The sequence below is a fragment of the Kribbella sp. NPDC026596 genome, from assembly GCF_040638415.1.
Classification (GTDB): Bacteria; Actinomycetota; Actinomycetes; order Propionibacteriales; family Kribbellaceae; genus Kribbella.
Genome location: NZ_JBEZYF010000068.1, coordinates 1 through 48,298, shown reverse-complemented (window position 1 = coordinate 48,298; position 48,298 = coordinate 1). Strand labels below are relative to the sequence as shown.

46 protein-coding genes, 1 pseudogene and 1 riboswitch are annotated in these 48,298 nt (G+C 68.7%); of the genes and pseudogenes, 21 read left to right on the top strand and 26 right to left on the bottom strand.

Annotated elements, in window-relative coordinates; genetic code table 11:
* Positions 1-78: 78 nt before the first annotated feature.
* Positions 79-168: riboswitch (ZMP/ZTP riboswitch) on the bottom strand.
* Between the two features lie 212 nt (positions 169-380).
* Both AB0E63_RS37485 and AB0E63_RS37480 read right to left on the bottom strand, forming a co-directional pair.
* Positions 381-998, bottom strand: a complete 618-nt coding sequence (locus AB0E63_RS37485) for a winged helix-turn-helix domain-containing protein (protein ID WP_360376857.1) — start codon at positions 996-998, stop codon at positions 381-383.
* Between the two features lie 247 nt (positions 999-1,245).
* Positions 1,246-1,380, bottom strand: a complete 135-nt coding sequence (locus tag AB0E63_RS37480; RefSeq protein ID WP_360376854.1) for a hypothetical protein — start codon at positions 1,378-1,380, stop codon at positions 1,246-1,248.
* Positions 1,381-1,595: 215 nt separating this feature from the next.
* Here AB0E63_RS37480 and AB0E63_RS37475 point away from each other — a divergent pair, with 215 nt between their 5' ends.
* From AB0E63_RS37475 to AB0E63_RS37440, 8 genes and pseudogenes are all read left to right on the top strand, one after another.
* The gene (locus AB0E63_RS37475; RefSeq protein WP_360376852.1) at positions 1,596-2,684 is read left to right on the top strand and encodes an OmpA family protein; all 1,089 of its coding nucleotides are present in this window, start codon (positions 1,596-1,598) and stop codon (positions 2,682-2,684) included.
* A gap of 524 nt (positions 2,685-3,208) precedes the next feature.
* Positions 3,209-3,412, top strand: a pseudogene (locus AB0E63_RS37470) (hypothetical protein); the annotation flags it as partial.
* The gene (locus tag AB0E63_RS37465; protein ID WP_360376850.1) at positions 3,409-3,618 is read left to right on the top strand and encodes a hypothetical protein; all 210 of its coding nucleotides are present in this window, start codon (positions 3,409-3,411) and stop codon (positions 3,616-3,618) included. The pseudogene AB0E63_RS37470 and the gene AB0E63_RS37465, both read left to right, overlap by 4 nt.
* Complete coding sequence (locus AB0E63_RS37460) at positions 3,618-4,022, top strand: type II toxin-antitoxin system HicA family toxin (RefSeq protein ID WP_360376848.1); 405 nt, start codon at positions 3,618-3,620, stop codon at positions 4,020-4,022. Before AB0E63_RS37465 ends, AB0E63_RS37460 begins: the two co-directional genes overlap by 1 nt.
* 234 nt (positions 4,023-4,256) lie before the next feature.
* A complete protein-coding gene (gene treS / locus AB0E63_RS37455) occupies positions 4,257-5,957 on the top strand; it encodes a maltose alpha-D-glucosyltransferase (RefSeq protein ID WP_360376862.1) in 1,701 nt (566 codons plus the stop codon).
* The gene (locus tag AB0E63_RS37450) at positions 5,957-7,372 is read left to right on the top strand and encodes an aminoglycoside phosphotransferase (RefSeq protein WP_360376845.1); all 1,416 of its coding nucleotides are present in this window, start codon (positions 5,957-5,959) and stop codon (positions 7,370-7,372) included. Before treS ends, AB0E63_RS37450 begins: the two co-directional genes overlap by 1 nt.
* Before the next feature lie 201 nt (positions 7,373-7,573).
* Positions 7,574-9,826, top strand: coding sequence for a 1,4-alpha-glucan branching protein GlgB (glgB, locus tag AB0E63_RS37445; RefSeq protein ID WP_360376842.1), 2,253 nt, complete (start codon positions 7,574-7,576; stop codon positions 9,824-9,826).
* A 10-nt stretch (positions 9,827-9,836) separates the two neighbouring features.
* On the top strand, positions 9,837-10,715 hold the full coding sequence (locus AB0E63_RS37440; protein ID WP_360376839.1) for an NUDIX domain-containing protein: 879 nt from the start codon (positions 9,837-9,839) through the stop codon (positions 10,713-10,715).
* A gap of 21 nt (positions 10,716-10,736) precedes the next feature.
* On the opposite strand, the gene AB0E63_RS37435 is transcribed toward AB0E63_RS37440, so the two are convergent.
* Positions 10,737-11,135 (bottom strand): DUF4870 domain-containing protein, encoded by a 399-nt coding sequence (locus AB0E63_RS37435; protein ID WP_360376837.1) that lies wholly within the window; start codon positions 11,133-11,135, stop codon positions 10,737-10,739.
* Between the two features lie 65 nt (positions 11,136-11,200).
* Between AB0E63_RS37435 and AB0E63_RS37430 the strand changes: the two genes are divergently transcribed.
* The gene (locus tag AB0E63_RS37430) at positions 11,201-12,202 is read left to right on the top strand and encodes a sigma-70 family RNA polymerase sigma factor (protein ID WP_360376834.1); all 1,002 of its coding nucleotides are present in this window, start codon (positions 11,201-11,203) and stop codon (positions 12,200-12,202) included.
* Here the strand turns inward: AB0E63_RS37430 and AB0E63_RS37425 are convergent.
* Positions 12,162-13,634: an MFS transporter gene (locus AB0E63_RS37425; RefSeq protein ID WP_360376831.1), complete on the bottom strand. Its 1,473-nt coding sequence runs from the start codon at positions 13,632-13,634 to the stop codon at positions 12,162-12,164. The genes AB0E63_RS37430 and AB0E63_RS37425 overlap by 41 nt on opposite strands.
* Positions 13,635-13,658: 24 nt before the next feature.
* Here AB0E63_RS37425 and AB0E63_RS37420 point away from each other — a divergent pair, with 24 nt between their 5' ends.
* Positions 13,659-14,108, top strand: a complete 450-nt coding sequence (locus AB0E63_RS37420) for a MerR family transcriptional regulator (protein WP_360376828.1) — start codon at positions 13,659-13,661, stop codon at positions 14,106-14,108.
* On the opposite strand, the gene AB0E63_RS37415 is transcribed toward AB0E63_RS37420, so the two are convergent.
* Complete coding sequence (locus tag AB0E63_RS37415; protein WP_360376825.1) at positions 14,076-15,275, bottom strand: sigma-70 family RNA polymerase sigma factor; 1,200 nt, start codon at positions 15,273-15,275, stop codon at positions 14,076-14,078. The two genes, AB0E63_RS37420 and AB0E63_RS37415, sit on opposite strands and share 33 nt — an antisense overlap.
* Positions 15,276-15,328: 53 nt before the next feature.
* Positions 15,329-15,700, bottom strand: coding sequence for a YciI family protein (locus AB0E63_RS37410; RefSeq protein ID WP_360376822.1), 372 nt, complete (start codon positions 15,698-15,700; stop codon positions 15,329-15,331).
* Positions 15,701-15,795: 95 nt separating this feature from the next.
* On the opposite strand from AB0E63_RS37410, the gene AB0E63_RS37405 reads away from it, so the two are divergent.
* Complete coding sequence (locus AB0E63_RS37405; RefSeq protein ID WP_360376819.1) at positions 15,796-17,304, top strand: NAD(P)/FAD-dependent oxidoreductase; 1,509 nt, start codon at positions 15,796-15,798, stop codon at positions 17,302-17,304.
* Here AB0E63_RS37405 and AB0E63_RS37400 read toward each other — a convergent pair.
* Positions 17,252-18,391, bottom strand: coding sequence for a citrate/2-methylcitrate synthase (locus AB0E63_RS37400; RefSeq protein WP_360376816.1), 1,140 nt, complete (start codon positions 18,389-18,391; stop codon positions 17,252-17,254). The two genes, AB0E63_RS37405 and AB0E63_RS37400, sit on opposite strands and share 53 nt — an antisense overlap.
* Positions 18,392-18,464: 73 nt before the next feature.
* Here AB0E63_RS37400 and AB0E63_RS37395 point away from each other — a divergent pair, with 73 nt between their 5' ends.
* On the top strand, positions 18,465-19,625 hold the full coding sequence (locus tag AB0E63_RS37395; RefSeq protein WP_360376813.1) for a citrate/2-methylcitrate synthase: 1,161 nt from the start codon (positions 18,465-18,467) through the stop codon (positions 19,623-19,625).
* Between the two features lie 12 nt (positions 19,626-19,637).
* On the opposite strand, the gene AB0E63_RS37390 is transcribed toward AB0E63_RS37395, so the two are convergent.
* The 14 genes from AB0E63_RS37390 to AB0E63_RS37325 form a co-directional block, all read right to left on the bottom strand.
* Positions 19,638-21,053 carry a hypothetical protein gene (locus AB0E63_RS37390; RefSeq protein ID WP_360376810.1) on the bottom strand — a complete coding sequence of 472 codons (1,416 nt, stop codon included), beginning with the start codon at positions 21,051-21,053 and terminating at the stop codon, positions 19,638-19,640.
* Between the two features lie 56 nt (positions 21,054-21,109).
* The gene (locus tag AB0E63_RS37385; protein ID WP_360376807.1) at positions 21,110-21,994 is read right to left on the bottom strand and encodes a MurR/RpiR family transcriptional regulator; all 885 of its coding nucleotides are present in this window, start codon (positions 21,992-21,994) and stop codon (positions 21,110-21,112) included.
* A gap of 92 nt (positions 21,995-22,086) precedes the next feature.
* Positions 22,087-23,028 carry a tetratricopeptide repeat protein gene (locus AB0E63_RS37380; protein ID WP_360376804.1) on the bottom strand — a complete coding sequence of 314 codons (942 nt, stop codon included), beginning with the start codon at positions 23,026-23,028 and terminating at the stop codon, positions 22,087-22,089.
* A 40-nt stretch (positions 23,029-23,068) separates the two neighbouring features.
* Positions 23,069-24,868 (bottom strand): NAD-binding protein, encoded by a 1,800-nt coding sequence (locus tag AB0E63_RS37375; RefSeq protein ID WP_360376802.1) that lies wholly within the window; start codon positions 24,866-24,868, stop codon positions 23,069-23,071.
* Positions 24,789-26,462: a methylmalonyl-CoA mutase family protein gene (locus AB0E63_RS37370; RefSeq protein WP_360376799.1), complete on the bottom strand. Its 1,674-nt coding sequence runs from the start codon at positions 26,460-26,462 to the stop codon at positions 24,789-24,791. The genes AB0E63_RS37375 and AB0E63_RS37370 overlap by 80 nt, the downstream gene beginning before the upstream one ends.
* A gap of 57 nt (positions 26,463-26,519) precedes the next feature.
* Positions 26,520-26,669 (bottom strand): hypothetical protein, encoded by a 150-nt coding sequence (locus tag AB0E63_RS37365; protein WP_360376796.1) that lies wholly within the window; start codon positions 26,667-26,669, stop codon positions 26,520-26,522.
* Entirely contained in the window at positions 26,669-27,307 is a 639-nt protein-coding gene (locus tag AB0E63_RS37360; RefSeq protein WP_360376793.1) for an ABC transporter ATP-binding protein, read from the bottom strand. The genes AB0E63_RS37365 and AB0E63_RS37360 overlap by 1 nt, the downstream gene beginning before the upstream one ends.
* Positions 27,304-27,819 carry a MarR family transcriptional regulator gene (locus tag AB0E63_RS37355; RefSeq protein ID WP_360376791.1) on the bottom strand — a complete coding sequence of 172 codons (516 nt, stop codon included), beginning with the start codon at positions 27,817-27,819 and terminating at the stop codon, positions 27,304-27,306. Before AB0E63_RS37355 ends, AB0E63_RS37360 begins: the two co-directional genes overlap by 4 nt.
* Entirely contained in the window at positions 27,819-29,288 is a 1,470-nt protein-coding gene (locus AB0E63_RS37350; RefSeq protein WP_360376789.1) for a serine hydrolase domain-containing protein, read from the bottom strand. The genes AB0E63_RS37355 and AB0E63_RS37350 overlap by 1 nt, the downstream gene beginning before the upstream one ends.
* Positions 29,289-30,170, bottom strand: coding sequence for an ABC transporter permease (locus tag AB0E63_RS37345; protein WP_360376787.1), 882 nt, complete (start codon positions 30,168-30,170; stop codon positions 29,289-29,291).
* Entirely contained in the window at positions 30,163-31,089 is a 927-nt protein-coding gene (locus tag AB0E63_RS37340; protein ID WP_360376785.1) for an ABC transporter permease, read from the bottom strand. The genes AB0E63_RS37345 and AB0E63_RS37340 overlap by 8 nt, the downstream gene beginning before the upstream one ends.
* A complete protein-coding gene (locus tag AB0E63_RS37335) occupies positions 31,089-32,465 on the bottom strand; it encodes a M14 family zinc carboxypeptidase (RefSeq protein ID WP_360376784.1) in 1,377 nt (458 codons plus the stop codon). The genes AB0E63_RS37340 and AB0E63_RS37335 overlap by 1 nt, the downstream gene beginning before the upstream one ends.
* Positions 32,465-34,051 (bottom strand): ABC transporter substrate-binding protein, encoded by a 1,587-nt coding sequence (locus AB0E63_RS37330; RefSeq protein WP_360376782.1) that lies wholly within the window; start codon positions 34,049-34,051, stop codon positions 32,465-32,467. Before AB0E63_RS37330 ends, AB0E63_RS37335 begins: the two co-directional genes overlap by 1 nt.
* A 160-nt stretch (positions 34,052-34,211) precedes the next feature.
* On the bottom strand, positions 34,212-34,715 hold the full coding sequence (locus tag AB0E63_RS37325; protein WP_360376779.1) for a MarR family transcriptional regulator: 504 nt from the start codon (positions 34,713-34,715) through the stop codon (positions 34,212-34,214).
* 32 nt (positions 34,716-34,747) lie between these two features.
* Here AB0E63_RS37325 and AB0E63_RS37320 point away from each other — a divergent pair, with 32 nt between their 5' ends.
* The 4 genes from AB0E63_RS37320 to AB0E63_RS37305 all read left to right on the top strand — a co-directional run bounded on the left by AB0E63_RS37320 (position 34,748) and on the right by AB0E63_RS37305 (position 37,634).
* Positions 34,748-35,194 (top strand): DUF4231 domain-containing protein, encoded by a 447-nt coding sequence (locus AB0E63_RS37320; RefSeq protein ID WP_360376776.1) that lies wholly within the window; start codon positions 34,748-34,750, stop codon positions 35,192-35,194.
* A 31-nt stretch (positions 35,195-35,225) separates the two neighbouring features.
* Positions 35,226-35,963, top strand: coding sequence for a maleylpyruvate isomerase family mycothiol-dependent enzyme (locus AB0E63_RS37315; protein WP_360376774.1), 738 nt, complete (start codon positions 35,226-35,228; stop codon positions 35,961-35,963).
* A 72-nt stretch (positions 35,964-36,035) separates the two neighbouring features.
* Positions 36,036-36,383 carry a YciI family protein gene (locus AB0E63_RS37310; protein ID WP_360376772.1) on the top strand — a complete coding sequence of 116 codons (348 nt, stop codon included), beginning with the start codon at positions 36,036-36,038 and terminating at the stop codon, positions 36,381-36,383.
* A gap of 12 nt (positions 36,384-36,395) precedes the next feature.
* Positions 36,396-37,634 carry a DUF6596 domain-containing protein gene (locus tag AB0E63_RS37305; protein ID WP_360376770.1) on the top strand — a complete coding sequence of 413 codons (1,239 nt, stop codon included), beginning with the start codon at positions 36,396-36,398 and terminating at the stop codon, positions 37,632-37,634.
* 4 nt (positions 37,635-37,638) lie between these two features.
* Here the strand turns inward: AB0E63_RS37305 and AB0E63_RS37300 are convergent, their stop codons facing one another.
* The 4 genes from AB0E63_RS37300 to AB0E63_RS37285 form a co-directional block, all read right to left on the bottom strand.
* Positions 37,639-38,349, bottom strand: coding sequence for a PH domain-containing protein (locus tag AB0E63_RS37300; protein WP_360376768.1), 711 nt, complete (start codon positions 38,347-38,349; stop codon positions 37,639-37,641).
* 108 nt (positions 38,350-38,457) lie between these two features.
* Entirely contained in the window at positions 38,458-38,616 is a 159-nt protein-coding gene (locus tag AB0E63_RS37295; protein ID WP_360376765.1) for a hypothetical protein, read from the bottom strand.
* Positions 38,617-38,912: 296 nt separating this feature from the next.
* Positions 38,913-39,869: a methylmalonyl Co-A mutase-associated GTPase MeaB gene (gene meaB / locus AB0E63_RS37290; protein WP_360376763.1), complete on the bottom strand. Its 957-nt coding sequence runs from the start codon at positions 39,867-39,869 to the stop codon at positions 38,913-38,915.
* Positions 39,869-41,083, bottom strand: coding sequence for an acetyl-CoA C-acetyltransferase (locus tag AB0E63_RS37285; protein WP_360376760.1), 1,215 nt, complete (start codon positions 41,081-41,083; stop codon positions 39,869-39,871). Before AB0E63_RS37285 ends, meaB begins: the two co-directional genes overlap by 1 nt.
* 92 nt (positions 41,084-41,175) lie before the next feature.
* On the opposite strand from AB0E63_RS37285, the gene mce reads away from it, so the two are divergent.
* From mce to AB0E63_RS37260, 5 genes are all read left to right on the top strand, one after another.
* A complete protein-coding gene (gene mce / locus AB0E63_RS37280; protein WP_360376757.1) occupies positions 41,176-41,619 on the top strand; it encodes a methylmalonyl-CoA epimerase in 444 nt (147 codons plus the stop codon).
* Between the two features lie 51 nt (positions 41,620-41,670).
* Positions 41,671-42,576, top strand: coding sequence for a sensor histidine kinase (locus AB0E63_RS37275; protein ID WP_360376754.1), 906 nt, complete (start codon positions 41,671-41,673; stop codon positions 42,574-42,576).
* Between the two features lie 133 nt (positions 42,577-42,709).
* Positions 42,710-44,041 carry a crotonyl-CoA carboxylase/reductase gene (gene ccrA, locus AB0E63_RS37270; protein ID WP_360376751.1) on the top strand — a complete coding sequence of 444 codons (1,332 nt, stop codon included), beginning with the start codon at positions 42,710-42,712 and terminating at the stop codon, positions 44,039-44,041.
* Positions 44,042-44,134: 93 nt separating this feature from the next.
* The gene (locus AB0E63_RS37265) at positions 44,135-45,940 is read left to right on the top strand and encodes a transposase (RefSeq protein ID WP_360376748.1); all 1,806 of its coding nucleotides are present in this window, start codon (positions 44,135-44,137) and stop codon (positions 45,938-45,940) included.
* Complete coding sequence (locus AB0E63_RS37260; protein ID WP_360376746.1) at positions 45,937-47,337, top strand: AI-2E family transporter; 1,401 nt, start codon at positions 45,937-45,939, stop codon at positions 47,335-47,337. Before AB0E63_RS37265 ends, AB0E63_RS37260 begins: the two co-directional genes overlap by 4 nt.
* Here AB0E63_RS37260 and AB0E63_RS37255 read toward each other — a convergent pair.
* Positions 47,334-48,230 (bottom strand): HoxN/HupN/NixA family nickel/cobalt transporter, encoded by an 897-nt coding sequence (locus tag AB0E63_RS37255; protein ID WP_360376860.1) that lies wholly within the window; start codon positions 48,228-48,230, stop codon positions 47,334-47,336. The genes AB0E63_RS37260 and AB0E63_RS37255 overlap by 4 nt on opposite strands.
* Positions 48,231-48,298: the final 68 nt, after the last annotated feature.

Below are 48,298 nucleotides of genomic sequence, written 5' to 3'. Positions count from 1 at the left end.
CCGCCCTCCAAGGGCGGGGGCCGGTCCGCGTACTGGGGTCGAGCCCACACGGGCCGAATCATGCGGGCCTCCCGGTCGATCAGAAGCCCAGGCGCACGGCACGCGTCGTCGAGACGAGGCCGCTCCCCGATGGTTAGCCCATCTCACGCGCCAGTCACGACCCAGCCGCACGTTATCAACCCCCGACGCGGGACCCTACGCAGTACCGGCCAGAGCACGGGATTCGTGGAGGGTTTTGCCCCGGACTCGGCAAGAAACCCTCCCTTGATAATGCAAGAACCCACCACTATCGACAGACTCCCATCCACGCCCTCCGCTGACGGCAGGACCCTCGACTGTGACCGAGCCTGCCGTGCTCATCTGAGCGGGACGGCGGGCGGTCAGGTGGTGGGGAGGAGGTGGAAGCCGACGCCGCGGACGGCGTGGATGGTGACCGTGGCGCCTAGGTTGGTGAGTTTTTGGCGGAGGCGCTTGACGACGGAGTGGATGTGGGAGCCGTGGCCGAGGTGTTCGTTTCCCCAGACGGCGTGGTGGAGGCGCTGGTAGGTCCAGACGCGGCCGGGTTCCTCGACCAGGCAGTGCAGGAAGTCGTGCTCGAGCCGGGTCAGTGAGACCTCGCGGTCCTTCCACCGGACGACGCGACGGTCCACGTCCAGGTACAGCTCGGCCTCCGACGAGGGCGGTACGGCGGCCCGGACAGCCGGCGCCGCCACTGCGACCGGAACCGCGGCGACCGTGGCCGGAACGGCGACCACCCTGGCGGGCACTGCCTCGATCTGGGCAGCCTCCCCAGAGGCGACCGGCAGCCCGGTCGGCGCGAGTACGACGGGACCGGCTGGCGACATGACCGCCGTCAGCTCGAGGAACGCGCGAGCCTGGTCCGCGCTCGACACCAGCAGCAGCGCGTCGGCCGCACCGAGCAACCGCGCGAGCTGTACCCGTTCGGACGTGGACGTGGCCACGCCGATGATCAACGACGAATCCGCGAGCCTCTCCATGGCGAGCCCCTCCCCAGTCGAACGCCGGCCAGCCACCAGTACGGTTTACGGCGCGAAGTAAGTCAAGTGATTCATCGCGCCCCGGGCTGGCACAAATGCGACCTGTCCGAGACAGGCCAAACCCAAGCAGGGCAAGGCAGTGCAGGACGGAGAGGGCCGACCGGCCCGGGGCGGCGGGCACGGCCGGCGGTCCGGCGGGGATCAGCCGACGGTCTTCACCGCGGTGATCAGGCTGCCGTCGGTGGTGTCACCGGACATAGACACCCCACTCGGTGAAGTAACCGCCCACTCTCTTGCCTGCGGCAACAGTGTGGTCGGCAGTGGGCTGGGCCGCGGTGGCGGCCTGTGCGAGACCGGCGCCGAGGAGAGCTATCGCAGCCAAGAGCACAGGAAAACGGAGCCGCATGAGTACCGCCTGGGGGCGGAGAGGAACTATCCGCACCCTACCGACCACATCCAGTTAAGAAAAGAACTAATCCAAATAAAGATGTTCTCGTGATCATCGCGACGCTCCCCCGCGAAGGTGTGCGGAGGGAGCGTGCGGCGGAGTAATCTCCTCGCGCACGGTCACTCTTGACCGCACCCGACGGAGGAACAGTGCCCGGTCTCGTTCGACGGCCGATCGTCGTCTGGCTGCTCGCGGCCCTCGCGGTCCCTGTGCTGCTCACGGCTGTGCTGATTCCGGCCAAAGCGGGGACCACCGAAGACGATCTGCGCGACCGCACGCTGGCCGCACTCCAGGCCCGCGGCATCGAGGCCGGCTCCGTCGACTTCGACGGCCGCGACGCGACGGTCGCCGTACCGGCCGGTGTCGATGCCGAGCTCGTGCGCGAGGTCGTCGTGAAGGTGGACGGCGTTCGCTCGGTGCGGATCGAGGGTTCGTCGACTCCGACTGCTACTCCGACGACTGAGGCGCCTGCCGAGTCCGACTTGGCGCCGTTCGAGGTGGGCCGGACCAACCAGTCGATCCGGGTGCAGGCGGCGGTCAAGGATCAAGCGGTCAAGGAAGCCATCGCCGCCGAGGTCGGCAAGGTGCTCGGCGAAGACCGTGAGTACGACGACCGTACGACGATCGACGCCGCGACCGGGTTGGCCGACGCGACCGCGATAGCCGCGCTGCTGCAGGCGCTCGCGATCGGGACCGGCGACGCCTCGGTGCGGTACGACGGAAGCACGGTGACGCTGTCGGGTGAGGTGCCGGACCAGGCGAGCAAGGCGACCGTCGCCCGGGCCGCGGCGAAGGCCGTCCCCGGCGCGGTGATCGCGAACCAGCTGGAGATCCCGGCGCCGCCGAAGTCCGAGGTCAGTGAATCGTGCCGGACGTTGCCGAGCCGGCTGTCGGAGTTCACCCGGCAGCACAAGATCAACTTCCTGTCCGGCACGTCGATCGTGAACGACGCGACGAAGCCATCGGTGGTGCGTGTCGCCGCCCTGCTGAGGTCGTGCCCGAGCGCGTTCTTCGAGGTGGCGGGTCACACCGACAACCTCGGGTCCGAGGCGACCAGCCTGCCGCTGTCCGAGCGCCGGGCGGCCGCGGTCAAGGCCGCGCTGGTCAAGCTCGGCGTGGCCGCCAACCACATCCATGCGAACGGTTACGGTCAGGCCTTCCCGATCGCACCCAACTCCACCGCCGCCGGCCGGATCGCCAACCGCCGGGCCGAGATCCGAGTACTGCAGGGGAACTGAATGAGCTGGCTCGTCGCACAGATGTGGATCCTGCTACTGGTCGCGTTCGTCCTCGGAAGCGCGGCCGCCTGGCTGCTGCACCGACTGGTGCGCAACCCGGCGAGGGGGGCACGCTGATGAGCTGGCTGCTGCGACACAACTGGCTGTGGTCGTTACTCGCCTTCCTGATCGGCGCTCTCATCACCTGGCTCCTCCTCGAACGCCGTACCCCAGCCACTCCCCCGGACGCAGCTGCCGAGGAGCCGGTCGAGCAGAAGCAAGAGGTCCTGGTCGGAGCCCGGGTCGCCGAGACAGCACCCGCCGTACGAGCCGAACCCGCCGCGCATCCCGAGCCGGCGCCTAACGGACGAGCTAAACCGCAGCCGGCGTTCTCGGAGTTGATGGAGGCGGAGCCGACGCTGTTCGACGACGCCGAACTCGCGGCGATGAACGGCGACACCAATGCGACCGCGCCGCAGATGCGGGCCGCGGCCCCCGCCGGACGCTACGGTGAGGGCTCGGCCGACGCGGTACCTCATCAGGCTCCGCCGGACGGGTTCACCATCAAGGGCAACGCCCAGTCGATGCTGTTCCACACCCCCGACTCGCCGTACTACGGCCGGACCAAACCCGAGGTCTGGTTCCGTAGCGAGTCCGACGCCGAACGCGCCGGCTTCACCAAGTACGCCCGCCGCCCCCGCAAGTCCCCCAACCCCCGCGACCAAGCCCTCGCCCAGGAGGCAGAGTGAAGCACGACGTCACCGTCCCCTACACGATCGAACAGGACGAGGACGGGGTGTGGTGCGCACATGCACTCCTGCGACACGGCGTCGGCGCCAACGGCGAAGGTGACACACCTGAGGCGGCCGTAGCGGACCTCCGTGAAGCCCTCACCGGCCTGATCGAGTCCTTCGGCGTTCCGGACCTGATCACGGTCACCGTCGAAACCCCCTGATGGCCAAGGTCCCGTCACTGAGCGGCGAGAAAGTCGTCGCTCAACTCAAGAAGCACGGCTTCCGGGTCGACCGGGTCAACGGCAGTCATCACATCATGAAGAACGACGCCGACGGCCGCGGTACGACGGTGCCGGTCCATGGCGGCCGGGACGTCGCCAAGGGGACGCTGCGCAGCATCTTGAGCGACGTCGATCTCACGCCTGAGGAACTGCTGAATCCGAAGCTGGTCAAGGCCCGTGAAGCCGAGGCCGAGCAGGAGGACCAGCAGGTGGTCGACCCGCGGGAGGGGGTGGCCGACGCGCGTGGGGCGACCAAACGACACGCCTCGCCCGGACGGTCCGGTGGGCGGCGGGCGGCGGGCTCCGCGAGTCGGGAGAGGGACGAGCGGTCGCCTCGTCGATGAGCTTGGGATAAGGGGATTCGGCCCCTATTTGCCTGTACCGGCAAAGGGCCGTCACACTGAGCGGAACGCCTTGCCGGAACCGTCCGTCCCGGGGCGTCCACCACATCGCCGGCTCTGTCCGGACACATCGCACCGACTTCTTTTACGACGCCGACAACGGGGTACGGGAAGCAGTGCGGCACACCGTAGTACCGCTAGGTTTGGAGACACCCGATGGAGGTGAGCGTGACCGACATGCTGCCGGAGCAGCACCACGGACTGACGAAGAGTGACCCGCTGTGGTTCAAGCGGGCCGTTTTCTACGAGGTCCTCGTGCGGTCCTTCAAGGACTCGAACGCCGACGGCATCGGCGATCTGCAAGGCCTGACCGAGAAACTCGACTACCTCGAGTGGCTCGGTGTCGATTGCCTCTGGTTACCCCCGTTCTACCCGTCGCCGTTGCGCGACGGCGGTTACGACATCTCCGACTACACCGGAGTGATGCCCGAGGTCGGCACGATCACCGACTTCGCGGGGTTCATGGAGGCCGCTCACACCCGCGGTATGCGGGTGATCGTCGACTTCGTGATGAACCACACCTCCGACCAGCACCCCTGGTTCCAGGCGTCGCGGGAGGACCCGGACGGCCCGTACGGCGACTTCTACGTGTGGTCCGACACCGACGACAAGTACTCCGACGCCCGGATCATCTTCGTCGACACCGAGCAGTCGAACTGGACCTGGGACCCGGTCCGCGGCCAGTACTTCTGGCACCGGTTCTACTCCAACCAGCCGGACCTGAACTTCGAGAACCCGGCCGTCGGCGACGCGATGATCGAGGCGCTGAAGTTCTGGCTCGACCTCGGCGTGGACGGCTTCCGGCTGGACGCGGTGCCGTACCTGTTCGAGACCGAGGGTTCCAACTGCGAGAACCTCCCGCGCACCCACGAGTTCCTCAAGCGGGTCCGCAAGGAGGTGGACGCGAACTACTCCGACCGCGTCCTGCTCTGCGAGGCGAACCAGTGGCCGGCCGACGTCGTCGAGTACTTCGGCGACCGCTCGTCGGGCGGCGACGAGTGCCAGATGGCGTTCCACTTCCCCGTCATGCCGCGCATCTTCATGGGTGTGCGGCGGGAGTCCCGGTTCCCGATCTCGGAGATCCTGGCGCAGACCCCGGAGATCCCGGAGACCTGCCAGTGGGGGATCTTCCTGCGCAACCACGACGAGCTCACCCTCGAGATGGTCAGCGACGAGGACCGCGACTACATGTGGGGCGAGTACGCGCAGGACCCGCGGATGAAGGCGAACATCGGCATCCGCCGCCGGCTCGCACCGCTGCTGGACAACGACGTGAACAAGATGGAGTTGTTCACCGCGATGCTGCTCAGCCTGCCCGGCTCCCCGATCCTGTACTACGGGGACGAGATCGGCATGGGCGACAACATCTGGCTCGGTGACCGCGACGGCGTCCGTACGCCGATGCAGTGGTCCCCGGACCGCAACGCCTCGTTCTCCACCGCGACTCCGGGCAAGCTCAGCCTGCCGGTGATCATGGACCCGGTCTACGGGTACCAGGCGGTGAACGTCGAAGCGGAGATGGAGAACGCGTCCTCGCTGCTGCACTGGACCCGGCGGATGATCCAGGCCCGTAAGCAGCACCCGTGTTTCGGCATGGGTACCTTTACGGATCTAGGCGGTTCCAACCCGAGCGTGCTGTCGTACGTGCGTGAGTTCGGCGACGACGTGGTGCTGTGCGTGAACAACCTGTCCCGGTTCCCGCAGCCGATCGAGCTGGACCTGCGGCAGTGGCAAGGCGTGGAACCGATCGAGTTGCTCGGTGGCGTGCACTTCCCCACGATCGGGGAACTGCCCTACCTTTTGACGCTCGGCGCCCACGGTTTCTACTGGTTCCGGCTGCCGGTGGCCAAGCCGGCTGACCACGAGGAGAGCATGTAGTGAGTTCCCATCTGGACCAGGTCCAGTCCTTCTGCGCGAGCCAGAGGTGGTTCGGTGAGAAGGGACACGACGTTCACGTCGACGCGATGGCCACCTCGGTGTGGCTGTCGGACGGGGACGCCTGGCCCGCGGTCCGGATCGGGTTCGTCTACTGTTCCGGTCCGCCCGGGTCGGAGTTCCCGATCCGGGTGTACCAACTGCCGCTCAGCTACCACCGCGCGCCGGTCGAGAACCTCGGCCACGCGCTGATCGGTGAGTGGGTCGAGCAGGACCTCGACGACACCGAGGTCTGGGTGTACGACGCTCTGCACGACAAGGAAGCGACTCCGTACTGGCTGGACGGGCTGACGCACGGACGTCGGCTGGACGGGCTGGAGTTCCATCCCGTGCACGCCCCGGACCGGACCACCGTCGTACCGGAGGACGCGCAGTCGCTCGTCCTCACCGTCGAGCAGAGCAACACGTCGCTGGTGTTCGGCGACGTGGCCTTGCTGAAGGTGTTCCGCCGGCTCGAGCCCGGGAGCAACCCTGGGGTCGAGATCGAGTCGGCGCTCACCGAGGCGGGGTCCGAGCTGGTCCCCGAGGTGCTCGGGTCCGCGCGGGGCACCTGGCCGCGCGCGGGCGGCGGGAACGATTCGGGTGAGCTGGCGATGATGACGGCGTTCCAGAAGAACGCCACCGACGGCTGGTCGTTCGCCTGCTCGTCGGTGCGGGACCTGTACGCCGAGGGCGACCTGCACGCCGAGGAGGTCGGCGGTGACTTCGCGGCCGAGTCGCACCGGCTCGGCGCGAGCACGGCGCAGGTCCACTCGGAGCTGGCGAAGGCGCTCGGCACCGACATTTGGGAGCCGGCCAAGCTCGTCGAGCACGCAGCGGCGATGCAGCGCCGGCTCGATCAGGCGGCCGCGGCCATCCCCGAGCTCGCGCCGTACAAGGCCGGCCTGAGCCGCTGGTTCGAGGCGCTGGCGGCGTACGACCAGCCGGTGCCGGTGCAGCGGATCCACGGTGACTTCCACCTGGGTCAGGTGCTGCGGACGATCGACGGCTGGAAGCTGATCGACTTCGAGGGTGAGCCGGCGAAGTCCCTGATCGAGCGGCGGGCCTTGGATACTGCGGTCAAGGACATCGCCGGGATGCTGCGGTCGTTCGACTACGCGGCCCGCTCGCTGCTCGCCGACCACCTGGGCGACCAGCAGATCGCTTACCGTGCGACCGAGTGGGCGAACCGGAACCAGCAGGCCTTCTGCGACGGATACGCCGAGGTCGCGGGCACCGATCCGCGGCACGAACCCGTGCTGCTGAGCGCCTTCCTGGCCGACAAGGTCGTCTACGAAACGCTCTACGAAGCCCGCAACCGCCCCAGCTGGCTCCCGATCCCGCTGTCCGCGGCGGCCCAGTTGGCCGAACACTTGTAATACTTGCGGGTATGCCGCCCGAGCCACCACCCTGGTCACCGAAACCACCACTTCCCACACCCAAACCGGCTTCGCCTGGCCCCGGTACACCACCCGCCTCACCGCCGTCCGGGACGCCCTGAGCGACTGAAGTTGTGTACGTCGGGACTCGACGGGTACGGGGTGCGGTGAATGCAGTGTTGATCGGGCAGGATGGGGTTCATGGGATCGAGCGAGCAGAACGCCGGGCCGGCGACTGAGGCTTTCGAGACGCCGGTGGTGCCGGCTGACAAGCCTGTGGTGACAGCGGTTCCGGTGGATCGGACCGTGCTGGAGCAGCTGGTCGGCGGGACCTTTCACGATCCTCATCAGGTGCTCGGACCACACCTCGGCGAGCATGGTGTCACCGTCCGGGCGCTGCGCCCGTTCGCCCAGTCGGTCACCGTTCTGTACGACGACAAGCGGCTCGAGCTCCGGCACGAGTTCGAGGGTGTGTGGGTCGGCGTCCTCGACGTCGACAAGGTGCCCGAGTATCGCCTCCAGGTCAGCTACACCGACGGGCCCGCGGTCGAGGTCGACGACCCGTACCGCTACCTCCCGTCGCTCGGTGAGGTCGACCTGCACCTGATCGGCGAGGGCCGGCACGAGCAGCTCTGGACCGTGCTGGGTGCCCACGTGCGCCGGTACGACGGCCCGACCGGGACGGTCACGGGGACGTCGTTCGCCGTCTGGGCTCCGAACGCGCAGGGGATCCGCCTCACCGCGGACTTCAACTTCTGGGACGGCCGCGCGCATCCGCTGCGGTCACTGGGTGCGTCCGGCGTGTGGGAGCTGTTCGTCCCGGGCGTCGGCGCCGGGACGCGGTACAAGTTCGACATCTGCGGCCGGGACGGGGTCTGGCGGCAGAAGGCCGACCCGATGGCCAACCTGGCCGAGACTCCCCCGGCGAACGCGTCGGTCGTGCACGAGTCGTCGTACGAGTGGGACGACGCGGCCTGGCTGGAGCGGCGGACCGCGGCGCAGGCCTACGCCGAGCCGATGAGCGTGTACGAAGTGCACCTCGGGTCGTGGCGCAAGGGCCGGTCCTACCGCGAGCTGGCCGACGAGCTCGTTGCCTATGTCAACGACATGGGCTTCACCCACGTCGAGTTCATGCCGGTGATGGAGCATCCGTTCGGTGGCTCCTGGGGTTACCAGGTGACGTCGTACTTCGCGCCGACGGCGCGCTTCGGTGACCCCGACGACTTCCGGTTGCTGGTCGACCGGCTGCACCAGGCCGGCATCGGCGTCCTGGTCGACTGGGTGCCGGCGCACTTCCCGAAGGACGCCTGGGCGCTGGCCCGCTTCGACGGGACGCCGCTGTACGAGCACCCGGATCCGCGCCGCGGCGAGCAGCCGGACTGGGGCACGCTGGTCTTCGACTTCGGCCGTCCGCAGGTGCGGAACTTCCTGGTCGCGAACGCGCTCTACTGGGCCGAGGAGTACCACATCGACGGCCTGCGCGTGGACGCGGTCGCCTCGATGCTCTACCTGGACTACTCCCGCCAGGACGGCCAGTGGGTCCCGAACCAGTACGGCGGCCGGGAGAACCTGGAGGCCGTGTCGTTCCTGCAGGAGATGAACGCGACCCTCTACAAGCGCGTCCCCGGCGTCATCACCGTGGCCGAGGAGTCGACGTCGTGGCCGGGCGTCACCCGGGACACGCATCTGGGCGGCCTCGGGTTCGGCTTCAAGTGGAACATGGGCTGGATGAACGACTCGCTGCGCTACCTGGAGCACGAGCCGATCCACCGGCAGTACCACCACCACGAGCTGACGTTCTCGATGATGTACGCCTACTCGGAGAACTTCGTCCTCCCGCTGTCCCACGACGAGGTTGTGCACGGCAAGGGTTCGCTGCTGCGCAAGATGCCGGGCGACCGCTGGCAGCAGCTGGCGAACCTGCGCGCGTACCTGGCGATGATGTGGGCGCACCCGGGCAAGCAGCTGCTGTTCATGGGCTGTGAGTTCGGCCAGGAGTCGGAGTGGTCCGAGAAGGGCGAGCTCGACTGGTGGTTGCTGGACCACACCGACCACCGCGGCCTGCAGCAGCTGGTCCGCGACCTGAACGGTGTCTACAAGGACAACCCGGCGCTCTGGCGGACCGACCACTCGGCGGAGAAGTTCAGCTGGATCGACGCCAACGACGCGAGCAACAACATCTTCTCCTTCGTCCGGTACGGCGACGACGGCGAGCCGACGGTCGCCTGCATCGCGAACTTCTCCGCGATCCCGCACCACGGCTACCGCCTCGGCCTCCCGTACGGCGGCCGCTGGGAAGAGGTCGTCAACACCGACGCCGACGTGTACGGCGGCTCCGGGGTCGGCAACTACGGCGCCGTCGAGGCGGACGGGCCGGAGTGGCACGGCATGACGACGAGCACCGAGCTGTCCGTCCCACCCCTGGCGACGGTGTACCTGCGCTACACCGGGTAGCGTTCACGGGGTGACCGCCGTACATCCGCTGACCGATGGTGAAGTGACGCTGCGACTGTCGCGGCAGGATCAGCAGGTGGTGAGCTTCGACGTCGAGCAGGGCAAGCCGCTCGGCATCGTCGAGGTACGCCGGACCACGCCTGGCGTCGGCCTGGTCGTCTGGGAGCTGGATGGCGGCCCCGAGATCGCCCAGCGGGCCGTCCGCCTGGTGACGGAGTACGCCTTCGGCGAGCTCGAGCTGGAGCGGCTGCAGGTCGAGGTCGACCCGGCGATCCACGTATCCGCCCGGGTCGCGATCCGGTCCGGCTTCCGGCGCGAGGGCGTGCTGCGGGGTGCGGCGCTGGTGGCGGACGAGCGCCGTGATGTGGCCGTGTACGGGATGCGCAAGGACGACCCGCGCCCGGACACGTTGACGGGCTGGACCGCGTTGATGGACTCGACGCTGCCGAAGAAGCGGGTGATCGCGCACGTGGTCGTGCGCGACACGGCTGGCCGGGTGCTGCTGTGTCAGGTCAGCTACAAGAACGATCTGGAGCTGCCGGGCGGCGTGGTCGAGCCGGATGAGGATCCCGCCACCGGCGCGTCCCGTGAGATGCAGGAGGAGCTCGGGGTCGCGCTGCCGCTGCTCGGCGTCCTCGCGATCGACTGGCTCCCGCGCTGGGAGGGCTGGGGCGACGCCGTGGAGATCCTGTACGACGGGGGCGTGCACGACCCGTCGTTGCTGGACACACTGCAGCCGGACGGCTTCGAGATCCGCGGCATCTCCTGGCACGCACCGGATGCTCTGGAGGGGCTGGTGTCACCGTTGAACGCGCGCCGGCTGCCTGAGATCCTTCGGGACCCGTCTGTGCTGCACAACTTGAGCAACGGCTCCCCCATCACCTCGTGAGCTGGCTCCACCGGCCGCACTTCAGTGGACCAGGCGGATCGTCAACGGGTAGCGGTACTCGCGGCCGCTGGAGGCGGCCATGGTCGCGAGGATGATGACGACCAGCGCCGCGATCGCGCCGATGATGATCAGCGGGACGATGATCAGGATCCCGAGACCGAAAGTGACCAGGATCAGGATCACCGCGATCGCGGAGTAGATCAGCAGCGACAGCTGGAAGTTCAGGGACTCCAGCGCGTGCCGGCGAATGAAGTCGGACCGGTTCCGGTACACCAGCCAGATGACCAGTGGACACAGGAACCCCATCGCGAACCACGCCGCGACGAAGACCCCCACGTGGGCGATCATCCCCCACGTCCGCTCATCCGAGGCCGACAGCGGTGGCCCGGCGTTCGGCGTACTCATATTCCAGTGAAGCACACCGATTCCTTTTCGTGGGGTCGTCGGTCTGTATCGATGAAGACCTCATCGAGAAGGGCGCCACAATGGCCGAACTGACGTACGCCGTCGAGACCCAGGGAGCTGTGATGACGGGCGAGGCCGAGTTTGCCCGCCGCACCGAGCCGTTCCGGAAGGAACTGCTGGCGCACTGCTATCGCATGCTCGCCTCGGTGCACGAGGCCGAGGACGTCGTGCAGGAGACGTACCTGCGGGCGTGGCGTTCGTACTCGGCGTTCGAAGGCCGGTCGTCGATCCGGGTCTGGCTCTACCGCATCGCCACCAACGCCTGCCTGACCGCGCTCGAGCAGCGCGGCCGGCGGGCTCTTCCTTCTGGCCTCGGCGCGCCGGCCACTGATCTGGCCCCGGGACCTGCGGCGGCCGATGTGGCGTTCGTGGAGCCGATGGCGGACTCGTTGGTCCTGTCGGAGTCCAGCGACCCGGCAAGTATCGTGACCACGCGGGAGAGTCTGCGGCTGGCGTTGATCGCGGCTCTGCAATACCTTCCGGCCAAGCAGCGCGCCGTACTGATCCTCCGTGAGGTGCTCGCGTTCCCGGCGGCCGAGGTCGCGAGGATGCTCGACACGTCGGTCGCGGCGGTGAAGAGCACGCTGCAACGAGCGCGCGCCCGGCTCGACGAGACCGCGTTCGGTGAGATCACCGAGCCGACCGATCCGCACGCTCAAGCCTTGCTGGCCGAGTACATCACCGGCTTCGAGAACGCCGACACCGCCGCCCTGGAGCGCGCCCTCCGCGCGGACGCGGCGATCGAAATGGTCGGCACCACCACCTGGTTCAACGGCCGGGTGATGTGCCTGCGCGTGCTCGCCGAGGCCGTCGGCTCACCTGGCGATTGGCGGATGCTCCCGATTGTCGCCAACGGCCAGCCCGCGGTCGGCGCGTACGTACGCAGCCCGGCCGGCGACTACGAGCCGTACGGCGTCGCCGTGCTCACTCCGACTCCCACCGGCCTGACCCGCATTTCCGTGTTCAGCACCCCCAGCCTTGTCACGCGCTTCGGCCTACCGGCGACACTTCCGGCTGACTGAACAGCTCAGCGGTTCGATGGGCCGTCGTGTGTGCCCATCGCGTCGTACTCATCAGCGCCAGCGCAACGACGCCGATCCCCAGGGCCGCCACCGGCCACCAGAGCAGATGTTCCGCGTCGGTGAACGCCTGTGGATCGCCGCCCGCTGTCGAGCCGACGATCGTGCCGGCGATCGCTACTCCCAGGGTGGTGCCGGTCTGACGGGCGGCGGAGGCTACCGAGCCCGCGAGACCGGCCATGGACAAGGGCATGCCGGAGACAGCCGTGTTGGTGATCGGTGGGTTGACCGTGCCCAGGAAGATCCCGAAGAACAGGTAGACCGCGAGCACCACCGGGAGCGGTGTTGCCGGCCCGAGCCACAACGAGGTCAGCGCGCCGAGCGCCAGCGCTGAGCCGGCAACCACGAGCGGAAGCCGCGGACCGCGCGTACCGACCATCCGGCCTGCCATGGGCGCCACGATGGTGATCACCACACCGACCGGGAGAAGACACAGCCCGGCCTCGAGCGCCGACAACCCGCGAACGTTCTGCAGATACAGCGTCGTGACGAACAAGAACGCGCCGAACCCGCAGAGCGCGAACAGTGCCATCAGGATCGCCGAGCTGAACGGCACGCTCCGGAAGAGCCTCAGCTCGAGCATCGGATCGGTCCGGCGGGGCTCGTAGGCCAGCAGGGCCGGCGCCGCGAGTACGGCGACGCCCAGCGGCCCGAGGATCACCGGCGAGGTCCAGGCGCGGGTCTCGGACCCGATGATCGCGTACACGACGCACCCGAGCATCAGGATCACGAGAGCCTGACCGACCGGGTCGAAGCGCCGCGCCCGGTCCGCGCGCGACTCGGGCACGAAGAGCGCCGTACAGACGATCGCCACGACGACGACCGGAACATTGACCCAGAAGATCGCCCGCCACCCGATGCCGTCGACGAGCGTCCCGCCGAGGATCGGCCCCAACGCGAGCGCCAGCCCGGACATCGACCCGAACACGCCGATGGCCCGCGCCCGCTCGGCCCGGTCCGGGAACGTGGTCGCGACGATCGCCATTGCCACCGGGTTGAGCATCGTGCCGCCGACCGCCTGCACCGCCCGCGCCGCGATCAACCACCCGGCCGTCGGCGCCAGGCTGCACAACAGCGACCCCAGCCCGAACGCGGCCAGCCCGATCATGAATACCCGCCGCCGCCCAACTCGGTCGGCCGTGGACCCGGCGAGCAGCAGCAGGCTCGCCAGCACCAAGGTGTAGGCGTCGACGGTCCACTGCAACTGCGCGACCGACGCGCCCAGGTCCGCTCGCATCGCGGGCAACGCGACCGTGACGATGGAAATGTCCATCACGACCACGACGATGCTCGCGCAACAGATCGCCAGCACCCCCAGCCGACGCCGCCGGCTCAGCTCACCCGGACCACTGCGCTGCACCGCTGGAGCACTCATATCTGCGACGCTAGAATTTAGAGCGTGCTCGAAGTCAAACGGATCCCCGAGACCGGGATCACCATCGCCGAGGCCGCCCAGCGGACCGGGGTCAGCGTGCACACCCTGCGGTACTACGAGCGCGCCGGCCTGGTCGTCACCACCGTCGACCGCACCGCGAGCGGTCGCCGCCGGTACCACCAGCTCGACCTGGACTGGATCAAGGTCTGCACCCGCCTGCGCGCCACCGGCATGCCGATCAGAACCATCCGCCGGTACGCCGAACTCGTCACGGCCGGCCGCGGCAACGAGAAGGACCGTCTGGAGCTGCTCGAGTCCCACCGGGCCGAGGTGCTCACCAAACTGGCCGAACTCCAGGAGAACCTCGAACTCATCGACCACAAGATCGACGTCTACCGCGGCCGCCTCCAAGCCGGCGACGCCGACCGCCTCTGGGCCCCCTCAGCCGATGAGGGCAGCGCGGCGAAGAGTTAGGAACCGGCGTTCCGCTTCGTTGGCGGTCAGGGCGATGGCGGACTCGTAGGCGGCGGCTGCTTCGTGCGGGCGGTTCAGGCGGGCCAGGACGTCGGCCCGGGCCGCGGGGAGGTAGGCGTACGACGCCAGCGCCGGCTCCTTGCCGAGGGCATCCAGTTCGGTGAGGACCGCCTCGAGGTCGGCACCGGGGACGAGACTGTGCGCGGCGGCCCGGTTGAGCGCCACGATGGGAGTCGGCCAGCTGATCATCATCGCGTCGTACATCCGGACCACCTGGGTCCAGTTCGTCCGCTCCCACGACGGCGCGGTCACATGCAGCCCGGCCACGGCCGCCTGCAACACGAACCTCCCCTGCCCCTGCCCGAGCGCGGCCGTCGCCCGCGACACACCCTCCGCCAGCATCCGCGCATCCCAGCGCGACCGATCCTGATCGGCCAGCAGCACCAGCTCCCCGTCCTCGCTGACCCGCGCATCCCCGCGCGCTTCCGTCATCAGCAACAACCCCAGCAACGCCTGCGGCTCCGGCTCGTCCGGCATCAACCGCACCAGCAACCGCGCCAACTCCACCGCCCGCCCGGTCAGATCCGTCCGGGTCAGCTCCGGCCCCGCCGCCACGTGCCCGGCCGTGTACACCAGGTGCACCACCGTCAGTACGACGTCCAGCCGCGCCGGCAACTCGTGATCGGCAGGGATCCGGTACGGGATCCCTGCCGCCGCGATCTTCTTCTTCGCCCGGGTGATCCGAGCGGCCGCCGTCGACTCACTGATCAGCAGAACGGCCGCCACCTCGCGCGTGGTCAGTCCGCAGATCAGCCGCAGCGTCAACGCCACCTGCGAGTCCCGCGCCAGCGCCGGGTGGCAGCACGTGAACACGAGTCGCAGCGGATCCGTCGGGTGCTCCACGTCCCCCGGCGCCACCGGATCCTCGACCAGCAACGGCAGTTTCCGCCACAGAGTCGTCTCCCGGCGCAGCCGATCGAGCGCGAGCCGCCGCGCCACCGTCGTCAGCCAGCCACCCGGATTCGCCGGGATCCCGTCCGGCCAGGTCCGCAACGCCTGGACGAACGCGTCCTGCGTGCAGTCCTCGGCCAGGTCCAGGTCCCGGGTCAGCCGCACGACGGACGCCAGGACGGTCGACCAACTCTCCCGGTGCGCGCGATCCACCACCCGGGCCACCTCGACCGCGGAGGCCGTCGGTGTACCCGGCTGGTGGACCATGGTCAGGCCGTCGGTCCGGAGCCCTCGGACGTGGGCATGACCGGCCGGACCTCGATGTTTCCGGAAGGGCAGAGCTTGGCGAGCTCGAGGGCCTGGTCGAGGTCACGCGCCTCGATCACATAGAACCCGCCGAGGGCTTCCTTGGTCTCGATGAACGGGCCGTCGGTGACGAGCGGCTCGGCACCCTCGCGGTTCTTGACCGTGCTCGCCGTGCTGGACCGCTCCAGGGCCTCCCCGCCGAGGATCCGCGCCCCGGCCTTCTCGACCGCCTCCGAGAAGGCACCGTGCAGCTTCATCGCCTGCTGCCACTCCTCCGCGGTGATGTTGTCGTACCACTCTTCGCTGTCGAACAGCAGGAACATGTACTGCGCCATCTCTCCGGCTCCCCTTGGTCGCGCGCTGTCTAGCGCTTCTACTGAACATCTTGCTGACGAATGGCGCCGCACGGAATCGACAACGCCGGGAAGGAATGTTCACTACTGTTGAGTACATGGAACACCTCGACGTCCTGATCGTCGGCGCCGGGCTGTCCGGTATCGGCGCCGCCTACCGGCTGCAGACCCAGTCCCCGGACCGGTCGTACGCGATCCTGGAGGCCCGGGACAGCATGGGCGGCACCTGGGACCTGTTCCGCTACCCTGGCGTCCGCTCGGACTCGGACATGTTCACGCTCGGGTTCCCGTTCCATCCCTGGAAGGCGGCCAAGGCGATCGCGGACGGCCCGTCGATCCTGGAGTACCTCCACGAGACCGCGTCCACCTACGGCATCGACAAACATATCCGCTTCGGCGAACGCGTCGTACGGGCGTCGTGGTCGGCGGAGGACGCGCAGTGGACCGTGGAAACGAGTCAGGCGTCGTACACGTGCTCCTTCTTGTACGCGTGCAGTGGGTACTACGACTACGACGCGGGCTATGTGGTCGACTTCCCGGGGCAGAGTGAGTACCAGGGGCAGATCGTCCACCCTCAGCATTGGCCGGACGACTTGGACTACACCGGTCAGCGAGTGGTCGTGATCGGCAGCGGCGCGACCGCGGTGACGCTCGTGCCGGCCATGGCTCGCACGGCGGAGCACGTGACGATGCTGCAGCGTTCACCTAGCTATGTGGCGTCCAGACCGGCTCATGACGCGTTCTCGGACCGGTTGCGCGCCGTACTGCCCGAGAAGCTCGCCCATCGACTCATCCGCGGTAAGAACGTTGCCTTCAGTACGGCGGTCTACAGCGCGTTCCGGAGGTGGCCGGCGCATGCTGCCTGGCTGCTGAACAGCACAATAGCCAAGGAACTGCCGGAGTCGATCCCGGTGGATCCGCACTTCACTCCCCGCTACAAGCCCTGGGATCAGCGGTTGTGCCTGGTGCCGGATGCGGACCTGTTCGAGGTGCTGCGCGATGGCTCGGCGGCTGTGGTCACCGACGAGATCGAGACGTTCACACCGACCGGTCTGCGGCTGCGGTCGGGTCAGGAGCTGCCGGCGAATCTGGTGGTCACCGCGACCGGCCTCCGCATGGTTGCGCTCGGCAACATCCAGCTGACGGTCGACGGCCAGGTGGTGGAGCCGCATGACACCTTTGTCTACAAGGGGATGATGCTGAGCGGCGTACCGAACCTGGCGTGGTGCATCGGCTACACGAACAACTCCTGGACGCTCCGCTCCGACCTGACGTCGCAGTACGTGTGCCGGCTGCTCAACCACCTCACCACGACCGGCACCAGCATCTGCGTCCCCGAGATCGACCCGGCCGAGTACGACGCTCCCCCGCGGCCCGTGGTCGACCTGTCGTCGGGCTACATCCGGCGCGCCGCCGCCATCCTGCCGCGCCAGGGCTCCACCGGCCCCTGGCGCCTGCGGCAGAACTACCCTCGCGACCTGCTGAGCCTTCGCTTCAGCCCGGTCGCCGACGGCACCATGCGCTTCACGACGGCTACGGGACCGGGACCGGCGGCTGCGGGCCGACGTACGTCGCGATCGGCCTGATGATCTTGGGGTCGGTGGCCTGCTCGAGGATGTTGGCGGACCAGCCGATCACGCGGCTGACGGCGAACGTCGGCGTGAACATCGCGCGCGGGACACCGCAGAGCTCCATCACGACGCCGGCGTAGAACTCGACGTTCGCGTAGAGGTTGCGGCCGGGCTTGAGCTCGGCCAGGACATCGACGATGCGCTGCTCGACGGTGGTGGCGAAGTCGACCAGGTCGCCGCCGATGCCGCGGGCGATGTCGCGCAGCATCAGCGAGCGGGGGTCCTCGGTCCGGTAGACCGCGTGACCGAAGCCCATGATCCGGTCGCCGGCCGACACCTTCTCGCGCACCCACGCGTCGATGCGGTCCGGCGTACCGATCTCGTCGAGGCTCGCCAGCGCCCGGTCCGGCGCGCCACCGTGCAGCGGTCCGGAGAAGGCCCCGATCGCACCGGCGATGGCGGACACGACGTCCGCACCGCTCGACGCGATGACGCGCGCGGTGAACGTCGATGCATTGAAGCCGTGGTCCACGGTGGCGACCAGGTAGTGCTCGATCGCCGTCGCCTCTACTGCGCTCGGCTCGCGGCCCGTCACCAGGTACAGCCAGTTGGCCGCGGCGGTCAGGTCGGCGCGTGGCTCCAGCGGCTCGAGTCCCTCGCGTAGCCGGTACAGCGCCGCCAGGATCGTCGGCGTCACCGCGCACACCAGCATCGCGTCGGCCTTCCGGCGGGCCGGATCGGCGTCCCACAGCGGCGGCAGACTCCGTACGGCGGCCAGGAGCGACAACGCCGTGCGGAGACCGGCCAGCGGGTTGAACTTCGGTCCTGCGGTCGCGATCGCGGGCAGAACCGCGGCGACCTCGTCGGGCAGCACGCGCAGTGGGGCCAGCTCGGCGATGAAGCGTTCCCGCTCGGCCGCGGTCGGGAGGTGTCCCTCGAACATCAGGAACCAGACGTCTTCGAGCGTCTTCGACTTGGCGAGATCGATCGCCGAGTACTCGCGGTAGTGGTAGAACCCCTCGTCGCCGCGGACGTCGCCGAGGGTCGTCTCGGTGACGACGACGTTGCGCAGGCCGGGCGGAACATTGATTGTTGTTGACATATCTTCAGAGTTGACAGGCAATCAACTATTGTCAATATTGATCCAGTCAACATGAACGCTCGGAGGAGCGCGGATGCCGTCCCAGAGTGACGAGAATTACCTGACCACGGCCGAGGTCGCGCGCCGGCTGCAGGTGAAGCCGGAGACGATCTACGCCTACGTCAGCCGCGGGCTGCTGACGAGCGTCCGGGCCCGGGGGCGTCGCGGCAGCCTGTTCGCGGTGGCCGACGTCGAGCGGCTGGCGAGCAGGTCCGTCGAGCACTCGGGGGTGGTCGAGCGGATCGAGACGGAGCTCACCCTGCTGCAGGACGACGAGCTCTACTACCGAGGTCATTCGGTGCGCGAACTCGCCACCGAGTGGACCCCCGAAGCAGTAGCCCACCTCCTCTGGACCGGTGAGCTGACGGAGCGGCCGAGCTGTCCGGTGGAGCGTGAGTCTGTGCTGCTGGCTCGATCCGCGATGGAGGTGGTTCCGAGCACGGCACGCTTGACGGACCAACTGCGCGTGGCTGTCGCCGTACTGGGGGCTGCCGATCCGTTGCGCTTCGACCTGGCCCCCGGCTCGGTCACCGCGGCGGCCGAGCGACTCCTCGGCGCACTGGTCACCGCCTTGCCCGGCCCGACCGACTACATCCGGGAGACGCTCGGCGCCCGGCTCTGGCCGAAGCTGTCCTCCCAGCCGCCACGCCCGGAGGTGCTCGACGCAGCGCTGATCCTGCTGGCCGATCATGGGCTCGCCGTCTCGACGGTGGCAGCACGAGTCGCCGCCAGCGCCCGGGCGAACCTGTACGCCGTGCTGTCAGCCGGGCTAGGTGCACTGGACGGGCAGTACCACGGAGCGGCGCCGACGCTGGCCTACGAGTTCCTGGAGCGGGCGCAGCGGGATCCGTTGGGTGCGTTGTCGGATCAGCTGCGATCAGGTGAGCCGGTGCCCGGCTTCGGACACAGGATCTACCAGCACCGCGACCCAAGGGCCGAGGTGCTCCTCGGGCTACTCGGGGACCATCCGATAGTGGAGACGGTCACCACGATCGCCGCCCGGACGCCGGGTTTCCCGAACAGCGATCTGGCCATCGCGGCGATGATGCACGCTTACGACTTCCGCCCGGATGCCGGGGACGCGTTGTTCGCCCTGGCGCGCATGATCGGCTGGACCGCGCACGCCTTGGAGGAGTACGCGGCCCCAGCCCTCCGCTTCCGCGCCATGGGTGTCTACACCGGCGAGAACGCCTGACCGGCTGACCGGCTACTTGGCGTCGAGCTTCACCAGGGTTGCCGCACCGGGCGCCAGGTCGACCGGGATGGGAGCGACCGGACGATCCATGTAGCTCTGACTCGCCGCCTGGAAGACGCCCACCGAGGCAACCGTCTGCTGGTTCGGCGTAACGACCGCTCGGGCGCGCTCGTGGTGGGAGCGGTTGGCGACCAGCAGCCAGCGGTCGGTGGAAGTGGTGTCGCGAGAGTGGAAGGTACCGATGACCACCGGGCTCCCGGAGACGCCGGTCACCAGGTTCGTGGGGGTGAAACCGACGGCACCGTTGGGCAACGGGATTTCGTTGGCATGGGCAACGGACTCCGACACCAGCGGCTTCAGCTCACGCCCGGCCTGATGCAGCCAGGTCGTGTTGATCTGCCGGGCGGCCGCGTACCGCGGGGTGCGGCGGCCGTCGACCGTGATCAACGCCGGCCCGAACCCTTCGCCGCGAGCAGCCTCGGGAGTCCAGTAAGTGAAGTACTGGATGCCCTTCGCACCGTAGGCCAGGCTGATGTTGACCTGCCAGAGCAGCTCGGCCGCGGTCGGTTCGCGGTGGTTGTCGTAGGCAAGCGTCTGGATGAACACCCAGGACGGGATGTCACCGTGTAGCGCGGCGTCCCGGACGATCGCCCAGTTGTGGAAGTAGTTCGCGTCCTCGCGCCCCTCGGACAGCAGCGGGTACCGGTCGAACGAGATCAGGGACGGCTTCACCACATCGACGAAACCGCGGTAGTACGCCGGGTCGTCGGACGGGAACAGGTTGATGTACGGCAGCAGTCCCGGGGCCAGCTCGCGCGAGATCGCCACCGCCTTCGCCAGCGAGCCGAACCAGCCCGGACCGGGTTCGTCGTACAGGTTGAAGCCGGCCAGCGACGAGAACGGCCCGTAGGCGTCGCGGGCGCGGATGTAGAGGGCGCTCGCCTCGGCCGGCGTGACACTGAGGTTGTCGGCGGGGTTGTCGGAGATCGAGAACCAGCGGGACATGTTGCGGATCTGGATGTCGTCGGAGATCAGCATCTGCAGGCCGGCGGTGCGGGCGAGGCCGAGCTGGTACTGGAAGATGTTGCCGTCGCCGGCGTAGTTGCCCGAGATGACGAAGTCGAACCCGGCGGACTTGATCTCGGCGAACCGCTCCGCCGTACTCGCGTACGGATGCGGCGGCCAGAACAAGCCGATCGGGAAATCCGGCCCACCCGTCAACGGAAGGTCATCCGGAGAGGGGACGGCGGCAGGTACGACGCCTGCCGCGGAAGCCATCCCAGCCGCCGCCGGCACGGACCCGGCAGGCACGGCGGCGGCCGGAGATGCGGTGGCTGTCGAGGTGCTGGCGGCGGTGAGGGCGGTGGCGCCGGCGCCTAGGAGCAGCGTCCGGCGGCTGGGGCCAAGGGTTTGGTGCGGGCTCTGCATGGTTCTCCTTCGGAGGGCGGTCGAACGGAGTAATCAGGAGCGAGCAGTCAAAGACCTCAGGACCGCCGTCGATGATCGGCGACGGCGTCCGCGGTGGCGTCGAAGGCCTGCTCCGCCAAGGGGTAATCGCGCTGGGCAACACCGAGATACAGCGCGTCGAGGACGATCATCTGGGCATGCCGGCCGGACAGTCCGCCGGTCCGGAAGGTGACGTCGCGGGCAGCAGTGACCAGTACGACGTCCGCCGTCCGTGCGAGCGGGGACCGCGGGTAGTTGGTGATGGCAACAGTTGTCGCACCCTGCCGGCCGGCCCGGCCGAGTGGCTCGAGCACCTCGATCGTCTCGCCACTGTGTGAGATGCCGATCGCGACGTCGCCGACACCGAGCAACGCCGAGCTGGCGAGCGCGGTGTGCACGTCGTTCCACGTCGAGGCGGCGCGGCCGATCCGGTGCAGCCGGAGGCGGAGGTCCTCGGCGACGGACGCGGAGCCGGCGACGGCGTACAGGTCGATCCGGCGCGCGTCGGAGATCGCCTGGATGGCCCGGCCGAGCGCGTCCCGGTCGAGCGACGCGACGGTGTCCTCGAGGGCGCGGGTGTCGGCGCGCAAAAGAGTCCGGAGGACGTCGTCGAGCGAATCGTCCGGTCCGACCTCGGAGCCGGTCCCCCGCTCCCAGCTGATGCTGCTGCGGCCGCTCTCGGCCGCGAGCGCGAGCCGGAGCTCGGCGTACCCGGACAGGCCGAGCGCGAGGCAGAACCGCGTCACGCTCGGCAGCGACGTACCGCATCGGGCCGCGAGCTGGCCGATCGTCGACGAGGCCACCGCGGCCGGATCCCGCAGGACCTCGGTCGCGATCCGGGCCTGCGCCGGACTGAGCGCCGGCAGCAGACCGTGGATCCGCGCCTCCAGGCTCGGCGGTGGCGTCTCGGCGAGAACCGTCATGTGAATAATTCTCGGAGCACGTCAGCGACGATTACAAGCGTTCACAGCTGACCGATTCCGGCCAGCTGCGTCGACTCAGAACAGGACTCGACTCAGAACAGGGCGGACATCAGGCGGCGGCGCGCCTTGATGACGCGGTCGTCGTCGGCACCGACGACCTCGAAGAGCTCGAGCAGGTGCAGGCGGACGGTGTTGCGCTCGTCGCCCGAGGTCGCCTGGACCGTGGCGATCAGCCGGTTGAACGCGTCGTCGACGTGCCCACCCATCAGGTCGACGTCGGCGACCAGCAGCTGCGCCTCGACATCGGTCGGGTTGTCCGCTGCCCGCGTCCGCACCTCGGCCGGCACGTCCTGCGTGCGCTTGACCAGCTGCACCCGCGCCAGCCCCGACTTGGCCTCGGCGTCGCCCGGCGTCTCCTTGAGCAACTCCTCGTACGCCGCGATCGCGCCGTCCAGGTCACCCGCGCCGACCGCGTTCTCGGCCTTCTCGTACCGCGGGTTCGGCGGCGGCTCCTCCTCGTCCTCGGAGGTCTCGGCCGCCGGACCGACCGGATCGGCCCGGCCGGTGATGCCGTTCGCGACCGCCACGGTGAGCAGTTGGTCGAAGTACTGCCGGGCCTCCGGCTCGCCGACCGGGCCCTGGAACAGCGGGACGACCTGTCCCCGCAGGACGGCGATCACCAGCGGAATCGTCTGGACACCTACCGCCTGGGCCAGCTGTGGATTCGCGTCGATGTCGATCCGGGCCAGCAGGAACTTCCCGGCGTACTCGGTCGACAGCCGGGCCAGCACCGGGCCGAGCGCGTTCGAGGCCTCCGAGCGCGGCGACCAGAACTCGACCACGACCGGGACCTGCAGGGACCGCTCGATCACATCGGCCTGGAAGGTCGGCTCGCTCACGTTCAGCACATACGATCCCGCGGCGCCGCCGCCACCGGCCGGCGCTGCAGAACCGGCCGGACCGGCCGGTGCGCCAGCGTTGCGCAGGGACGACAGATCGATCGCCCCGGGACGGGAGAAGTTCGACTGACTCACGACTGCCCTCGCATTCCGTTCACGTTCACAGGTCTATCCTCTACGACGGCCGGGAAGTGCGGTGCGCCCGGGTCGCCAGGAGGAGCCGGGCCAGGCCACTTCGGGTGCCTGCGACGGCGATCCGGTCGCCCGGCCGGAGGTCCCGCTCGTACGCCGGTTTCCAGTCCCAGGTCCCACCGTCGTCCTGCCGGGCGAGCACCCGCAGACCACCCGCCTCGTCCAGCTCGCCCAATCGCAGGCCGCTCGCGACCGAGCCAGGCTCGACGGTGACCTCGGTGAGCAGCAGAACGCGACGACCGGCCGGCACGGTCACCTGACTGCGCCGGTTCGCCACCGCGGCCGCGATCGCCGGCGCGACCAGCATCGACACCGACCGGCTGTGCCCGAGCCCGAGCTGCCGTTCGACCCGCTGGGCCAGGTCGTGGTCGAACATCCGCATCGTGATCCGGGCTTGGTCGTTCAGGTCGCGGACCACCATCGCGGACTCGAGGTTCGTGATGTCCCCGTTCGTGAGCGCGAGTACCGACTGAGCCCGTTGCACCCCGGCCGACCGCAGCGTCTCCTCGTTGCTGCTGTCACCGATGACCACCGGGATCCGGAGCCGGTGCGCGGTCTGCACGCCGGGCGCGTCCTCGTCCTGCTCGACACCGACCACCGCGACCCCGCGCTCGGCCAGGATCTCCAGCACCCGGGCACCGACCGTACCGAGGCCACAGACGACCACATGGTTACGCGGCCGTCCCCGGACGCCACCGATCACCCGCGACAACCGCGCGCCGATCAACGAGTCGACGACGACCGCGGTGAGCAGTGCCATCAGCACGATCCCGGTCAGCTGCACCAGGACCGCCGCGACCTTCACCCACGGATCCGCGTCGGAGAACTTGTCGTCCTCGATCCCCGCGGACGTCACCGCTCCGGCTGCCATGTAGATCGCGCGCCACCACTCGATCTTCGCGACGAAGTGGATGGCCGCCGTCCCGCAGATCACGAGCAGCGCCATCACCGCGGCGATCCGCCGGACGCGCCGGTCGAAGATGTCGCGCAGCCCCATCAGCCAACCGGCCCGCCGGACGTCCTTGGTCCGCCAGACGGTCCGTACGCCGGTGCCGAGGACGATGTCGCCGTCGGGGTCGGAGCTGGATGGCGGCAGCAGTTCCGGCGTCGCCGACGAGGTCGTGTCGGCCAGCACGGTCAGATGCGGTTCCCGGATCAGATCGGCCTGCCCGGCGACCAGCCGGCGGCCGCCGATCTCGAGCCAGGTGAGCTCGTCGTCCTCCAGCGCGTCGGAGACGAACGCCGGCGCGGCCAGGGACGGTCCGGAGATCATCACGCAGTCGCCCAGCAGGCGGAGCAACTGCTTGCCCAGCCGCGGGTTGACCATCTGGACGATGATCCGCAAGTCGGGATCCATGTCGCGCGCGGTCAGCGCGGTGTGCACGTTGTGGACGTCATCGGTGTCGAGCAGCACCAGGGCGCGAGCGGTCGACGGGTTCCCGTCCTGTGCGTCGATACCGGCCCGGCGGAGCAGCGCCTCGCTGATGACGCGCACGCCGATCACGTGCGCGCCGAGCTCGCCGATCCGGTCGTAGTGCCGCGATCCCGGGTTGACGATCGCGGTCACCCGCTCGCCCGAGCTCACCAGCTCGGTGACCACCCGCAGCATCGTGCGGTCCGAGCCACAGACGACGACACTGCGTCCTTCGAGCTGACCGATCGCGGCCTGTGCCGTCGCCTCGACCGGTGGTGGCGCCTCGTCCTCAGAAGCGGGCGGGCTCTCGGTACTCTCCCCACTGTTCCCGAAGAACGTGACAGATTTCCCCCATCGTGGCCTCCGCACGCGCTGCCTCCAGCATGGGCTCGATCAGGTTGCCAGTACCCCTGGCCGCCTCCACCAGAGCCGTTAGCGTACGGCGTACCCGGTCCTCGTCGCGGTGCGTCTTGCGCGCGGCGAGCACCCGGCACTGCTCGATCTCGACCTCGTGCGAGACCCGGAGGATCTCCAGCTCGCCGGAAACAGTATCGGTCAGCGTGTTCACGCCGACGATCTTCTTCTCGCCCTTCTCCAGTTTCTGCTGGTACTCGAACGCGGCGTCGGCGATCTCGGCCATGAACCAGCCGTCCTCGATCCCGCGCAGGATGCCGCCGGTGATCGACTCGTCCGGGCTCATCTCCTTGATCCGGGCAAAGATCTCCTCGGCTTCGGCCTCGATCGCGTCGGTGAGTTCCTCGACGTACCAGGACCCGCCGAGCGGGTCGGCGACGTTGGTGACGCCGATCTCCTCCATCAGCACCGATTGGGTGCGCAGGGCAATCTCCGCCGACTCCTCACTCGGCAGCGCGAGCGTCTCGTCGAGTGCGTTGGTGTGCAGCGAGTTGGTCCCGCCGAGGATCGCGGCCAGCGCCTCGACAGCCGTGCGTACGACGTTGTTGTACGGCTGCTGCGCCGTCAACGACACCCCGGCGGTCTGGGTGTGGAAGCGCAGCGACTGCGCCTTGTCCGTACGAGCGCCGTACACATCACGCAGCCAGCGGGCCCAGATCCGCCGGGCCGCGCGGAACTTCGCGATCTCCTCGAAGAAGTCCAGGTGGCTGTCGAAGAAGAACGACAGGCCGGGCGCGAACACGTCGACATCGAGACCACGGGACAGGCCGAGCTCGACGTACCCGAAGCCGTCGGCGAGCGTGTACGCCAGCTCCTGTCCGGCGGTCGAACCGGCCTCGCGGATGTGGTAGCCGGAGACGCTGAGCGGCTTGTACGCCGGGATCGTGGCGGCGCAGTACTCCATCAGGTCGCCGATCAGGCGCAGGTGCGGTTCCGGCGGGAACAGCCACTCCTTCTGCGCGATGTACTCCTTGAAGATGTCGGTCTGCAGCGTCCCGTTGAGCTTGGTGAGGTCCGCGCCCTGCCGCTCGGCGGCGACCAGGTACATGACGAACGCGGGGACTGCGGGGCCTGAGATGGTCATCGACGTCGTGACGTCCTGCAGCGGGATGTCCTTGAACAGCCGGTCCATGTCCGCGGCCGAGTCGATCGCGACGCCGCAGTGACCGACCTCGCCGAGCGACTTCGGTTCGTCGGAGTCGCGGCCCATCAGCGTCGGCATGTCGAACGCGACCGACAGGCCGCCGCCACCGCCGTTCAGGATCATCTTGTACCGCTCGTTGGTCTGCTCGGCGTTGCCGAAGCCGGCGAACTGGCGGATCGTCCAGGTCCGGCCGCGGTAACCGGTCGCGTACAGCCCGCGCGTGAACGGGAACTCCCCCGGCCACCCGATCCGCTCCATCCGCGGGTCGTCGACGCCTTCGGGAGGCCCGTAGACCGGGGCGACCTCGGTGCCGGAGAGCGTGGTGAAATCGGCCTCGCGCTTACGCGCCGCGTCGTACCGCTGCTGCCACCGGCTCCGGCCGGTGGCGATCTGCTCGGCATCCATCAGTCAGACCTCCTCGGGAACTGGTCCCAAAATACTAGGACGTCCAACTATTTCCAACTAGCCGACCAAGCGGAGTCCGCGGCGGCGGGTTTGCTCGCGCGGATCCGGGACGGGCGCCGCTTCCAGCAGGTGGATCGTGTAGGCATCCTGCGGGTCCCGGAGGACCGACTCGCGGTCGCCTTGCTCGACCAGGCGGCCCTGGCTCATCACGGCGACGCGGTCGCAGATCTGGTCGACCACCGCGAGGTCGTGGCTGATGAACAGGCAGGCGAAGTGCAGCCGGTCCTGGATCGACCGGCCGTCGTCGGCTCGTCCGCGATCAGCAGCTCCGGATCACAGGCCACCGCGATCGCGATCATCACCCGCTGGCACTGACCACCGGACAGCTGATGCGGGTAGTACTTCATCCGCGTCTCCGGGATCTCGACCATCCGCAGCAGCTCGAGCGCGCGCTCTCTGGCCTCGCCCCGGGACAGCGAAGGTTGATGCGTCCGGATCATCTCGATCAGCTGCGACCCGATCGTGAACACGGGGTCGAGCGCGCCGACCGGATCCTGGAAGATCATCGCGATCCGCCGCCCGCGCAACGCGGTCAGCTCGGCCCGCGACATCGACAGGACGTCCTCACCACCAAAGCTGATCCGCCCTTCGACAGACGCGTTCGACGGCAACAGGCCGAGGGCAGCCAGGGACGTGACGCTCTTCCCCGACCCCGACTCCCCCACGACCGCGAGGACCTCGCCCGCCCGGACGGCGAAACTCACCGTGTCCACCGCGCGATGCGTCGTACCGCCGACCGCGAAGTCGACGGTCAGGTCTTCGAAGCGCAGGACCTCGTCGCTCACTTGCCCTCCCCTTGATCAGCAGCGGCATCGAGTTTGTCCCGGTACTCCTGCCAGTCGGCCAGCATCTTGCGGTGGTACGACGTCAGCCACTCGAAGTAGTTGCGCGCGTTCCGCAGCCGCTTGCGCGGACCAGGCATGTCCTCGGGCAGCTCCTCGAGCATGTCGGCGAACAGCTGTCGTTGCTTGCCCAGCGATCGGCGCTCGCCCGCCAGGAAGCTGCCCCAGATGTCGTCGTCGACCTTGAAGTAGTGACTGCGATCTCCCGGTACGGCGTGCCGGGCGACGAACCCGAGGTCGATCAGGCGTCGCGTCGTACTCGAGATCGAGCCGGCACTGGCCGACAGCGCCCGCGCCAGCTCGGCCGAGGACACATACGGCTTGTTGCTCACCATCAGGTAGCCGAGGACGCGGCCCTCCATCCGTGGTGAGCCTGCCAGCTCTCTTAGCAGGGCGAACTGTTCGACGAAGTCCGCGCGGCGGGAGTCCTCCTCCCAGGCATCGTCGTCGGTCATCACGGCCTCCTTGCCAACTCGTGGACGTCGGCGTCCGCGATCTGCGCCGTCCGCCGGGCCCGGAACTCCTCGACCGGCCAGCGCGAGCTTCCGCCGTACCGGACCATCGACGGCTGCCCGTCCGCGTCCCAGGTGTACTCGACCTTCTCGCCGATCGACCCGAACCCGGCCGCCGGTACGACGGCCAGCGTGTCCTCGTCGATGACCTCGAGCTCCTCGTAGCTCTCGACCGGGTCCGGCGCGGCCGGGAAGAACGCGACCAGACGACCGCCGAGCAGCACCACGCTGATCACGCCCATCAGGTTCGCGAAGTTCCCGCAGAACCTGCTCGCGTCGATGTCGCCGGGCACCTGGGTACCGGCCGGCGGCTCGGCGGCGAGGTTGAGCAGCTTGACCACGCCGGTCGCGAGGGTGCCGGCCGGACCGCCGATGCAGTTGGTGAGAACGGACACCACGATCTGGTCGGCCGGGTCGATGAAGGTCCGGGTGATGTGGCCCGGGTACCCACCGCTGTGCCCGACCAGCCGTCGCCCGCCGAGCGTGACGATGTCCATGCCGAGCCCGTACCGGCCGATCTCGCTGCCGTGCGCCCTCACCAGGCTCTCGTCGCGCTGCAGCAGCCGCTTGCTCGCGTCGGTCAGCAACTCCTCGGCGCCGGCCCAGTGCGCGGCACCGTACGCGGTCAGGTCCTCGGCGGTCGAGTAGAACCCGGTGGCCGCGGCCATCGCGCGCGTGTCCACGTGCGGGATGACCTGCCGTACGTCGCTCCCGTCGAGCAGGCTGGTGTGACCACCGGCGTACTGATCAGCTCGCGCGGGGTCCCATTCGGCCCCGGTGTTGGTCAGCCCCAGCCGCTCCACGATGTTGGCCGCGACATAGTCGCCGTACGACGATCCGCTCGCGGACTCGATCACCAGGCCGAGCAGGGAGTAACCGATGTTGGTGTACTTGAAGTACTCGTTGCGGTCGAAGACGCGACCAGCGGACAGACACAGCTCGATCAAGGCCGCGCGGTCCGGGAACGGGTCCATCAGCTGCCAGTAGTCCTTGTCCACGCCGTCACGGATCACGCCGGCCTGATGACCGAGCAACTCGCGCACGGTGACCGCCGCCAGGTCGCTGCCGGCGAGCTCCGGGACGTGGGCGTCGATCGGGTCGTCCAGGCGGACCTTGCCCTGCTCGACCAGCTGCAGGATCGAGGTCGCGGTGAAGGTCTTGCTGTGCGACGCGATCCGGAACAGGTGGTCGGTGCGCAGCGGTGTCCCGGCGACCTCGTCGCTGTGCCCGAGCGCGGTCGACAGGACCAGTTCGTCACCAACCCGGATCGCCGCTTGGACTCCCGGCGTACGCAGGTACCGGCGCTGGTAGTCCAGCCAGCTCTCGATGGCGGGAGCTGCTTCGCGGGCGGTTTCGAGGTCGTAGGACAAGGCGGCGTCCGTTCTGTGGTGGCCATGAGTGGTGGATGTCATTCAGGAGCGTCCCTTCGGGTTCACCGCGTCACGAAGTACGTCACCGAGGGTGATCAGGCTCAGTACGGTCGCGGCGAGGAACAGACCCGGGTAGATCAGTGTGTGCGGTGCCTGCTGGAAACGCGACTGTGCGGTCGCGAGTTGCAGGCCCCACGAGATCGACGGCGCGCGCAGGCCGAGGCCGAGGAACGTCAGGGTCGACTCGGCCACGATCACGCCGCCGACGGTCAGGGTGGCGACCGCGAGAACCGGGCCGATCGCGTTCGGCAGCACGTAATGGCTGAGGATCCGGGTCGCCGGGAAGCCCATCGCCTTCGCGGCCTGGACGTACTCCGCGTCACGGGTCGCGCGGACCGACGTACGGACCATCCGGGCCAGCGCCGGCCAGGAGAACACCGCGAGTACGAGCGAGACCGACAGCACCGACCGTTCGCCGAGGCTGTTCAGTACGACGATCGCACCGAGCAGGAACGGGAAGCCGAGGAAGACGTCGGTCAGCCGGGCGAGCACCGAGTCCGCCCAGCCGCCGACGTACCCGGCGATCGTGCCGACCAGGACCGCGATGACGAGCGCGATCAGCGTGCAGACCAGGCCGACCGAGAGCGATGCTCGCGCGCCGTGGACGACGCTTGCGTAGACATCGCAGCCCTGGAGGTCCTGGCCGAACGGGTGTCCTGGAGAGGACGGGTGCGCGCTGGCGGAGATGTCGCAGGCGCGCGGATCGGTGCTGGTGAACAACTGCGGCAGGACGGCCATCAGCAGCAGTACGACGAGCACGCCGAGCGGAAGCCAGAAGAGCACTCGGCGCCGGACGGTCGCCCAGACACCCCGGCCGGCGAGCGCATCCTCTTCGACAGCTTGCGCGAGTACCTGATCAGTCATGGCGGATCCTCGGGTCGAGGAGTGAGTTGAGGACGTCGACGATCACGCTGGTGAGCAGGAAGATCAGGATCAGTGCGGTCGCGATCCCGACCACGGTCGGCCCCTCGTGCACCCGGATCGACTCGAACAGCAATTGGCCGACCCCAGGCAGGTTGAAGATCCCCTCCGTCACCACGGCGCCGCCGAGCAACGCGCCGAGGTCGATCGCGAGGTAGGTCAGCACCGGGATCGCGGAGTTCCGCAGTACGTGGACACCGATCACCCGGCGACTGCTCAGGCCCTTCGCCCACAACGCGCGCACGAAGTCCGAGCTCATCGTGTCGACCACGCTCCCCCGGGTCAGCCGAGCGACCGCGGCCAGCCCGTAGATCGCCAGAACCGTTGCCGGCAGCAAGTACGACATCGGCCAGCCGTCGGTCACCCCGGCGATCGGCAGCACCGACAGCTTGACCCCGAACACGAGTTGCGCCGTCACCGCCATCACGAAGATCGGCACCGACGCGATCAGGATCGTCAGGATCAGGACGCCGCGATCGATCCACGTGTTCTTCCGCAGCCCGGCGACCAGACCGAGGCCGACGCCGATCACGACCTGGATCACCCACGCGGTCAGCGCGAGCCGGATCGTCACCGGCCACCGGGTCGCCAGCCGCTCCGCCACCGACCGGCCGCGGAAATCGACGCCGAGATCGCCGGTGAGCAGATGGCCGAGATAACGCAGGTACTGCGACCAGAGCGGATCGTTGAGGTGATACAGCTCCCGGATCCGTTCCACCACGGCCGGCGACAACGGCTGATCGCCACCGAGACTCGAGATCGGATCACCGGGCAGCGCGAACACGGCCGCGTAGATGGCGAACGTGACCCCGAAGAACACCAGCACGAGCTCGATCAACCGCCGGGCAGCGAAGCGCAGCATCAGCCCGCCTCTCGCCGTACGGCGTCCAGCAACGCGAGCGTGGCGGCGTACTGCACCCCGACCAGATCCTTGATCGGAACCGTGCGCAGCTCCTCGTCAAGCGAGGCGGCCTCCTCCTGCCACTCGCCGTAGATCTCGCGGAGACGTCTGGCCGGAGGATGCAGCGCGGCCGCGGCACTGCCCCGCGCGATCTCACCGTCGAGGGCGCGCACGAGCATCCCGCCGTACCGGAGCCGGAAGGAGCGGTTGACATCGCGCAGGCCGAACACCTCCGCCACCGTCGCGCGCCGCGCCGGGTCGATCTCCGCCGCGCGCCGCCGTTCCCGATCCGGCCGCCTGAGCAGGTACGGCAGGAACGACGCGATGCCGCGGACCAGCTGGGAGTCGTCCGACAGGTACGGCCGAGCTTCCTGGAAGACCTCGTCCAGCACCCGCAGGTTGCTCTCGAGCTCGTCCGCCGCGGCAGCCAGCACCTGCTGGTACGACGAGTCCGTCGGCGACTGATCGTCCGCTGCCGGATGAGTCCAGTACGGCAACTCGGCGACCAGGCTGACGGTCCCGTGCCGTTCGGCGTACGCCGCCGACGAGCTGCCCGACTCGTTGGGGGTGGGCAGGCCGAGCGCCTCGGCGTAGTCGTACGTCGCCTTCGACGAGATCATCTCGTAGACGGCGGGACCGAGCGCGCGCGCGACCGGGGTCTCGGGTTCGCCCAGATCGAGGGGAAGCTCGAAGGACGCGGCGATCGCATGCAACTCGTCGATGAAACCGCCGAGCTCCTTGGTGACGTAGTAGTACACGCCACCGAGCTCGGTGTTGTGCAGGGAGACCGCGACCGTCGGCCGGATCTCGTCGATCACCCGCATCAGGGCGAACGTCTCGGGCATCACCTGGTCGAAGTACGCATCCTTGTACTGGAAGGGGAACGACCACTCGACCTGCTCGGCGGGGGCCGGGCGGTAGAAGTTGGCGGTGTAGTGGACGCGGTTGAACGGGCCGTCGAACCAGCCTTCGTTCAGGCGGGTGCCGTCGGGGTCGATGCAGCCGATGATGTGCCAGCGGCACCCGGTGCGCAGTTTCTCGTCCGCACACAGGTCTTCGGCCAGGTGGATCGCGGTCCAGAAGCCGATGGGTTCGTTCGGGTGCACACCGGCGTACACGAGGCCCTCGTCGGGGCCGGTGCCGATCGAGTACATGGTGATCGGGTCGCCGAGTCTCGACGTACCGATCCTGCGCCGGGTGACGAGGTCGGGGTGCTTCTCGGTCAGGGCGTCGAGGCGGGCGGTGATCTCGTCGACGCCCGGGAAGTGGGCCAGGTCGGGGACGCGGTGGGCCCGCTCCAGGATCGCCTGGAGCGGGCCGCCGTTCGTTGCCGCCATCAACTGTCCGCCACGGTGGTGTTCTCGAGCTCGAGGCTGCCGGCGCCCTCGGCGAGCTTGGCGATCCGGTCCGAGGTGGCGTAGGCGTACTTCTCGAAGAACATCGGCGGGGCCGGGAAGTCCTTCAGGATCGCCTTCTGCACGTCGACGTACCCGTCGATCGCCTTCTGCGGGTCGACCTGCGAGTCGGCCTTGGCGAGCAACTGCTCGACCTGCGGGGTGTAGTAGGGGATGCAGTTCACGCAGCCGCCGGCCTTGGTGTAGAAGGACCGCAGCGTGTTCTGCTGGCTGGCGTACAGCGCGCCCCAGCGGGAGAAGTACGGGCCGCTCAGGTTCTTCTCGTTGCGCAGCTTCTGGAACTCGGGGAAGTCGGTCGTCGGCGTCGCGGTGACGTCCTTGATCCCGAGGTTCTGCCGGAGCTGGTTGGCGTAGGCGTTGTAGAGGTCGTCGAGACCAGAACCGCCCGGGTACCTGATCTCCATCTTGCCGGTGAACCCGCCGGCCTCGGCGAGAAGCTGCTTGGCCTTGGCCGGGTTGAACGTGCACTGCTCGCCACACAGGCCTTCCGGCGTACCCGGCTCACCCGGCGGCGTCAGCGCGGTCGCGGGAGTCCAGATGCCGCCGTAGATCACGTTGCTGACGGCCCGCCGGTCGATCGCCATCGAGATCGCCTGCCGGACCTTGATGTCTTGGTAGCGCTTGTCCCACAACGGCAGACCGAGGTACGTCATACCGAGCCCCTGGAAGATGTACGCGCGGTCGCCGAAGTCCTTCTTCACCTGGGCCATCCGGTTGGCCGGGACGAACAGGATGTCGGTGTTGCCGGCCTGGACATCGGTGTAGGCCGTCGTCATGTCGGTGTAGGGCTTGAACACGATCTCGTCGACGGTCGGCTTCGGGCCCGCGTAGTTCGGGTAGGCCTTGACCGTCATCGGCTCGTTCTCGGTGTAGGCGCCGGCCATCTCGAACGGCCCGTTGCCGATCGGGTTCTTCGCGAACCCGTCGAGGTCCTTGTACGCCGCCTCCGGCAGGGGGAAGAACCCGCTCTGCGCCTGCGACAGCTGCACCGGGAACTGGCCGTCGGGGCTCTTCAGCGTGACGGTGAAGGTGAGGTCGTCGACCACCTTCAGGCCGGACAGCTGGGTGGTCGTGGGCTTGCCCTTGGCCGGGTTGAGCGCGTCGTACCCGGCGATGTTGACCAGCTGACCGCTGTTCTCCCAGGCGTTCGGGCCGTAGGCGACCGTGCTCCACGCCTTCACGTAGCTCTCGGCGGTGACCTTCTCGCCGTTGTGGAACGTCCAGTTCGGGCGGAGCTTGATGGTCCAGTGCACGGCGTCGGTGGACTTGACCGACTCCGCGTTCAGATAGGTCAGCGAGCCGTCGCTCTTGACGAAGGTGAGGCTCGAGAACAGTTCCTTGACCTGCGCGAACGCGATCGTCTGGCGGCCCGGGTTCAGGGTCACCGGGTCGCTGACGGCGTACGAGATCGACTTGGTCCCGCCTTCGGCCGAGCCGCCGGAACCGCCTCCGGAACAGCCGGCCAACGCGAGGGTGCCGGCGAGCAGAACGGCGGCAGCACGCTTCATGGGGTCCTCCAGCTACGTCGCGGCCCGCAGGGTGGGCCGGCTTGACTCCCGATCCTGGACTCCCTCGTGCTGTCTGGCAATAGGGAAACTTGGGAAGTTTCAGTAGGAAATGAACTTTTAACGCGGCCGTAGCACGGGCCAAGTAGATCTCAGGAGGGGATCAGCTGAAGTCGCCGGCGTTGTGGCGGAGCGGTTCGAGGACGGACCAGAGCATCGTGAGCTGCTCGTCGGTCAGGCCGGACAGGGCGAAATCGGCGGCGACCAGGTCGGCCGTGGCGAGCTCGACCAGGTCACGCCCCTCCTGGGTGATCTCGCACAGGATCGCGCGGCCGTCGTCCGGGTGCGGCGTCCGGGTCACCAGTCCGGCCGCCTCCAGCCGCCGGACGATCGAGGTCACCGACGTGGGGTGGACCTGCAGCCGCTCCCCCATCTTGCCCAGCGGCAGCGATCCGCGCCGCGAGAACGTCAGCAGCACCAGCGCCTCGAACCGCGCGAACGTCAGCCCGTGCTTGCGCAGGATGTCGTCCAGCTCTCCGATGACGATCTGCTGCGCCCGCATCAGCGACGTGACGGCACGCATCTGCTCGACCGCTCCCCAGCGCCGGCCCCATTGCCGCGACGCCTCCTCGATCGGATCGAACGGCAACGCCCTCTTCCTCGCCATGAGCCGAAGGTTAGCTGGACACTAGGCACATCATGGCGACCCTCAGAGATTCGGACTTCCCGGCACTCGGCAAGGACTCACCCGCCGAGCAACTCATCAGCGTGCGATTCCGGTGGTATTTCCGGCAGGCGAAGCGGGCCCGGATCGCCTACCGCCTGCTCGGCACAGTGCAACTGGTGGCCGCACTCGTCATCGCGATCTCGGTCGCGATCTCCGCGCCGACCTGGCTCGCGCCGGCCCTCGGCGGCGTGATCGCGCTGGCCGAAGGGATCCGCACGTTGTTCGGATTCAAGGACTCCTACCCGGCCTACACCCGCACTGCCCAGCAGTTACGCAACGAGGCCTGGCTCTACGCCCAGCGAGCCGGTCGGTACGGCAAGGCCGACGACCCGGTACGGCTCCTCGCAGAACGAGTGGTGGACATCAGCCAGGAGGAGACCTCCGACTGGGAGGCTGCGCTCAAGGCTCGGAGCATCTGAAACTGTCCGTGCGGCGTGGGAGGGTCGGGGCATGACTTTGGCGGCGGAGGTTTATCTGGGGCACGTGCGAGCTGAGTCCGCACGGCTGGGCGAGGTTGGACGGATGGGCCTCGAGGCCGCGGTGCCGAGCTGTCCGGGATGGACGGTGGATTCGGTGCTGCGCCACGTGGCGCAGGTCTACGTGCACAAGGTCGAGGTGTTGCGGCTGGGCGCGCTGCCGAAGCCCTGGCCGCCGGACTTCGGCGGCCTGGAGACTCTCGAGTGGTACGACGAGGCTCGCGCGGAGATCGTGGAAGCGCTGGAGAAGGCGGGCACCTCCCTGGAGACGTGGACGTTCAACCCCCGCGACACCACCTCGGCCTTCTGGTACCGCCGGATGGCGATGGAGAGCGTGGTCCACCGGATCGACGTCGAGCAGGCGCACGCGGTCGTCACACCGATCGACGCCGAGCTCGCGCTCGACGGTATCGATGAGCTGCTGTACCCGAACCTGGCCGGCCCGTGGTGGGAGGAGGGCGACACCGAGCACCCGGTCGACGCGACCGTGCGCGTCACCGCCGCCGGGCGCTCCTGGACGATCCGCGCGGACAGCACGAGTGTCGAGGTCACTCAGGGCGCCGAAGGCGAGGCAGCCGCCGAGATCTTCGGTGACCCCACCCCGGTCTACCTCTGGCTCTGGGGCCGCGCCGGCGACGACGCGATCCAGACCGCCGGCGACGAGGACGTCGTACGGGCGTTTCGGGGACGGCTCGCGGAAAGTACGAAGTGATGTCCTTCGCGGGTCCGGCCGTTCGTTCCTTTCCAGAGGGACCACAGTGGTCTCAGCAGAAGGAGGACTCCGATGCCGCAGTACCTTGCACTGACCTACACCGCGGACGTGGACTGGTGGGCACCTGAGCAGGCCGACGAGCTGGCCGAGTACCGGCAGTTCGGCGTGGACAACGCCGCGCGGATCAAGGCGAGCGCGGTCCTGCACCCGACGTCGACGGCGACCGTCGTCCGGGTCGAGGGCGCGCGCGGCGGTCCGGTGATCACGACCGACGGACCGTACGCCGAGACCAAGGAAGCGCTGACCGGCTATTACCTGATCGACGCCGAGGACCTCGAGGAAGCCGTCAAGATCGCGGCCCAGATCCCGGCAGCCTGGGGCGGCGCGGTCGAGGTCCGCCCGGTCATCCTGGCCAAGTAGCTCGTCACCGGCATGGCCCAGCAGTACGACGCGCTCGCCGAGACGATCCGGATCGAGGGGACCCGCATCCTGGCCACCCTGATCCGGACCGTCGGTGACGTCCAGCTGGCCGAGGACGCCGTCCAGGAGGCGACCCTGGCGGCCCTCGGCGCCTGGCCGGTCACCGGCGTACCGCCCGAGCCGCGGGCCTGGCTCACCGTGACCGCCCGCCGGAAGGCGATCGACATCATCCGCCGCGAGCGGGCCCGGGCCGGCAAGGAGCGCGACGGCTCGGAGCTGATCGAGCTCACCGGCGGCCAGGAGATCGAGACGGACGAGATGGTCCAGGACGACCTGCTGCGGTTGATCTTCACGTGCTGCCACCCCGCGCTCTCGCCGCCGACCAGAGTCGCCCTCGCGCTCCGGACGCTCTGTGGCCTGTCCCCCGCGCAGATCGCCGGCGTACTCCTCACCACCGAGGTCGCCACCACCAAGCGCCTGACGCGCGGGCGGCAGAAGATCGCCGCCGCACGGATCCCGTACCGCGTGCCGCCCGAGGACGAGCTGCCCGATCGGCTCCCGGCCGTGTGCGCGGTGATCCACAGCCTCTACACCGCCGGTCACGCTCCCCTCGAGGGCGAGGCGGCGTACGACGTAGACGTCTGCGCGGAGGCGATCCGGCTGGGCGAGCTGCTGCACAGCCTGCTGCCCGATCAGCCGATGCCCTCTGCGGTGCTCGCGTTGCTGTTGCTGACCGAGGCGCGTCGGCCAGCCAGGCTCGACGAGCAGGGCGAGGTGGTCACGCTCGATCTGCAGGACCGGAGCCGATGGGACGCCGAGCTGATCGCACGCGGTGTCGAGCTGCTCAACGACTCTCTCCAGCGCTCGGATCGCCGGGCCGATGCGTACCAACTGCAGGCCGCGATCGCCGCCGAGCACGCCCGCGTGCCCAGCTACATGGCGACCGATTGGCGCGAGATCGTGCGGCTGTACGAGCTGCTCGTCGAGGTCGCGCCCAGCCCGGCCGCCCAGCTCGGCCTTGTCGTCGCGACCGCCGAGACCGGCGACATCACGTCAGCCTTGGCGCTGCTGGACGCCGTACCGCGAAGTCCTCGCTGGCATGCGATCCGCGGCGAGCTGCTCGCTCGCCAGGCTCGCTACGCCGAGGCAGCGGATGAGCTGGACCAGGCGTTGGGGACAGCTCCGCCGAACCATCCGGAGCGTGCGCATCGGGAGCGCCGCCGCGACCTGTTCCGCCAGCGCGCCGGCTGAGCGCTCAGTCGGTGTCGTCGGTCCAGTTGCCGCGTTCGCTGTTGAAGATCGACTTCGGGCCTGACGAGGCCGGGCGGGCGTGGTGGGCCGGGGCGCTCGGCGCCACCGTGCTGATGACCTCCTGCGCGGAGTCCATCCCGATCGGACCGGTGCCGTCGTCGTCGGAGTCCTCGTCGCCTTCCAGCACGTCGACGCTCGCCGCGGCGCGCAGACCGGTGCGCTGGATGACTCGCTGGATGGTCAGATCCCGGTCGTCCGGGCGGCTGACCCACTTGATCTCCCGGAAGCCCTGATCCTGCGCCGCCGACTCGAAGACGAAGTGGCCGTAGCCGAGGATCCGGCCGATGCTCGGCTTCTTCAGGGTGATGTCGAGGACTCGCGCGATCGGGGTGGTCGCGATGCTCTGGGAGAAGACGCCACGGATCCGCATGACCCGCATGTTGGTGACCACGAACCGGTCCCGGTGATGGGTCAGGAATTGCCAGAACGCATGCGACAGCAGCACCAGCACGAGCGCCAGCAGCACCTGCGAGCCGCCGATCGAGTTGGTCACCAGCACCACCAGCAGCGCGGTCGCCAGCGCGACCTCGAGCATCGGCACCAGGTACACCACCCAGTGCTGCCGGACCTCGTCGATGACGACTTCGCCCTCGTCCGAGATCAGATGGCGCCGGACCTTCGGGTCGAAGATCCGGAACAGGCCTATTCCGGCCATCCACTCACTCCCCTGTCAGCCCCGCTGTCGGGCCTGTCGGCCCTGCTTGCGTCCCTTACAGCCAAGTGTCCCGCACGATCGCTCGTCACGGGACACTTGAACCGCAGATCAGCTGAACAGCGCGGTCAGGAAGGTGATGACACTTTGGAATGCGTCGCCGACGGCAGAGAACGCGCCGCCCACCGCATCAGCGGCGTTCGCCGGCTGCGTGAACAGATAGAAAGCCGCAAAGGCGATGACCGACCAGATCAACAGCTTCTTCGGCATGTCACCACTCCTCGTTCGCAACCACTCGGTCGACTGTGTTTGAATTTGTATCACGGACCGTCACCAATTGTCACTGACTGAACACAGCCCACCCTACGATGCTCACCAGCTACAAGGTCCATTCTGTAACGGATCCGGGAGCATGGCACCCACCGGCGCGCCGCCGTGAGACGCCCACCCTGCCATCCGGCGCAAATTCTGCGGTATTTGCCCGAATTCGGAACAACACCCGGTGAACGGAAAGCGGAAGACACAAAGTGACACTCCGTGGTCGAGTGTTCCAACCGAGACCGAAGTCACAACGCCGCGATCAACTCGTCCGCCGCAGCGTACGGGTCGGTGCCTCCGTCGGCCACCTTGGCGGCCAGCACATCCAGTCTGGCGTCACCGTGCAGATGCGCGAACCGGGACCGCAGCGCCGTCATCGCGATCGCCTCGATCTCGTCGCGCGCGCGACTGCGCCGGCGTTCGGTGAGGACGCCGTTCGACCGCATCCACTCGAGCCGGTCGTCGATCGCGGCCACCACCTCGGCGACCCCCTCGTTGCGTGAGGCAACCGTCTTCAGGATCGGCGGCGACCACGCACCCTCGGCGCGTTCGGCCAGCGCGAGCATCGACCGCAGGTCGCGGGTGACGTTCTGCACGCCGTCGCGATCCGCCTTGTTCACCACGTAGATGTCGCCGACCTCGAGGATCCCGGCCTTCGCCGCCTGGATGCCGTCGCCCATCCCGGGCGCGAGCAGCACGAGCGTCGTGTCCGCCATCCCCGCGATCTCGACCTCGGACTGCCCGACACCGACCGTCTCCACCAGAACGACGTCGAACCCGGCCGCGTCCAGCACCCGCAGCGCCTGCGGTGTCGACCACGCCAGCCCACCGAGATGCCCGCGCGAGGCCATCGACCGGATGAACACCCCGGTGTCGGTCGCATGGTCCTGCATCCGCACCCGGTCCCCCAGCAAGGCTCCGCCGGAGAACGGCGACGACGGGTCCACCGCGAGTACGCCGACCTGCTTCCCGCTCGCGCGGTACGCCGAGACCAGCGCCGACGTCGACGTGGACTTGCCGACGCCCGGCGAACCCGTGATGCCGACGATGTGCGCGTGACCGGCGTGCGGCGACAGCGCCGCCATCACCTCACGCAGCAGCGGGGACTCGTCCTCGACGAGCGAGATCAGCCGAGCGACGGCCCGGGAGTCACCCTCCCGGGCCCGCTCGACCAGCTCGCCGACAGGTGCGGTGCGTCGTGGCATCAGCTCTTCGGAACCCGCACGATCAAGGCGTCACCCTGACCGCCACCGCCACACAGAGCAGCGGCTCCCACGCCTCCACCGCGACGCTGAAGCTCCAGCGCGAGGTGCAGCACCAGGCGAGCGCCGGACATGCCGATCGGGTGACCCAGCGCGATCGCGCCACCGTTCACGTTCACCTTGTCGACGTCCACCTGGAGTTCGCGAGCCGACGCAATCCCGACCGCCGCGAACGCCTCGTTGATTTCGACGAGATCCAGCGCGGACGGCTCGATGCCTTCCTTCGCGCAGGCCTTGACGATCGCGTTGGCGGGCTGGCTCTGCAGCGTCGAGTCCGGCCCGGCGACCGACCCGTGGGCGCCGATCTCGGCGATCCAGCTCAGCCCGAGCTCCTCGGCCTTCGCCTTGCTCATCACGACGACAGCACAACCGCCGTCGGAGATCTGCGAGGCCGAACCGGCTGTGATCGTGCCGTCCTTGCCGAACGCCGGCCGCAGCTTGGCCAGCGACTCGGCCGAGGTGTCACTGCGGACGCCTTCGTCGCTGTCGACCACGATCGGGTCGCCCTTGCGCTGCGGCACCTCGACCGGGACCACCTCGTCGGCGAACACGCCGTTCTTCCACGCGGCGGCGGCCTGCTGGTGCGAGCGGGCGCTGAACTCGTCCTGCTCCTCGCGGGTCAGCTTCAGGCCGTCGTTGTTGGCCTGGTCGGTGAGCGCGCCCATCGCCTGATCGGTGAAGGCGTCCCACAACCCGTCGAACGCCATCGAGTCCACCAGCGGCACATCGCCGTACTTGAAGCCCTCGCGGGACTTCGGCAGCAGGTGCGGCGCGTTCGTCATCGACTCCATGCCGCCGGCCACGACGACGTCGTACTCACCGGCGCGGATCAGCTGGTCGGCGAGCGCGATCGCGTTCAGGCCGGACAGGCAGACCTTGTTGATGGTGATGGCCGGGACGTCCATCGGGATTCCGCCCTTGACCGCGGCCTGCCGGGCGGCGATCTGGCCGGCGCCGGCCTGCAGCACCTGGCCCATGATCACGTACTCGACCTGGTCCGGCGCGACACCGGCCTTCTCCAGGGCGGCCTTGATCGCGAACCCCCCGAGCTCGGCGCCGGTGAAGCCCTTGAGGCCACCCAGCAGCCGCCCGATCGGGGTGCGTGCGCCGGCCACTATGACGGTTTGGTTCTGCGAGCTGCGAGTGGCGTCAGACATGTTGTCACGATACCTGCGACAGCACTGGTACGCCGCTGTCGATCAAGTCACACGAGCCATGGATCGGGTCACACCAGCCATAAGCTGACGGCATGGATCACGTCACCTCTGGCCTGTTCGAAGCCATCGACCATGTCGGCGTCGCGGTGGCCGACTTCGACGAGGCCGTCCGGTACTACGCGGACGTCTTCGGCCTGCGGGTCGCGCACGAAGAGATCAACGAGGAACAGGGCGTCCGCGAGGCGATGCTGTCGATCGGCGACTCCGGATCCTCGATCCAGCTGCTCGCGCCGTTGTCGGACGCATCGCCGATCGCGAAGTTCCTGGACCAGCGCGGCCCCGGCATCCAGCAGCTCGCCTACCGGGTGGGCGACCTCGACAAGGTGTCCGCGGTCCTGCGCGAGCGCGGTGCCCGCCTGCTGTACGACGAGCCGAAGCGCGGCACCGCCGGGTCGCGGGTGAACTTCATCCACCCGAAGTCGGCCGGCGGTGTCCTGGTCGAACTCGTTGAGCCACCGGCCTCGAACACGGTGTGACGGCACGCGCTGCTGACTGCCGGAGAGCGCTGAGCGGACTAGTCTGTTCAGGTGCTGAAGGACAGCGCCACCGACTCTCTGCACGGAGCGCCGGCGGGGTTCAGGCACGACGCCTTCGTCTATGCGTCGGACGAGGAGTTCGTGCGGCTCGCGGGAACGTTCGTGCGGGACGGTTTGGCGGCGGGGGACAAGATCGTGGCCGTGCTGCCACCTGGGCGGATCGCCTTGCTGGGCGAGCCTCTCGGTGCAGCGCGCGACCAGGTCCGCTTGATCGACATGACTGTTGCCGGAAGCAATCCTGCCCGGCTGATCCCGCTCTGGCGCGACGCCCTCGAGCAGCACGCCGGCCACCCGGTGCGCGGTCTCGGTGAGCCCGCCTACGCCGGCCGGAGCGCGACCGAGTACGACGAGGCGTTGCTGCACGAGGCGCTCCTGGACATCGCCTTCGCGAGCGACCAGTCCTTCTGGCTGCGCTGCCCGTACGAGGCCTCCGTCGGCATCGACCCGACGGCGACCCACTCCGGCGCGGAAGCCCTTGCGGAGAAGACATTCCGTACGGCGCTGGACGACGTACCGGATCGGGCCGAGCGCTGGGAGTTCGGGCTGGCCGACCTGGGAGACGTGCGTGATTGGGTCACCGCGCAGGCGTCGTCGTACGGCGTCTTGCGAGACCGGCTGGACGACCTGGCGCTGGCGTTGCACGAGATCTGTACGAACAGCATCCGGTTCGGCGGCGGTCGCGGGACGTTGTCGGTGTGGGTCGCGAACGGCGCGCTGATCTGCGACGTCGCGGACCGCGGCCGGATCGACGACCTGCTGGTCGGGCGCGTGCTGCCACCGCTCGACGGACTCGGCGGACGGGGCGTCTGGCTGGCGAACCAGCTCTGCGATCTGGTGCAGCTGCGGTCGGGTGACGACTTCACCCAGGTGCGCTTGCACACTCGCCTGCGCGGATAAGACCACTGACAACGGTGGACTGCAAAAGTGACGGTCGTCTCACCCGTCCCGTCCTGTGTTACAGGGCACAGCGGTGCGTGCATACTCAGCGGTAAGTTCCGCTCACCCAGACCGCCGTTGCAGGAGGTACGACGTGAAGCAGATCCTCGATGCGATCCTTGCCGGTGACACCGCTGCCGTGGGTGCGCTCGACGTACCCGATCACTACCGCGGGATCACCGTCCACGCCGACGAGGCCGGAATGTTCGAGGGTCTGGACACCAAGGAGAAGGATCCGCGCAAGAGCCTGCACCTGGACGACGTGCCGACGCCCGAGCTCGGGCCGGGTGAGGCGCTGGTCGCGGTGATGGCGAGCGCGATCAACTACAACACCGTCTGGACGTCGATCTTCGAACCGGTGTCGACGTTCTCCTTCCTCAAGCGCTACGGGAAGCTGTCGCCGCTGACCGCCCGCCACGACCTGCCGTATCACGTGGTCGGCTCCGACCTGGCCGGCGTCGTACTGCGGACCGGCCCGGGCGTGAATGCGTGGAAGCCCGGCGACGAGGTGGTCGCGCACTGCCTGTCGGTCGAACTGGAGTCGCCGGACGGGCACAACGACACGATGCTCGACTCCGAGCAGCGGATCTGGGGCTTCGAGACGAACTTCGGCGGCCTGGCCGAGCTCGCGCTGGTGAAGTCGAACCAGCTGATGCCGAAGCCGGCCCACCTGACCTGGGAGGAGGCCGCGTCACCGGGGCTGGTGAACAGTACGGCGTACCGGCAGCTCGTGTCGGCGAACGGCGCGAACATGAAGCAGGGCGACGTCGTCCTGATCTGGGGCGCGTCCGGCGGGCTGGGTTCCTACGCGACGCAGTTCGCGCTGAACGGCGGGGCGATCCCGGTGTGCGTCGTGTCCTCGCCGGAAAAGGCGGAGATCTGCCGGGCGATGGGGGCCTCGCTGATCATCGACCGGTCGGCCGAGGGGTACAAGTTCTGGAAGGACGAGACCACTCAGGACCAGAAGGAATGGAAGCGGTTCGGGGCCCGAATCCGCGAGCTGACCGGCGGGGACGACCCCGACATCGTCTTCGAGCACCCGGGACGGGAGACCTTCGGAGCGTCGGTGTACGTCGCCCGCCGCGGCGGGACGATCGTGACGTGCGCGTCGACATCGGGATTCATGCACGAGTACGACAACCGCTACCTGTGGATGAACCTGAAGCGGATCATCGGCTCCCATTTCGCCAACTACCGCGAGGCCTGGGAGGCGAACCGACTGATTGCCAAGGGCATGGTTCATCCGACGGTCAGCCGGGTCTACCCGCTCGAGGAGACCGCTCAGGCCGCGTACGACGTGCACCGCAACCTGCATCAGGGCAAGGTCGGCGTGCTCACCCTCGCTCCCACCGAGGGACTCGGGATCCGGGACCCGGAGCTGCGTGAACAGCACGCCGCGGCGATAAATCGCTTCCGTAACAGGTAGTTGTCCCCAGAGGCGGATTAGCTGGTTACACCCGGGTTCTGACAGGCTTAAGGTGGGGGATTCAGCTGAGCCGCCAGAAGGGAATCTCGGGAAATGCCTGACGAGTCGAGTCTGCCGTTCTTCGACCGCACGGCGACCGCGGCCGGGGGCTTCCCGGTCAGTCGCCGTGGGTACGACAAGCAGGCGGTGGACGACTATGTCCGCGCGCTGGAAATGCAACTCGTCGAGGCGCGCAATCGCGCCGACGAACTCCAGGGCAGTGTCGCGCCCATGCAACGCCAGCTCGACGAGACCCGTCGCCAGCTCGAGGCCAGTGCGAACCCGTCGTACGCCGGGCTCGGCGACCGGGCCGCGCAGATCCTCCGGCTCGCCCAGGACCAGGCGTCCGAGGCGCTCGAGGAGGCCCGGCGGGAGGCCGACGAGCTGCGGACCAACGCGACCAAGGAGGCGGCCGCCACCCGTGCGACCGGCGTGCGTGAGGGCGAGGACATCCGCACCGTCGCGCTGAACGAGGCCGACAGCATGCGCCGGACCGCCGAGGGTGACGCCGCGGAGCTCCGCCGGACGGCCGAGACAGAGTCGGCCGAGGTGCTGGCGGCAGCGCGGCGCAAGGCCGAGCAGCTGCAGCTGACCGCTGAGTCGCAATCGAGCACGCTGAAGAACGGCGCGCTGCACGAGGCGGAGAAGATCCGCACCGCGATCCAGCGCGAGTCCGCGGCCCTGCGGGCGCGGCTGGCGGACGAGCGTGAGCAGCAGGCCAAGGAGCTGGCCGACAAGCACCAGCAGATCGCGGCCGACACCGAGAACCTGACCACCCAGATGAAGGAGGCCGCCGAGGCCTCCGAGCGGCGCGTGGCGGAGGCGACCGAGCAGGCGCGCAAGATCCGCGCCGAGGCCGAGGAGTCGGCCGAGCGGACGATCTCGCGGTCACGGCGTGAGGCCGAGCAGCTGCTCACGACCGCGCGGACGCGGGCCGAGGCCGAGCTTGCGAACGCCGCTGACGAGGCGGAGCGGTCGCGGACGATCGTGGCTCGCGAGACCGAGCGGCTGGCCAAGCGGCGCGACGGCATCCTGACCCAGATCGCCGGGCTGAACGAGATCGCCAGCAACATCGCCCGGCAGGCCGCCGAGCTCGACTCCGAGACGGCCGCCCCGGCCTACGTCAACCCGTTCGCCCGTCCGCAGACCCCGGCGGCCCCCAGCCCGCTGGACGGCCCGGCCCCGAGCCCGTTCGACGCACCACAAACCCCGGCCCCGAGCAGCAGTTCGTTCTCGGAGCCGGAGGGGTTGGCCCCGACCAGTAGCCCATTCGACCGCCCCGCCGAGGACGCGCCGGCTTCGACGGAGAGCCCGGCGGAGTCGTCTGCCCTCGGTGGTTCCTCGTCCAGCCCGTTCGACGGTCCGAAGGGCAGCCCGTTCGCCGGAGGTGCCGCTGCTCCGGACGCGTCGTCGTACGACGAGGACGAGGTCGGCCCGTTCACCGGGGCGAGCCCGTTCGTCGGGATCGGCGCGGGTGACGCCCGGGTCGACGAGACCCGGATCGACAGCGGCCTGCGGGTCGACCCCAAGGACACCGACGACCTCGCCGGCAAGACCGCCGGCGGACCAGCCGAGCCTGACGACTCCCCCGCGAAGCCGGCGACCGCGACCGCCAAGCCCGTCGCGTCCCCGACCGCCGACGCGGACATCGAGGACGCAGACCTCGACGACGAGGACGACGACGCGGACGAGGACGAGGACGACGAGCCGGCCGATTCAACGCGAATCGACGAGTTGCGGCTGGATGACCTCGCGAACGAGCAGACTCGGGTCCAGGCGAACGGTTCCGCTGCCGCCGCCGACGACAAGACCGACGAGGCCAAGGGCCGTTCGCGATCCCCGAAGGACAAGACGACGTGACCCCACCCGGCGACGAGACCTCCACAGCGACCCCCGGCGAGGACCTCGCCGAGGCGACCCGGGAGGCACAGACCGCCGCCGCCGAGGCCCAAGCCGCCGCAGACAAGAGCGAACATTCCGCCGAGCAGGCAACCGCAGCCGCGGACAAGGCAGACGACTCGGCCGACGAAGCAGAGGAGTCCGCCGACAAGGCCGAGGAGGCGGCCGGCACGGCTGACGAGTCGGCCGCCAAGGCGGCCGAGGCGGAGACTGCGGCCGAGAAGGCGGAGGCCGCAGCGGAGAAGGCTGTGGAGGACGACGACCTCGCCGGTGAACTGCTGATCGAGGAGCGTCATCCGGACGAGGGCATGGGGATGCCCGGTCCGGCGCTGCGGCGGTCGAACCCGTTCGTCTTCGGGTTCTTCGCGGCTCTCGGCGTACTCGTCGCCTGGGGATTGTGGAACGCCCTCGGCCAGGCCAAGTCGGTACTGATTCTGCTGCTGGTGTCGATGTTCATCGCCGTCGGCCTGAACCCGCTGGTCGAGTGGTTCATGCGCCGCGGCCTAAGGCGCGGCTTGTCGGTCGGCGTCGTGTTCCTGCTGATGCTCCTGGCGGTCACCGGCGTCGGCTTCGCGATCGTTCCGGTCGTCACCGACCAGGTCAACAGCCTGATCAGGAACGCCCCTGAGTGGCTCGATCTGCTGCAGAAGTCGAACTCGCTGAAGGAACTCAACAACCGCTACCACTACATCCAGAAGGCCCAGGAGTACATCCAGGATCCGGCCCTGGCACAGCGTGCGTTCGGCGGCATCCTCGGCGTCGGCAGGGTGGTCGCGGGCGCCCTCTTCAACACCTTCACGATCATGATCCTGACGCTGTACTTCCTCGCTTCGCTCCCGTCGGTGAAGCGCGCGGCGTACAGCCTGGTTCCGGCCACCCGCCGCAACCGCGTCTCGATCCTCGGCGACGAGGTCCTGACCCGGGTCGGTGGCTACGTCAGCGGCCAGTTCATGGTGGCCCTGTGCGCCGGCGTCTGCATGTTCGTCTTCCTGGAGATCGTCGGCCTGCGGGAGTACGCCGTGGCGCTGGCGATCGTGGTGATGTTCTGCGACTTCATCCCGATGGTCGGCGGCCTGATCGGCGTCGTGGTCGTCTCCCTGATCGGGTTCACCGCAGGCCTGTGGATCGGCGTCGCCTGCCTCATCTACGGCATCATCTACCAGCAGATCGAGAACTACGTCGTAGCTCCTCGCATCATGCGGCGAGCCGTGGACATCCCCGGCGCGGTCACCGTCATCGCCGCCCTCCTCGGCGGCGCCCTCCTCGGCGTGGTCGGCGCCCTGCTCGCCATCCCGAGCGCCGCCGCCATCCTGCTCATCATCCGGGAAGTCTGGGTCCGCAAGGCCAACGAGTCTTAGGACCAGCGCTCCTCGATCCGGCCGTAGCGCCAGACCAGCAGCGCGACGGCCCAGATCACGACGAACAGACCGGTGATCACGAAACCGGCCTGGTTCAGGTCGAGTTGGCTGATCGCGACCAGCGGCCCGGACGTGATGCCGAGCTTGCCGGTCAGGATGGACAGGATCTCGATGGTGCCGATCGCGAGGGCGACGACCACCGACAGCGCCGTGACGACCAGGTTGTAGAAGGCTCTGCGCACCGGATTGATGACCGCCCAGCGGTACGCGACGCTCATGAAGCAGCCGTCGATCGTGTCCAGCAGACTCATCCCGGCCGCGAACAGGATCGGCAGGACGAGGACGGCGTACCAGGGCAGCGCGAACGCCGCGGCTCCGCCCGCGAGGACGAGCAGCGACACTTCGGTCGCGGTGTCGAACCCAAGACCGAACAGCAGTCCGACCGGGTACATGTGGCGCGGCTTGCGCACGGCCCTGGTCACTGGGCGCAGCAGCCGGTTGAGCAGACCTCGGCTGTCGAGGTGCGCTTCGAGTTCCGCCTCGTCGTGATCCCCCTGACGCATCCGGCGCACGACCCCCGCGATGCGCGCGAGTACGACGAAGTTGACCAGCCCGATCGCGACGAGGAAGACACCGGACACCGCCGTACCGACCAACGCCGTGGCCGACTGGAGCGTGGACGAGTCGTTCTCGACCTGACCGACCAACGAGCGCACGCCGAAGGCCAGCAGAAGGCACAGCCCGAAGACAACGCTGGAGTGACCGAGGGAGAACCAGAACCCGACGGACACCGGTCGCTGCCCGGCCGCGGTCAGCCGGCGGGTGGTGTTGTCGATCGCCGCGATGTGGTCGGCGTCGAACGCGTGCCGCATCCCCAGCGTGTACGCCGTCAGTCCCAGACCGACCCCGAATCCGCCGGTGGGGGGGGGGGGGGGGTTGGTGGGGGGGGGGGGGGGGGGGG

Bases quoted from the DNA above. Each gene is read 5' to 3' on its own strand.
- AB0E63_RS37485 (WP_360376857.1), bottom strand. From the start codon at position 998: ATGGAGAGGCTCGCGGATTCGTCGTTGATCATCGGCGTGGCCACGTCC.
- AB0E63_RS37460 (WP_360376848.1), top strand. From the start codon at position 3,618: ATGGCCAAGGTCCCGTCACTGAGCGGCGAGAAAGTCGTCGCTCAACTC.
- treS (WP_360376862.1), top strand. From the start codon at position 4,257: ATGCTGCCGGAGCAGCACCACGGACTGACGAAGAGTGACCCGCTGTGG.
- glgB (WP_360376842.1), top strand. From the start codon at position 7,574: ATGGGATCGAGCGAGCAGAACGCCGGGCCGGCGACTGAGGCTTTCGAG.
- AB0E63_RS37430 (WP_360376834.1), top strand. From the start codon at position 11,201: ATGGCCGAACTGACGTACGCCGTCGAGACCCAGGGAGCTGTGATGACG.
- AB0E63_RS37425 (WP_360376831.1), bottom strand. From the start codon at position 13,634: ATGAGTGCTCCAGCGGTGCAGCGCAGTGGTCCGGGTGAGCTGAGCCGG.
- AB0E63_RS37410 (WP_360376822.1), bottom strand. From the start codon at position 15,700: ATGGCGCAGTACATGTTCCTGCTGTTCGACAGCGAAGAGTGGTACGAC.
- AB0E63_RS37405 (WP_360376819.1), top strand. From the start codon at position 15,796: ATGTTCACTACTGTTGAGTACATGGAACACCTCGACGTCCTGATCGTC.
- AB0E63_RS37400 (WP_360376816.1), bottom strand. From the start codon at position 18,391: ATGTCAACAACAATCAATGTTCCGCCCGGCCTGCGCAACGTCGTCGTC.
- AB0E63_RS37395 (WP_360376813.1), top strand. From the start codon at position 18,465: ATGCCGTCCCAGAGTGACGAGAATTACCTGACCACGGCCGAGGTCGCG.
- AB0E63_RS37390 (WP_360376810.1), bottom strand. From the start codon at position 21,053: ATGCAGAGCCCGCACCAAACCCTTGGCCCCAGCCGCCGGACGCTGCTC.
- AB0E63_RS37385 (WP_360376807.1), bottom strand. From the start codon at position 21,994: ATGACGGTTCTCGCCGAGACGCCACCGCCGAGCCTGGAGGCGCGGATC.
- AB0E63_RS37370 (WP_360376799.1), bottom strand. From the start codon at position 26,462: ATGGATGCCGAGCAGATCGCCACCGGCCGGAGCCGGTGGCAGCAGCGG.
- AB0E63_RS37365 (WP_360376796.1), bottom strand. From the start codon at position 26,669: ATGAGCCAGGGCCGCCTGGTCGAGCAAGGCGACCGCGAGTCGGTCCTC.
- AB0E63_RS37355 (WP_360376791.1), bottom strand. From the start codon at position 27,819: ATGACCGACGACGATGCCTGGGAGGAGGACTCCCGCCGCGCGGACTTC.
- AB0E63_RS37350 (WP_360376789.1), bottom strand. From the start codon at position 29,288: ATGACATCCACCACTCATGGCCACCACAGAACGGACGCCGCCTTGTCC.
- AB0E63_RS37345 (WP_360376787.1), bottom strand. From the start codon at position 30,170: ATGACTGATCAGGTACTCGCGCAAGCTGTCGAAGAGGATGCGCTCGCC.
- AB0E63_RS37340 (WP_360376785.1), bottom strand. From the start codon at position 31,089: ATGCTGCGCTTCGCTGCCCGGCGGTTGATCGAGCTCGTGCTGGTGTTC.
- AB0E63_RS37335 (WP_360376784.1), bottom strand. From the start codon at position 32,465: ATGGCGGCAACGAACGGCGGCCCGCTCCAGGCGATCCTGGAGCGGGCC.
- AB0E63_RS37330 (WP_360376782.1), bottom strand. From the start codon at position 34,051: ATGAAGCGTGCTGCCGCCGTTCTGCTCGCCGGCACCCTCGCGTTGGCC.
- AB0E63_RS37325 (WP_360376779.1), bottom strand. From the start codon at position 34,715: ATGGCGAGGAAGAGGGCGTTGCCGTTCGATCCGATCGAGGAGGCGTCG.
- AB0E63_RS37320 (WP_360376776.1), top strand. From the start codon at position 34,748: ATGGCGACCCTCAGAGATTCGGACTTCCCGGCACTCGGCAAGGACTCA.
- AB0E63_RS37315 (WP_360376774.1), top strand. From the start codon at position 35,226: ATGACTTTGGCGGCGGAGGTTTATCTGGGGCACGTGCGAGCTGAGTCC.
- AB0E63_RS37310 (WP_360376772.1), top strand. From the start codon at position 36,036: ATGCCGCAGTACCTTGCACTGACCTACACCGCGGACGTGGACTGGTGG.
- AB0E63_RS37305 (WP_360376770.1), top strand. From the start codon at position 36,396: ATGGCCCAGCAGTACGACGCGCTCGCCGAGACGATCCGGATCGAGGGG.
- AB0E63_RS37300 (WP_360376768.1), bottom strand. From the start codon at position 38,349: ATGGCCGGAATAGGCCTGTTCCGGATCTTCGACCCGAAGGTCCGGCGC.
- AB0E63_RS37295 (WP_360376765.1), bottom strand. From the start codon at position 38,616: ATGCCGAAGAAGCTGTTGATCTGGTCGGTCATCGCCTTTGCGGCTTTC.
- meaB (WP_360376763.1), bottom strand. From the start codon at position 39,869: ATGCCACGACGCACCGCACCTGTCGGCGAGCTGGTCGAGCGGGCCCGG.
- AB0E63_RS37285 (WP_360376760.1), bottom strand. From the start codon at position 41,083: ATGTCTGACGCCACTCGCAGCTCGCAGAACCAAACCGTCATAGTGGCC.
- mce (WP_360376757.1), top strand. From the start codon at position 41,176: ATGGATCACGTCACCTCTGGCCTGTTCGAAGCCATCGACCATGTCGGC.
- AB0E63_RS37265 (WP_360376748.1), top strand. From the start codon at position 44,135: ATGCCTGACGAGTCGAGTCTGCCGTTCTTCGACCGCACGGCGACCGCG.